The 57,671-nt window shown below is 45.2% G+C and carries 50 protein-coding genes (2 of these 50 only partly in view); 27 read left to right on the plus strand and 23 right to left on the minus strand.

Annotated elements, in window-relative coordinates; all coding sequences use genetic code 11:
- From galK to JKP82_RS02995, 3 genes are all read right to left on the minus strand, one after another.
- Nucleotides 1–1,069 carry the 5' portion of a galactokinase gene (gene galK, locus JKP82_RS02985; protein ID WP_218395800.1) on the minus strand. The gene continues 71 nt to the left of window position 1, outside the view, so the window shows 1,069 of its 1,140 coding nt (coding positions 1–1,069); it begins with the start codon at nucleotides 1,067–1,069; its stop codon lies beyond the left edge, outside the window.
- Nucleotides 1,062–2,117 (minus strand): UDP-glucose--hexose-1-phosphate uridylyltransferase, encoded by a 1,056-nt coding sequence (locus JKP82_RS02990; protein WP_159528018.1) that lies wholly within the window; start codon nucleotides 2,115–2,117, stop codon nucleotides 1,062–1,064. Before JKP82_RS02990 ends, galK begins: the two co-directional genes overlap by 8 nt.
- 201 nt (nucleotides 2,118–2,318) lie before the next feature.
- Nucleotides 2,319–3,335: an aldose epimerase family protein gene (locus tag JKP82_RS02995; protein WP_218395802.1), complete on the minus strand. Its 1,017-nt coding sequence runs from the start codon at nucleotides 3,333–3,335 to the stop codon at nucleotides 2,319–2,321.
- Between the two features lie 284 nt (nucleotides 3,336–3,619).
- Here JKP82_RS02995 and JKP82_RS03000 point away from each other — a divergent pair, with 284 nt between their 5' ends.
- Entirely contained in the window at nucleotides 3,620–4,621 is a 1,002-nt protein-coding gene (locus JKP82_RS03000) for a LacI family DNA-binding transcriptional regulator (RefSeq protein WP_159528016.1), read from the plus strand.
- Nucleotides 4,622–4,992: 371 nt separating this feature from the next.
- Here JKP82_RS03000 and JKP82_RS03005 read toward each other — a convergent pair whose 3' ends face one another.
- The 3 genes from JKP82_RS03005 to JKP82_RS03015 are packed head-to-tail and all read right to left on the minus strand — an operon-like array spanning nucleotide 4,993 to nucleotide 7,872.
- A complete protein-coding gene (locus JKP82_RS03005) occupies nucleotides 4,993–5,853 on the minus strand; it encodes an alpha/beta hydrolase family protein (protein ID WP_218395805.1) in 861 nt (286 codons plus the stop codon).
- A gap of 29 nt (nucleotides 5,854–5,882) precedes the next feature.
- A complete protein-coding gene (locus JKP82_RS03010; protein ID WP_218395808.1) occupies nucleotides 5,883–6,476 on the minus strand; it encodes an HAD family hydrolase in 594 nt (197 codons plus the stop codon).
- Between the two features lie 55 nt (nucleotides 6,477–6,531).
- On the minus strand, nucleotides 6,532–7,872 hold the full coding sequence (locus JKP82_RS03015) for an MFS transporter (protein ID WP_159528013.1): 1,341 nt from the start codon (nucleotides 7,870–7,872) through the stop codon (nucleotides 6,532–6,534).
- Nucleotides 7,873–8,083: 211 nt separating this feature from the next.
- Between JKP82_RS03015 and uvrA the strand changes: the two genes are divergently transcribed.
- A complete protein-coding gene (uvrA, locus tag JKP82_RS03020; RefSeq protein WP_218395810.1) occupies nucleotides 8,084–10,918 on the plus strand; it encodes an excinuclease ABC subunit UvrA in 2,835 nt (944 codons plus the stop codon).
- 115 nt (nucleotides 10,919–11,033) lie between these two features.
- On the opposite strand, the gene JKP82_RS03025 is transcribed toward uvrA, so the two are convergent.
- A complete protein-coding gene (locus JKP82_RS03025; RefSeq protein ID WP_218395812.1) occupies nucleotides 11,034–12,533 on the minus strand; it encodes an Hsp70 family protein in 1,500 nt (499 codons plus the stop codon).
- Nucleotides 12,534–12,703: 170 nt separating this feature from the next.
- Here JKP82_RS03025 and JKP82_RS03030 point away from each other — a divergent pair, with 170 nt between their 5' ends.
- Entirely contained in the window at nucleotides 12,704–13,138 is a 435-nt protein-coding gene (locus JKP82_RS03030; RefSeq protein WP_218395814.1) for an acyl-CoA thioesterase, read from the plus strand.
- Complete coding sequence (locus JKP82_RS03035) at nucleotides 13,131–13,832, plus strand: 2OG-Fe(II) oxygenase (RefSeq protein WP_159528010.1); 702 nt, start codon at nucleotides 13,131–13,133, stop codon at nucleotides 13,830–13,832. Before JKP82_RS03030 ends, JKP82_RS03035 begins: the two co-directional genes overlap by 8 nt.
- Nucleotides 13,833–13,906: 74 nt before the next feature.
- Here the strand turns inward: JKP82_RS03035 and JKP82_RS03040 are convergent, their stop codons facing one another.
- From JKP82_RS03040 to JKP82_RS03050, 3 genes are all read right to left on the minus strand, one after another.
- Nucleotides 13,907–14,389, minus strand: coding sequence for a DUF3299 domain-containing protein (locus JKP82_RS03040; RefSeq protein ID WP_159528009.1), 483 nt, complete (start codon nucleotides 14,387–14,389; stop codon nucleotides 13,907–13,909).
- 98 nt (nucleotides 14,390–14,487) lie between these two features.
- Entirely contained in the window at nucleotides 14,488–15,018 is a 531-nt protein-coding gene (gene ppa, locus JKP82_RS03045; protein ID WP_013785907.1) for an inorganic diphosphatase, read from the minus strand.
- Between the two features lie 118 nt (nucleotides 15,019–15,136).
- The gene (locus JKP82_RS03050) at nucleotides 15,137–16,114 is read right to left on the minus strand and encodes a class 1 fructose-bisphosphatase (RefSeq protein ID WP_159528008.1); all 978 of its coding nucleotides are present in this window, start codon (nucleotides 16,112–16,114) and stop codon (nucleotides 15,137–15,139) included.
- Between the two features lie 274 nt (nucleotides 16,115–16,388).
- Between JKP82_RS03050 and mpl the strand changes: the two genes are divergently transcribed.
- From mpl to JKP82_RS03065, 3 genes are read left to right on the plus strand one after another with little or no spacing between them, the layout of a single operon-like run.
- Nucleotides 16,389–17,771 carry a UDP-N-acetylmuramate:L-alanyl-gamma-D-glutamyl-meso-diaminopimelate ligase gene (mpl, locus tag JKP82_RS03055; protein ID WP_159528007.1) on the plus strand — a complete coding sequence of 461 codons (1,383 nt, stop codon included), beginning with the start codon at nucleotides 16,389–16,391 and terminating at the stop codon, nucleotides 17,769–17,771.
- Entirely contained in the window at nucleotides 17,768–18,403 is a 636-nt protein-coding gene (locus JKP82_RS03060) for a flavin prenyltransferase UbiX (protein WP_159528006.1), read from the plus strand. The genes mpl and JKP82_RS03060 overlap by 4 nt, the downstream gene beginning before the upstream one ends.
- Nucleotides 18,404–18,437: 34 nt before the next feature.
- On the plus strand, nucleotides 18,438–19,238 hold the full coding sequence (locus tag JKP82_RS03065; RefSeq protein WP_218395816.1) for a S1/P1 nuclease: 801 nt from the start codon (nucleotides 18,438–18,440) through the stop codon (nucleotides 19,236–19,238).
- A gap of 124 nt (nucleotides 19,239–19,362) precedes the next feature.
- Here the strand turns inward: JKP82_RS03065 and rraA are convergent, their stop codons facing one another.
- Complete coding sequence (gene rraA, locus JKP82_RS03070; protein WP_057794700.1) at nucleotides 19,363–19,848, minus strand: ribonuclease E activity regulator RraA; 486 nt, start codon at nucleotides 19,846–19,848, stop codon at nucleotides 19,363–19,365.
- 357 nt (nucleotides 19,849–20,205) lie between these two features.
- On the opposite strand from rraA, the gene JKP82_RS03075 reads away from it, so the two are divergent.
- The 8 genes from JKP82_RS03075 to JKP82_RS03110 are packed head-to-tail and all read left to right on the plus strand — an operon-like array spanning nucleotide 20,206 to nucleotide 26,517.
- Nucleotides 20,206–20,724, plus strand: a complete 519-nt coding sequence (locus tag JKP82_RS03075; protein WP_057794702.1) for a phosphatase PAP2 family protein — start codon at nucleotides 20,206–20,208, stop codon at nucleotides 20,722–20,724.
- A 1-nt stretch (nucleotide 20,725) separates the two neighbouring features.
- A complete protein-coding gene (locus JKP82_RS03080) occupies nucleotides 20,726–21,793 on the plus strand; it encodes an MJ1255/VC2487 family glycosyltransferase (RefSeq protein ID WP_159528004.1) in 1,068 nt (355 codons plus the stop codon).
- 51 nt (nucleotides 21,794–21,844) lie between these two features.
- Complete coding sequence (gene lptM / locus JKP82_RS03085) at nucleotides 21,845–22,027, plus strand: LPS translocon maturation chaperone LptM (RefSeq protein ID WP_309475311.1); 183 nt, start codon at nucleotides 21,845–21,847, stop codon at nucleotides 22,025–22,027.
- Nucleotides 22,027–23,277: a diaminopimelate decarboxylase gene (gene lysA, locus JKP82_RS03090; RefSeq protein WP_159528002.1), complete on the plus strand. Its 1,251-nt coding sequence runs from the start codon at nucleotides 22,027–22,029 to the stop codon at nucleotides 23,275–23,277. The genes lptM and lysA overlap by 1 nt, the downstream gene beginning before the upstream one ends.
- Nucleotides 23,278–23,312: 35 nt before the next feature.
- On the plus strand, nucleotides 23,313–24,143 hold the full coding sequence (gene dapF / locus JKP82_RS03095) for a diaminopimelate epimerase (RefSeq protein ID WP_013785917.1): 831 nt from the start codon (nucleotides 23,313–23,315) through the stop codon (nucleotides 24,141–24,143).
- Complete coding sequence (locus JKP82_RS03100) at nucleotides 24,140–24,835, plus strand: DUF484 family protein (protein WP_159528001.1); 696 nt, start codon at nucleotides 24,140–24,142, stop codon at nucleotides 24,833–24,835. The genes dapF and JKP82_RS03100 overlap by 4 nt, the downstream gene beginning before the upstream one ends.
- A gap of 5 nt (nucleotides 24,836–24,840) precedes the next feature.
- The gene (locus tag JKP82_RS03105; protein ID WP_218395821.1) at nucleotides 24,841–25,764 is read left to right on the plus strand and encodes a tyrosine recombinase XerC; all 924 of its coding nucleotides are present in this window, start codon (nucleotides 24,841–24,843) and stop codon (nucleotides 25,762–25,764) included.
- A 30-nt stretch (nucleotides 25,765–25,794) separates the two neighbouring features.
- Nucleotides 25,795–26,517, plus strand: coding sequence for an HAD-IA family hydrolase (locus JKP82_RS03110; protein ID WP_218395823.1), 723 nt, complete (start codon nucleotides 25,795–25,797; stop codon nucleotides 26,515–26,517).
- Nucleotides 26,518–26,587: 70 nt separating this feature from the next.
- Here JKP82_RS03110 and cysE read toward each other — a convergent pair whose 3' ends face one another.
- Complete coding sequence (gene cysE, locus JKP82_RS03115) at nucleotides 26,588–27,406, minus strand: serine O-acetyltransferase (protein ID WP_159527998.1); 819 nt, start codon at nucleotides 27,404–27,406, stop codon at nucleotides 26,588–26,590.
- A gap of 337 nt (nucleotides 27,407–27,743) precedes the next feature.
- Here cysE and uvrD point away from each other — a divergent pair, with 337 nt between their 5' ends.
- The gene (uvrD, locus tag JKP82_RS03120; RefSeq protein WP_159527997.1) at nucleotides 27,744–29,915 is read left to right on the plus strand and encodes a DNA helicase II; all 2,172 of its coding nucleotides are present in this window, start codon (nucleotides 27,744–27,746) and stop codon (nucleotides 29,913–29,915) included.
- Nucleotides 29,916–29,951: 36 nt separating this feature from the next.
- Nucleotides 29,952–31,208: a GGDEF domain-containing response regulator gene (locus tag JKP82_RS03125; RefSeq protein WP_218395825.1), complete on the plus strand. Its 1,257-nt coding sequence runs from the start codon at nucleotides 29,952–29,954 to the stop codon at nucleotides 31,206–31,208.
- On the opposite strand, the gene rarD is transcribed toward JKP82_RS03125, so the two are convergent.
- From rarD to JKP82_RS03140, 3 genes are all read right to left on the minus strand, one after another.
- Complete coding sequence (gene rarD / locus JKP82_RS03130; RefSeq protein WP_159527995.1) at nucleotides 31,196–32,146, minus strand: EamA family transporter RarD; 951 nt, start codon at nucleotides 32,144–32,146, stop codon at nucleotides 31,196–31,198. The genes JKP82_RS03125 and rarD overlap by 13 nt on opposite strands.
- 211 nt (nucleotides 32,147–32,357) lie before the next feature.
- Nucleotides 32,358–33,695, minus strand: coding sequence for a magnesium transporter (locus JKP82_RS03135; RefSeq protein WP_159527994.1), 1,338 nt, complete (start codon nucleotides 33,693–33,695; stop codon nucleotides 32,358–32,360).
- A gap of 30 nt (nucleotides 33,696–33,725) precedes the next feature.
- Nucleotides 33,726–34,220, minus strand: a complete 495-nt coding sequence (locus tag JKP82_RS03140) for a thioesterase family protein (RefSeq protein ID WP_159527993.1) — start codon at nucleotides 34,218–34,220, stop codon at nucleotides 33,726–33,728.
- Between the two features lie 162 nt (nucleotides 34,221–34,382).
- Here JKP82_RS03140 and recQ point away from each other — a divergent pair, with 162 nt between their 5' ends.
- A complete protein-coding gene (gene recQ / locus JKP82_RS03145; RefSeq protein WP_218395827.1) occupies nucleotides 34,383–36,221 on the plus strand; it encodes a DNA helicase RecQ in 1,839 nt (612 codons plus the stop codon).
- A gap of 137 nt (nucleotides 36,222–36,358) precedes the next feature.
- On the opposite strand, the gene JKP82_RS03150 is transcribed toward recQ, so the two are convergent.
- Nucleotides 36,359–37,027: a glutathione S-transferase family protein gene (locus tag JKP82_RS03150; protein WP_159527991.1), complete on the minus strand. Its 669-nt coding sequence runs from the start codon at nucleotides 37,025–37,027 to the stop codon at nucleotides 36,359–36,361.
- 207 nt (nucleotides 37,028–37,234) lie between these two features.
- Between JKP82_RS03150 and JKP82_RS03155 the strand changes: the two genes are divergently transcribed.
- The 8 genes from JKP82_RS03155 (at nucleotide 37,235) to JKP82_RS03190 (ending at nucleotide 47,556) form a co-directional block, all read left to right on the plus strand.
- Nucleotides 37,235–38,698 (plus strand): protein adenylyltransferase SelO, encoded by a 1,464-nt coding sequence (locus tag JKP82_RS03155; protein ID WP_218395829.1) that lies wholly within the window; start codon nucleotides 37,235–37,237, stop codon nucleotides 38,696–38,698.
- Nucleotides 38,686–38,994: a DUF3630 family protein gene (locus tag JKP82_RS03160; RefSeq protein WP_159527989.1), complete on the plus strand. Its 309-nt coding sequence runs from the start codon at nucleotides 38,686–38,688 to the stop codon at nucleotides 38,992–38,994. Before JKP82_RS03155 ends, JKP82_RS03160 begins: the two co-directional genes overlap by 13 nt.
- Nucleotides 38,995–39,096: 102 nt before the next feature.
- Nucleotides 39,097–41,958 (plus strand): EAL domain-containing protein, encoded by a 2,862-nt coding sequence (locus tag JKP82_RS03165; RefSeq protein ID WP_258544321.1) that lies wholly within the window; start codon nucleotides 39,097–39,099, stop codon nucleotides 41,956–41,958.
- Between the two features lie 154 nt (nucleotides 41,959–42,112).
- Nucleotides 42,113–42,727, plus strand: coding sequence for a GTP cyclohydrolase II (gene ribA, locus JKP82_RS03170; protein ID WP_159527987.1), 615 nt, complete (start codon nucleotides 42,113–42,115; stop codon nucleotides 42,725–42,727).
- A gap of 162 nt (nucleotides 42,728–42,889) precedes the next feature.
- Nucleotides 42,890–44,284, plus strand: coding sequence for a DUF3300 domain-containing protein (locus tag JKP82_RS03175; RefSeq protein ID WP_218395831.1), 1,395 nt, complete (start codon nucleotides 42,890–42,892; stop codon nucleotides 44,282–44,284).
- 104 nt (nucleotides 44,285–44,388) lie between these two features.
- Complete coding sequence (locus JKP82_RS03180; protein WP_159527985.1) at nucleotides 44,389–45,378, plus strand: zinc transporter ZntB; 990 nt, start codon at nucleotides 44,389–44,391, stop codon at nucleotides 45,376–45,378.
- 163 nt (nucleotides 45,379–45,541) lie between these two features.
- Nucleotides 45,542–47,023 (plus strand): methyl-accepting chemotaxis protein, encoded by a 1,482-nt coding sequence (locus JKP82_RS03185; protein WP_218395833.1) that lies wholly within the window; start codon nucleotides 45,542–45,544, stop codon nucleotides 47,021–47,023.
- Nucleotides 47,023–47,556 carry a DUF6436 domain-containing protein gene (locus tag JKP82_RS03190; protein WP_218395835.1) on the plus strand — a complete coding sequence of 178 codons (534 nt, stop codon included), beginning with the start codon at nucleotides 47,023–47,025 and terminating at the stop codon, nucleotides 47,554–47,556. The genes JKP82_RS03185 and JKP82_RS03190 overlap by 1 nt, the downstream gene beginning before the upstream one ends.
- Here JKP82_RS03190 and JKP82_RS03195 read toward each other — a convergent pair.
- From JKP82_RS03195 to JKP82_RS03220, 6 genes are all read right to left on the minus strand, one after another.
- A complete protein-coding gene (locus JKP82_RS03195; protein WP_159527982.1) occupies nucleotides 47,553–48,521 on the minus strand; it encodes a histone deacetylase family protein in 969 nt (322 codons plus the stop codon). The genes JKP82_RS03190 and JKP82_RS03195 overlap by 4 nt on opposite strands.
- On the minus strand, nucleotides 48,518–50,359 hold the full coding sequence (locus JKP82_RS03200) for a bifunctional acetyl-CoA hydrolase/transferase family protein/GNAT family N-acetyltransferase (protein ID WP_159527981.1): 1,842 nt from the start codon (nucleotides 50,357–50,359) through the stop codon (nucleotides 48,518–48,520). Before JKP82_RS03200 ends, JKP82_RS03195 begins: the two co-directional genes overlap by 4 nt.
- Nucleotides 50,360–50,471: 112 nt before the next feature.
- A complete protein-coding gene (locus JKP82_RS03205; RefSeq protein ID WP_159527980.1) occupies nucleotides 50,472–50,972 on the minus strand; it encodes an alpha/beta hydrolase in 501 nt (166 codons plus the stop codon).
- A gap of 21 nt (nucleotides 50,973–50,993) precedes the next feature.
- Nucleotides 50,994–54,092, minus strand: a complete 3,099-nt coding sequence (locus JKP82_RS03210; protein WP_218395837.1) for an efflux RND transporter permease subunit — start codon at nucleotides 54,090–54,092, stop codon at nucleotides 50,994–50,996.
- A 17-nt stretch (nucleotides 54,093–54,109) separates the two neighbouring features.
- Nucleotides 54,110–55,252, minus strand: coding sequence for an efflux RND transporter periplasmic adaptor subunit (locus JKP82_RS03215; RefSeq protein WP_159527978.1), 1,143 nt, complete (start codon nucleotides 55,250–55,252; stop codon nucleotides 54,110–54,112).
- A 419-nt stretch (nucleotides 55,253–55,671) separates the two neighbouring features.
- Complete coding sequence (locus JKP82_RS03220) at nucleotides 55,672–56,355, minus strand: DNA-J related domain-containing protein (protein ID WP_232370550.1); 684 nt, start codon at nucleotides 56,353–56,355, stop codon at nucleotides 55,672–55,674.
- Nucleotides 56,356–56,571: 216 nt separating this feature from the next.
- On the opposite strand from JKP82_RS03220, the gene JKP82_RS03225 reads away from it, so the two are divergent.
- A complete protein-coding gene (locus tag JKP82_RS03225; protein ID WP_159527977.1) occupies nucleotides 56,572–57,288 on the plus strand; it encodes a DUF1499 domain-containing protein in 717 nt (238 codons plus the stop codon).
- A gap of 66 nt (nucleotides 57,289–57,354) precedes the next feature.
- Here JKP82_RS03225 and JKP82_RS03230 read toward each other — a convergent pair whose 3' ends face one another.
- Nucleotides 57,355–57,671, minus strand: partial view of a DMT family transporter gene (locus JKP82_RS03230; protein WP_057794753.1) — the 3' portion only. 1 nt of this gene lie beyond the right edge of the window; only the last 317 of its 318 coding nucleotides appear in the window; the start codon is cut by the window's right edge — 2 of its three bases fall inside, at nucleotides 57,670–57,671; its stop codon occupies nucleotides 57,355–57,357.

Genomic DNA, 57,671 nt, shown 5'->3' on the forward strand with positions numbered 1-57,671 from the left:
TATCAGCAACCACTTGCTTAACCGCATCGACAGAATCGGTTTGAACTAACGCCACAACGCAGCCGCCAAAACCACCGCCAGTCATGCGAACGCCACCGGTTTCACCTAATACTTCACCAATAATTTCAACAAGGTAGTCAATGGGCGGTACAGTAATTTCAAAGTCGTCGCGCATAGAAACATGCGACTCTGCCATCGCCTCACTCACCGTAGTGATATCACCTACCTTCAACGCTTCACTTGCACTTAATGTACGAGCATTTTCAGTAATAATATGACGAGCTCGGCGATAAACCACTTCAGGCATATGAGGCTTAGCGGTTTCCAGCATTTCAATAGTCGCTTCACGTAACGACGGAACGCTTAATAACGAAGCGCTTTGTTCACATTGTTCACGGCGCAAGTTGTATTCGCTATCTACCAAACCACGTTTTACATTTGAGTTAATAATGACGATTTGATGTGACGACGGAAGCGGAGAATGTTCAATCGCCAGTGATTGGCAATCAAGCAACATTGCACTTCCTTCGTGCCCCATGGCCGAGACCAATTGATCCATAATGCCGCACGAACAGCCCACAAAGGTGTTTTCAGCTTTCTGACCAAGTAAGGCCGCTTGAACACCGTCTAGCGGTAATTCATATAGTGCGCTAAGCGCTTTCAAAATGGCAATTTCAAAAGACGCAGATGAACTTAAGCCTGCGCCTTGTGGCACGTTGCCAGTAACGACAAGATTGGCACCAGCGAAATCAGGTAAGGCATCTTTAAGGACTTTAATCACGCCACGCACATAGTTCGCCCAGCCTTGATTATCGTCATACTGAATGTCAGCAAGTGAAAACTGGTTTTGCTGATTTTCATAATCAAGCGCTGTCACAACGATATCGTTGTCATCACGTTTGGACGCAGCTACCCAAGTACCAAAGTTAATGGCAGCTGGAAACACAAATCCTTCGTTGTAGTCGGTATGCTCACCGATTAGGTTCACTCGCCCCGGGGCGTGGGCGATGAGCGTAGGCTCAGTACCGAAACAACGTATAAATTCTGATGACAGTAACTGGTTATCCATGGGTATTCTCGCGTTTCTTATAATGCACTACAGGCAGTGCTTTTAATCGGTCTGCAGCTTGCTCTGGCGTAAGATCACGCTGAGCTTCAGCCATCATTTCGTAGCCAACCATAAATTTACGTACACTTGCTGAGCGTAAAAGTGGCGGGAAGAAATGGGCGTGTACAGTCCATTCTGGGTGCGTTTGGTTATCGAATGGCGCACTATGCCAGCCCATTGAATAAGGAAATGACGTTTCAAATAAGTTGTCGTAGCGGCTGGTGATATCACCAATAATTTGCGCCAACGAGTAAGATTGCGCATCGGTTATGTTGTGTAGAGATTGCACATTGAAACGGGGAAGCAATAGGGTTTCAAAAGGCCAAGCAGCCCAGTACGGTACAACGACAACCCAGTCATCGTTTTGACAAACCACCCGCTCTTGCTTTTCCACTTCTTGTTCGGCGTAATCGAGCAACATAGGGCGTTGGTTTTCTGCATAGTATTGACCTAGTTGAATCAGCTTTTTAGCCGGGTCTGAAGGTAAATGCTGCTGCGCCCATACTTGACCGTGAGGATGCGGGTTTGAACATCCCATTGCAGAGCCCTTATTTTCAAACACTTGAACCCAGGTAAATGCTTTGCCCAGTTCTTCGGTTTGTGCTTTCCAACAATTCACCACATCGGCACGTTCATCGTCGGTAAGTTCTGGCAACGTTTTGCTGTGATCGGGAGAGAAGCAGATAACACGGCTGCAACCTTGCTCGGTTTCAAATTGGAACAACCCACTTTTTTCACTGGCTTGTTCTGTGTCTTTTTTCAATGCGGCAAAATCATTTTCAAAAACAAATGTGCCCGTGTAGTTTGGGTTCACTTCACCGTTTACCCGCGTATTTCCTGGGCATAAATAGCAAGTGGGATCGTATGAGGGCTTTTGCTCGTTTGAAGGCTCTTCAGATTGTCCCTGCCAAGGGCGCTTAGCGCGATGTGGCGACACTAGAACCCATTCGCCTAGTAATGGGTTGTAACGGCGATGTGGATCGTCAGTTGGGTCGAAGGGCTTGCCCATAATTTCTCTCACTATTTACTTGGCTTTTGTTGCAATTTCGCCACACCTTCACTAAAAATACCTTGCGTGGAGGGGGTGTAATTAAACCAATAGGTTAAACGTTTACCCTCAATGATATAGTAAGGGCAACCGATTATCAATTATCGAATAAAGATAATGTATTGTTAAATAAATTAACAATTCACATGTACTATTTTTCGTTTAATTCAGTTTAAATTGATACCGAATTTCAGCGTTAAAGGGTTTTTCCGGATAAATGATGCAATCAGGAAACTGTGGCTTATTTGGTGCGTCAGGGAAGTGCTGAGGCTCTAAGCATAATGCGCCAAGCTGACTATCAGTTTCTAAACTTCCAGTGTAAAACTGAATACCCGGCAAGTCGGTGTATAAATCCATTTGCAGGTGTGTATCTTCAGCAAAAACTTGAGCCTGAGGTTTTCCAGCAACCGCTTCATTTAGTACGAAGTTATGATCGTATCCACCCACTAAATTATACAAATCATGTGATTTCGCGCTGTTTTCGTTCACCCGCGTTAGTGCACTAAAGTCGAACGGCGTATCTGCTACTTCTACAAGTTTGCCTGTTGGCAACAGGGTATTGTCTGCATCGGTAACCTTCTTTGCGTCTATTTGCACAAAGGTGCTTCCCACTGTTTTATCTTTACTTAGCGTAAAATAAGCATGCTGGGTGAGGCTGAAAGGGGTCGCTTTGTCGGTGGTAGCGTTTAATGAAAGCGATAACGTATTAGAATCATTTAGGGTATAAACAGCCTCAACGTTTACGTTGCCAGGAAAACCTCCCTCGCCATCGGGGCTACGCAAGCTTAAAGATAACGAAACACTGTCTGCATGCGTTTCTGCCTTAGCTTCCCACATTTTTTTGTGGAATCCTGGAATACCGCCGTGCAAGTTGTGTTCACCTCCATTTTTATCGAGATGATACTCAGTGCCTTCCAACGTGAACTTTCCATGCCCAATGCGGTTAGCAAAACGCCCTACAATTGCATTTCTATAACTGGGATCGTCTACATAGCCATCTATGGTTGAATATGACTGCACGCAAGCATGAAGCTTACCTTGGTCATCTGGCACATTTAATTCGTGAATTATGCCGCCATAATTCAAAATTTTTGCCTGCATACCTTGTGAATTACTTAACATATAAAGGGTGACTTTCTCACCATCAACGACACCAAAATCAGACGCTTCAACTTTCATAACAATGCATTAACCTTTTTTGCAAGAAATGAAGATTACCATTTTTTAATTTACAGGCTGGCACGACCTCAACAGCAAGGAGGGTATACGTTTTCTTACTCCGTTTATAGTGCTATTTCGCACAACATTTTTATGTTTTTTTGTAAATATACTGTACGCTGTACGCCATAACAGAGGATAGTTGCAGCCAATTTGGCTAAATTGAGTAGCAAAAGTGCTTACCGGCCAATCTAAACTGCGTGTCTTCACTTCTATAACCTAATAATAATTGCTAATTTTTCTGTATGGCTACGATTAAAGACATTGCTCAGGCTGCAGGTGTATCGCTTGCTACCGTTTCTCGCGTTATAAATAACGGCCCTAAAGTTGGCAAAGATACTCGTCAACGGGTAAAACTCATCATGGAAGAAATGGGTTATAGACCCAATGCGAATGCCAGAGCTTTGGTGACTAAGCGCAGTGCGTCGTTAGGCGTAGTGTTGGCTGAACTTCACGACCCTTTTTTCGCTATGCTTGCCCATGGTGTAGAAACCGTTACTCGTAAGAATAACGTTCAAATTCTATTAAGTGCGGGCTCTATAGAAAAAGAAACCGAACTTCGGGCTATCGAAATTTTGCTGGAACACCGCGTTGAAGCCATGGTGGTTCACAGCAAAGCATTGGATGATAAAAGCCTTATCGACTTTGCTAAGCAAGTACCGGGCTTTGTACTAATCAACCGCTATATCCCTGAAATTGCTAATCGTTGCGTTTGGTTAGATAACGTAACTGGTGGACGCCTGATGGCTGAACACGCGATCAACCAAGGACATAAAAGTTTGGCGGTAATAAGTAGTCAATACCGCATTGATGACCCTAATCACAGGTTAGAAGGCATCGTAACCGCTGTCGAAGCAGCCAAGCTTACCTTACCTGAAAGCATGATTGAGTATGCGACCCCAGATCAAGAAGGTGGTGAATTAGCCATGCAGAACTTACTCGCTACTGGCGCTGAATTTACTGCGGTGCTTGCCTATAATGATGCGATGGCGTCTGGTGCAATGACCATGTTACAAGACCATGGCATTGCAGTCCCCGAGCAAGTGTCGGTGATGGGCTATGATGATGTGCTATTAGCTAAATATTGCCGACCTAAATTGACAACCTTGCGTTATCCAATAGAAATGATGGCTGCTAAAGCCGCAGAGCTAGCGCTGAAATATGCTGCAGGGGCAAAACCCGAAGAAGGTCTTACCTTTAAATACACCCCTACAGTCGTTAAGCGTGATTCGGTGGTACGGGTCTAGCGTACTATTTTCTTACTCTAATACATGGCGTTGAACTTACCTTCATCAATAGATGAAAATTATGAGGGTAAGTTGTTATGTGTTAGAAAATTTCATGAATGATAGATCTTGACAACTTACCGAGCTTGATCAGTTAACGAAAACTTTTATCCCCAATGCACCGCCACTAGCGATCCTTATACCGTTAAAGATCTACTTATCAGCCGATCTAAAATAAACTTGCTACAGCCCTTGATTTAATTGAGCTAACGTGATCTGACCAGTTAGTCTAGTCAGATCATGATCTTATTTTAAATTTATAAGCTTAGGGAGTTACCAACAACTTGATCCACACTTTATCCACAGGCTTGAAAGTGCGATAAACCTTGATTCTACGGGCTTATATGGCTGATGAACCTTTGGTATTCTTCTATTGCAAAGTCGTGTTTTAGCGTAGCGTTATGCGTAGCACCTGGTACAACACTAATGTACTTTGCATCACTAGCGGCAGTAGCTAACAATTGCTTGCTGATTTCAAATGGGGTGATAACGTCTTTCTCACCCACTAATAGCCACAATGGGCCTTCGTAGTGTCTCAAAATAGGCGCTATTTGCATTAAGTGCACTTCAGGGTGAAGTTTCATGCTGGTCAAAGAGTTAGAAAACCCAGGTACCATGTTCGCGATAAGATCGGATATATCGTTAAACGCCCCATCGAGCACTAGCCCACCGATAGGTTTGTTCGCTGCCACGTAACTCGCAAAATAACTGCCTACGCCTCGACCATGCACAATAGTGGGCAGCGACTTATCGAAAATACCTTCAGCGTAATCGAATACGGTCAATGCGTCGGCTTTAATAGCGTTAATGCTAAGCTTTTCAGATTTCTCACTGGCACCCACACCTTGATAATCCATCCAAAGAATATTCGCTGGAATCTTGCCTAAGCGATGCAGCACACTGTTGTTTTCACTCACCGGCATACGGTTATCGGCGTAAAAAACAATATTAACAACGGGATCGGCGTAAGACACCGCAACGCCTCTTAACGTGAGGCCTTGCCCATTATCAATCTCTACGCGAGTAATACCGGCCGAAGTTTGGTCTTGCTCAATGGCAGCATGTAGCTTTGTGGTGGTCAGTGGCTTTGTGTGATTGTCTTGATGAAAAAAAGCGCTTGGCGTCACATTAATCGCGCAAGCGGCTAAGCCTAATGACATAACAGCCACAGTGAATATTTTCGAAAATGTCATATCACAATCCTTGTAGACTAGGTATTCGCTTAAACCAATGAATTTACTATCTTACCGTCTTTTACCATAACACATACCATTCCTGCATCTAATGCTGCCCGCTGACCCATTTCAGTATCCTCAAATACAACACAATCTTCAGGCGCAACATTCATAACCTCGGCTGCCATTAGAAAGGTTTCTGGGTGTGGCTTACCATTAGTAACGTCATCTGCAGTTACCAATGCTTTCAATTGCTCGATAATATTGTGGTGCCCTAATAACCACTCGGCATGTTGTCGGTCAGAGCCTGTGCCTATGGCAATAGGATGGCTTTTTATGTAGTGATTAAATACGGCAAGGGTGTCTGGAATTAATTTAGGAATATCGAGCAACTTTTCTGAAGCGCGCTTTTTAAAGCCTGCCACTTCTGCTGTATCATTTTGTTTATTGTATCGTGCGTTCAACATTTCGACGGTTTCGAGCGTGGGTACGCCACCTAAACTGTGAATGTAATCAGCATCAAATGGGTAGCCAAACACTTCACAAGTCACTTGCCACGCATTGATATGTCTGCACATTGAATCGACTAGGGTGCCATCCATATCAAAAATGATGCCTTTAAAAGACGATAAATCTATCACGGTCGCACTCCTTACGTTCGTTTTTTCAGCCAATTAAAGCCCAATATGTTTACTACTAAGCGCTATCAATTACCGCTCTAGCTTGGGTAGCGTCGAAGTCTCGATTCACTTTTAAATATACCGTGCCATTTTGACTGTTTAAAGTCACCTCTAAAACGCCTGGAACCAAAGAAATATTTTTCTCTAACGCGTCTTGCTGATAAGCGTCGAAGCTACCATTCATCATGACACGCTTAACGCGACTCACTTCCTTTAGCCCCCAAATTACATAGAGCCAAAGTACCGTGCTTATTGCGCCAACCAGATACGCCACTTCAGGCGACCAGAAATTGGTCACAACGCCAGATAACATGCCGCCTAAAAAGGCACCAAAGAATTGGAAGCTTGCATAAATTCCCATGGCCGTACCTTTTTGCCCCGCTGGCGCAATACTCGATACCAGGGCGGGAAAGTTAGCTTCTAGGTAATTAAATCCGGTAAAAAAGAGCACGATAGCAGCTGTGGTTACCCACCAGCTGTGGTCTTTCATGCTAAGCGCTGCAAAAGCAGCCCCCATAAGTACAGCGGCAAAGAGCAAATAAGACTTAGGCGTTCGGCCTCGGGCCATCCCCATCATAATCACCAAACCCACCACCGAAATACCTAATACCGGTAAGTACACCGTCCAGTGACTATCAAGAGCCATATCAAAATGAAGTAACGTTAAGGGCAGTTGTACGAAAAGCAAAGTGATAAGCATGTGCAAAATAAGCACGCTAACGTTTAAGCGCCAAAGCTGTGAAGAGAACACCAAGCGTTTTAGTTGACCCTTTTGCGGTAGCGTATCGCCGCTACTGAGTATTTCGCCATTAGGCACAATCCATTGAACCAAAGGCATACAAACAATGGCTAACACACCGGTGATAGCAAAAATACCAGCCAACCCCCAATTGTTCGCAATTAATGGCCCTAACAGCACAGCCAAATAAAAGGAAAAACCAATAGCAATGCCGATGACAGCCAGTACTTTTGCTCTTTGGCTTTCACGGCTAACGTCGGTGGCTAATGCCATAATGGCACCGGCGATAGCACCTGCTCCTTGTAATATGCGACCAACGATAAGCCAGGCCATGGTATCAGCGTTGGCCGCCACGAAACTACCGAACGCAAATACAGCCAATCCGGCTAAAATTACTGGCTTGCGACCCCATTTGTCAGACATCATACCCATTGGAATTTGCAAAGCAGCTTGCGTTAAACCGTATCCACCCACCGCTAACCCCACCATGAAAGGCGAGTAGTCTGAATAATCCATAGCAGCGACGGCTAACACCGGCATCACCATAAATAAGCCCAGCATGCGAAGTACATAAACAGATGCAAGCGCTAGCGAGGCGCGCAATTCCAAAGCGTTCAAAGCTGTACCGTTCCTCTAAATCAGTCTGACAGATAGTGTGGGCGCGAAGTGTAGCATATATTGATAAGCTGCCCACGTTCGCAATAATCGATTAATGTAATCTTAAGGTGATCTCATTGATAGCCAATCAGTATAACTTGATCATGCAATGCAATATCAATTTGCTTGACGACTATGGCATACTGATTCTTTTTTTCGCACTTAGGCTTCAATGGATAAAATCGAGATACGCGGTGCTCGCACCCACAATTTGAAAAATATCGATTTAACACTGCCCCGAGACAAGCTGGTAGTGATAACTGGGCTTTCAGGCTCAGGTAAATCGTCTTTAGCATTCGATACCCTATACGCAGAAGGCCAACGTCGTTACGTTGAGTCGTTGTCTGCGTATGCTCGTCAGTTTTTGTCTATGATGGAAAAACCTGATGTTGATCATATAGAAGGTTTGTCGCCAGCTATATCCATTGAGCAAAAATCAACGTCGCATAACCCGCGTTCTACTGTGGGTACTATTACCGAAATTTACGATTACCTTCGTTTGATGTTTGCCCGTGTTGGCACGCCACGATGCCCTGACCACGATGTGCCGCTAGACGCACAAACCGTGAGCCAGATGGTAGATAAGGTGCTGGCAATGCCAGAAGGCAGCAAATTAATGTTGCTGGCGCCTATCGTGAAAGAACGTAAAGGTGAACATTTAAAAACCCTGCAAAACTTGTCTGCCCAAGGTTTTATTCGTGCGCGAATAGATGGCGATGTATGTGACCTGTCCGATCCACCGCCGTTAGATTTACATAAAAAGCATACTATCGAAGTGGTAGTAGACCGTTTTAAAGTGCGTGACGACCTTGCATTGCGCTTATCAGAATCGTTTGAAACTGCATTAGCGTTGGCTGGCGGGAATGCGCTTGTAGCCGACATGGACAATAGCGATGCTGAAGAAATTGTATTTTCAGCTAACTTCGCCTGCCCACACTGTGGTTACAGTATTAGTGAATTAGAGCCTAGATTGTTCTCGTTCAACAACCCTGCTGGGGCGTGCCCAACCTGTGATGGTTTAGGGACAAGACAGTTTTTCGACCCAACACGTGTGGTGGGTAACGACGAGTTAAGTCTTGCAGGCGGCGCGGTTCGTGGTTGGGACAAACGTAGCTATTACTATTTTCAAATGTTGCAATCGGTTGCCGACCATTACGAATTCGATCTTACTGGCCCTTTCGGCGAGTTAGACGATAAGCACAAAGACATTGTGTTGTATGGCTCTAAAGGTAAATCACTCGCATTTAAATACATAAACGAACGCGGCGACGTGATGGAGCGTAAGCATCCGTTCGAAGGCATTATTCCGAACATGGAGCGCCGCTACAGGGAAACCGAGTCTAATGCTGTGCGTGAAGAGCTTGCTAAATACTTAAGCCAACAGCACTGTAGCAGCTGTAATGGCACACGCCTGCGCGTAGAAGCGCGCAATGTGTTTATAGAAGGCACAACTCTGCCCACCATTGCTGATAAATCTATTGCCGATGCGTACGACTTTTTCGAAAATTTATCGCTAACAGGCCAAAAAGCCCAGATTGCAGAGAAAATTCTAAAAGAAATTCTCGACCGTTTACGCTTTTTGGTTAACGTTGGCTTGAACTACTTATCCCTTTCGCGCAGCGCCGATACTTTGTCAGGCGGTGAAGCACAGCGTATTCGCCTTGCTAGCCAAATTGGTGCTGGCCTAGTTGGCGTAATGTATGTTCTTGATGAACCCTCTATTGGGCTTCACCAAAGAGACAACGAACGCTTATTGAAAACCCTAAGACACTTGCGTGATTTAGGTAACACGGTATTGGTGGTTGAGCATGATGAAGACGCCATTCGTGAAGCCGATTATATCGTGGATATTGGCCCTGGAGCCGGTGTACATGGCGGAGAGATTATTGCCGAAGGTCAGCTTGAAGACATTCTAGCAAGTGAAGACTCACTTACTGGAAAGTACTTATCTGGCCGTGAAAAAATAGTTATACCTGAAGTTCGCACACCCATTAAAGATGATAAATGGTTGGAATTAAAAGGCGCCACAGGTAACAACTTGAAGTCGGTAGACTTGCGAGTGCCTATGGGCGTGATGACCTGCGTAACCGGGGTTTCTGGTTCTGGTAAATCGACCCTTATTAACGATACTTTCTATAAAATCGCCCACTGCGAATTAAACAAAGCCACCACTTCTGAGCCTGCCCCTTATACCTCAATGACAGGGTTAGATCAGCTCGATAAAGTGGTCGATATTGACCAAAGCCCTATTGGCAGAACGCCCCGTTCTAACCCTGCAACTTACGCTGGAATTTTCACGCCTATTCGTGAAATATTCGCCGGAACGCAGGAAGCACGCTCTCGCGGTTACAAGCCAGGACGCTTTAGTTTTAACGTGAAAGGCGGTCGTTGTGAAGCGTGTCAGGGCGACGGTGTGATAAAAGTAGAAATGCACTTCTTACCCGATGTATACGTGCCATGTGATGTATGCCAAGGCAAGCGCTACAACCGTGAAACCTTAGAAGTAAAATACAAAGACAAAAACATTCATGAAGTGCTAGAAATGACGGTAGAAGATGCTCGAGAGTTTTTCGACCCTATCCCCGCGATAGCGCGTAAGCTGCAAACGTTAAAAGATGTAGGCTTGGCTTACATTCGTTTAGGACAAGCAGCCACAACGTTATCAGGCGGTGAAGCACAACGGGTTAAGTTAGCTAAAGAACTGTCGAAACGTGATACTGGCCAAACGCTGTATATTTTAGATGAACCCACTACCGGGCTTCATTTCCATGATATTAAACAGTTGCTCGCCGTACTGCACCGACTCCGTGACCATGGCAATACAGTGGTAGTCATTGAGCACAACCTTGATGTGGTCAAAACTGCCGACTGGATCATCGATTTGGGCCCAGAAGGTGGTTCAGGCGGTGGTCAAATTATTGCTGAAGGTACGCCTGAGTTGGTGGCTGAATCTACAGTGTCTCATACCGGCCGCTTCTTAAAGCCGATGCTTGAAGCACAAGCCTAAGCTGACGAGCATAAAGGCTTAGTATCAAAACAAAAAAACGCGCCATGTCGGCGCGTTTTTTTATGTAGTTTTTATGTAGTTCGGTTAAATACTTAGGTACTTAACTGACCACGCTTTAAAACTTAAATGCTTGAATAGCCAAGCCTTCGCACACCGAGTTAAACGCATCATTCTCTAGTCGAGGTAGCCCGGTAAGTAGCTCTTCATACAGTGCGTCGATAATAATCGGTGATAAGCTCATACCGCCGGTAACCATCACTACCTCGGGTGCCGCGCTGCTTTTTTCTAAACATTCCACCACTAACGCTTTTACCTTGCTTAACCAAGGCTTTAATGCACTTTTTAAGTCTTCGGTACTAATGTTTACATCAAAATCATCTTCAATGTAATGTAGCGGTAAGGTGATCTTATCTTTACTAGAAAGCAGTTCTTTTGCCATTCTTACCGAATTAACCACCCGCGCCGACAATTTGTTTTCTTGCACTAGCAACAAACGCTCTAATTGCTCTGGGTTCTTGGTTACTGACATGGTTTGGGAAATCTCTAAGCCATAATCATCTGAGAAGAACCGAGTAAGAGCAGGAATATTATCAACCGCACACATATCTGAGTAATAGGTAGGAGGAATGGGCAGGCCATTAATCATTTTTAGCCCCATTCCCATTTCAGGCGCAACGACTTTCAGCAATAGGCTTTTATCGCAGTCCATACCACCTAACCGTCTTCCGGTTACCGATAACACGTCCTGCTTTCTATCTAATTGGTTATTACGTTCTGGTGAAAGATTAATACAACAGATATCTGTAGTACCACCGCCAATATCAACAATAAGTGCGGTAGTGTCGCGGGGTAATGTCTGCTCAATTTTATACGCTGCCGCAATTGGCTCATCCAAAAAGTTAATTTTACTAAAACCAGCATTCGATGCTGCCTCAGTCATAATTTGAATGGCTTGGGTATTTCCCACTTCACCTCGAGTACCGTGAAACTTAACCGGGCGACCTATAACTACCGATGAAACAGGCTTTTCTAATTGGGTTTCGGCACACTGTTTAAAGTAGGCTAGCTGTTTGGCGATAATGCCAATAAACGCCTTTTTTTGGTCGCCATCAAGGGATGCGCCTAGAAAGTTTTTAGGTGAGTAAATAAGCCGGCCTTTATCAGGCATTTTTAAAAAGCGCTTAAATCCCTCTTCACCGAAGGCAAACTTGCCATGCTCTACTAAGCGTAATAATGGAATTTCTTCCAGCGACATTGCGTGCATAAGCTGCTGAATAGCCTTACGTTGCAACGCAGGTCGGTTATGGTATTCACCACGAAGCGATTCAATGCGGTTGCTATAGCGCGACTGCTCTTTGGGATCTTTAGCGTCGTAATAGCCCTGCTTGGCTTTGTCTATTTGCTCGTTAATTAAACGCTGCAACTGCGACACTTTAGCTTCCACCATGGCATCAGGCGGAGGCGGCAGTTCATCCTCAAAGTATATAAATACAGACGAGCGAATTTTATTGCCTTGCTCAAGTGACGGGTCGAGTTTTATATGTCTATGGGTAGCGCCATCAAAGTACACCACCTCAGAATTTGAGGTACCGTAATCAATCCCAATTGCAGTCATAATTATTGTTTAATCAGAAATTTGGCGCAGATTGTAATTTAAAATTAAGCTGGGATCACTTTTCATCTTAATTTGGTTTTCTAATGTATACCCAGATTGCGCCAGATTACTGAAAAACCCGATTTAGCGTGATAAAGTGAGGACACATTACGATTAAAATAAGAGGCGATATGTCAGCTGTAACTCCATCTGAAACCTTCCCTATGGAAATGTCATTCGAAGTACGGTTTTGTGAGACCGATGCCCTGCAACACGTGAGCAACACCGCGTTAGTCAGCTGGTTTGAAGCCGCTCGCGATCCTATCTTCAGAATGTTCACACCTACTATGGATTTACAGAACTGGCCGCTTATTTTAGCAAGCTACAAAGTCGATTTTCTTGCGCAAATTTTTTACGGGAAAACGGTTACCGTAAAAACGTATATTAGCCGTTTAGGTAACAGTGCATTTGATGTGTACCAAGAACTTTGGCAAGACGGTAACCTGTGCTCAACGGGAGTAACGACTATGGTACATTTCGATTATCAGCAGCAGCGTTCAGCCCCGATTCCTGACAATATAAAAGCGACGTTACAAGCACACTTTAAGGCGCTACCTAATGACTGATTTAATTGACGTTGTTGATGATGTTTTATCACCGGAATTGTGTACCCAACTTATTGAGCGCTTTGAAAAAAGCCCAAACCTTACCCAAGGGAAAACGGGCGGCGGTGTCGATTTAGATAAGAAGCGTAGTGTTGATGTGTCTATATCTCAACAGCCTGAGTTTGCTGACTTATTTAAGCAGGTCATGCAGTTAACAGGCGAGCAGTTGGTTAAGTACATTGAGAAATACTATTACGCCTTGGTTGGCCCAATAGGGTTGACAGTTCGCCATCCAAAAACCGGCGAGCCCGTTAAACTAACGGGTGATAACTTTGAAGAAGTGGGCAAACCTAACCTTCATAATTTGGTTAATTACCTCTTTCGAATTGGCGATATTAATGCCCAGCGCTATACTGCGGGTAACGGCGGTTACCCTTATTGGCACTCTGAAGTTTACCCACAAGCGCCTCATAATGAAGCTTTGCATCGCGTTCTGCTGTTTATGTTTTACTTAAATGATGTGGAAGATGGCGGGGAAACCGAATTTTATTATCAAGATAGAGCAGTAAAGCCTGAAGCAGGCAGAATGGTGATTGCTCCTGCTTATTTTACCCATACTCACCGTGGGCAAATACCTAAAAGCAACGACAAGTACATTCTAACCTCGTGGCTGCTGTTCAATCGCGCAGAACAAATTTATACACCACAAGGCTAGGCTATATTTATGCCTATAAGGGGACTCTTAGCCTATGAGGAGCTTTGGCCTGCCTAAAAGGAGCTTACGCTGGCCTAAAAGGCGCTTATCGCAACCCCTTTAAGCCGATAGCCTACTGACGCAATATCACCTTTCCACCCTTCAGTGGTAAGTTCGCCAGTTACCCATATTGCGTCGTAAATATTATCAAGAGGAATACCCTCTTCAAAAGTTACGTACACTATTTGGTTAGACGCAGGCGGCGGCACGTGAATACAAGCGCCAAAATAAGGCACTAGTAAAAATTCGGTCGTGAGTTCAGGTGTGCCTTCAAGGGGCACCACAAAGCCAGGAATTTTCACCCGCTTACCATCAAATTTATCAACTACTGGCGCATCAGGCTGCAACTGCGACATTTCACCGTTGTGCTGAACGGCGGGAGGCGCTAGTTCATTAAACCCTTCAGGTACCAAATCTTCCCAATATACTTCAATAGGTTCTGGGGCGCTAAACGCAGAGAACGACGGAAGCAATACGACTAAGGCTAAGACCAATGCCTTTCCCATGACTTTCAACATAACACTCACTTAAATAAAAAAGGGTAGCTCTTTAAATAAAAAGGGCCGGTACTTACCAGCACCGACCCCTTTTTAGCATGTCTTCTAAGCAGCGTGAATTATTCTGCTTCGAAACGCTTAACGCTTGCGACAATTTCTTCTTTCGCGGCAGCTGAACCAGCCCAGCCGTCAATCTTAACCCACTTACCAGGTTCAAGATCTTTGTAATGAGAGAAGAAGTGCTCGATTTGCTGTAGCAGCAACTCAGGTGCGTCTTCAGTTTCTTGCACTTTACGGTAAATAGTAGAAAGCTTGTCGATTGGCACTGCCAATACTTTAGCGTCTTTACCTGACTCATCAGTCATGTTCAAAACACCAATTGGGCGACAACGAATTACCGAACCCGCAAGCAATGGAAAAGGCGTCATTACCAATACGTCAACTGGGTCACCGTCTTCAGACAAGGTGTTAGGCACGTAACCGTAGTTAGTTGGATAGTGCATGCAAGTTGCCATGAAACGGTCAACAAACATAGCGCCCGAGTCTTTGTCTACTTCGTACTTTACCGGGTCAGCGTGTGCTGGAATTTCGATAACTACATTCACTTCTTCAGGCAAATTCTTGCCCGCAGGAATATCATTCAAGCTCATTCTAAGGTCCTTTCAATGATGTTTTAAAAAATTTGGCGCTAAGTATACGGTGACGGCGGCAAAATAAAAACGGTTTAGCGCTAATCACCACCAAAACCGTCCTTATTTAGCGATTTCTCTATTCACTTTTACCGTAATAGCTTAAACAGGTTTCTACTTCTTCTTTAGAACCAATAATACATGGCACGCGTTGATGTATTTCTTCAGGCATTACTTCAAGAATACGACCGGCGCCTGTTTCTGCCTTGCCGCCGGCTTGCTCCATCAAAAATGCCATAGGGTTTGCTTCATAAAGTAAACGCAATTTACCCGGTTTAGATGGGTCACGCTTGTCGTATGGGTACATGAAAATACCACCGCGGCATAACAAGCGATGAATATCGCCCACCATGGCTGCTACCCAGCGCATGTTGAAATTTTTCTCACGAGGACCGTCTTTACCCGCTATTAAGTCGGCGATATATTCCTGCATCGCAGGTTCCCAATGACGTTGATTCGATGCATTAATAGAGTACTCAGAGGTTTGCTCTGGCACTTGGATATTGGGGTGAGTAAGTAGGAAGCCACCGTGGGTTTTATCTAAGGTATAAATATGTGTGCCACGCCCAGTAGTAAGGGCAAGCATAGTAGAAGGCCCGTAAAGCACGTAACCTGCTGCAACCATTTGTGTACCCGGCTGAAGAAACGCTGATGGATCATCGGGTTCCATCCACTGAGGTGCGTGGGTAATTGAGAAGATAGTACCAATTAAGCTGTTAATTTCTGTGTTCGAAGAGCCGTCTAGTGGGTCGAAGCTAACAAGGTATTTCCCATCTGGATGGCACGGTACCACATCGTCTTCTTCTTCCGATGAAATAGCTTTTACATAGCCCGACTCGCGAAGCGTATCTTTAATAATGTGATTAGAGATAACATCTAACTTCTTTTGTGTTTCACCTTGTACGTTTTCTGACAACGTAGAACCCAATACGCCAGCAAGCGCACCTTGACTCACCCGGAATGAAATTTCTTTGCAGCTCGCCAACAAGGTTCTTATAAGCAATATGAGCTCTAGCGGGGCACCATCTTCTTGCAACTGGGAATTTAAACGTTTCATCTTAGTTAAGCCTTTTTTTAGTGTGTAGGGTATGACAATACAAGGCGCGCAGCTTTCCTTACCGGCTTTCTCTTGTATTACCAACAAGCACTGCTTTATATGCTTGTTAAATTGATTGTAACCGTGAATTCATCGAAGTGGAATAAGGCAGGTGCTGCCAATCTACACAACATACCAGTGAAAGCGGGCATTATGAGTGAAAATGCATTATTTAACCTGCAACGGTTCTGATAAAGTAGCCAGTATTCAATGCAGTAAAAAATGAGAATTCGCTATGCATGTACATATTTTAGGTATTTGCGGTAGCTTTATGGGTGGCATCGCAGCCATTGCGAAAGCCTTGGGCCATAAGGTCACTGGCTCTGATACCAACGTGTATCCACCCATGAGTACCCAACTTGAAGCTCTGGGCATCGAGCTTACCGAAGGCTTCGATACCGACCAATTCGAGCCAATTCCTGACATCGTTATTATTGGTAACGCCATGTCTCGCGGTAATTCAGCGGTTGAGTACGTACTCAACAGAAACTTACCTTATACCAGTGGCCCGCAATGGTTGCTTGATAACTTGTTAAAAGATAGATGGGTAATTGGCGTTTCGGGTACTCACGGCAAAACCACCACCAGCAGTATGGTGGCGTGGATTTTAGAGTACAGCGAATTAAACCCCGGATACCTTATTGGTGGTGTGCCTGAAAACTTTGGCGTGTCGGCCCGTATTGGAGAAAGCCCGTTTTTTGTCATTGAAGCAGACGAATACGACAGCGCCTTTTTCGACAAGCGCTCGAAGTTTGTCCATTACCGTCCTAAAACGCTGGTGATTAATAACTTAGAGTTTGATCATGCCGATATCTTTGCTGACTTAGCCGCCATTCAAACTCAGTTTCATCACCTTGTGCGCATGGTACCTGAAAATGGCCTTATTCTTACACCCAACCACACGCCCGCTATTGAGGAAACCCTTAAAAAAGGTTGTTGGACACAACGCCAATCTCTAGGCAAAGAATGGTCTGCAGCGCTTATCAATAAAGATGGTAGCCAATTCAATGTACTGTTCGACAATCAAGTTGTCGGTACAGTACATTGGGAGCTACTAGGCCAGCACAATGTAGATAATGCACTCATGGCAATTGCCGCGGCTCATCATGCAGGCGTTCCCCTTAACGACGCTGTCGCAGCACTATCAAGCTTTAAGAACGTTAAACGGCGTATGGAAGTAAAGGGCTCGGTGACACTCGCGGCTGAAGGTAAACCGGTAACCGTCTATGATGATTTCGCTCATCACCCCACCGCCATTGCCACCACTATTGACGGCCTTCGCAAGAAAGTAGGGAATGCCCGTATTCTTGCCGTACTTGAGCCTCGCTCTAACACTATGAAAATGGGGGTGCATAAAAATACACTCGCACATTCTTGGCAAGCCGCTGATGCGGTTTATGTATATGAACCTCAAGGGCTAGACTGGTCGTTGAAGGAAGCTGCGGAGAATAGCCCAGCGCCCACCACCGTATTCAATGATGTTGAAAGCATTGTAAAAGTATTGCAAAGCGAAGTGCGCCCTGGCGATCATGTACTTATCATGAGCAATGGTGGGTTTGAAGGCATCCACAGCCGTGTTTTAAGCGTACTTACCCCGTCAATCGAGGTAGAAAAATGAAACATGATAAGCAAATTACCCTAGCTATTACGGGTGCTTCCGGCACCCCATACGCACTCTCGCTATTAACGTCGTTAGTAAAAGCTGACTACCAAGTGTATGTGCTTATTTCTTCTGCCGCCAAAGTCGTGATGGCTACAGAAGAAAATATAAAAATTCCCGCTAGACCTGAAGACGCCAGTGCTTTTTTCATGGAGCATTGCGGCGGTAAGCCTGGTCAAGTGCAAGTATTTGGGAAAGAAGAATGGTTTTCTCCTGTTGCGTCAGGCTCAGCCGCACCAGCTAAAATGGTAGTATGCCCCTGCTCTACGGGCACCCTTTCATCTATTGCCATTGGCGCCAGTGATAACTTAATTGAGCGTGCCGCTGATGTTGTGCTAAAAGAAAGAGGCCAATTGATATTAGTACCTCGAGAAATGCCACTTTCTTCTATCCATTTGGAAAATATGCTTAAACTGTCACAAATGGGTGCGACAATAATGCCAGCGGCGCCTGGTTTTTATCATAACCCCAAGACCATTGAAGATTTGGTCGACTTTGTTGTAGCCCGTATTCTAGATCACCTCGGCGTTGAACAATCGCTAGTGGCACGATGGGGCTATGAAACCGCTAAACATACCCCTAAAACCTAACTACACACTTAAAAAATAGAACAAAGGAAAATTAATGACAGCGTTGAGAAATAGGACTTTCGCCGTTGCGCTAAGCTCACTTATTACGTTATTTGTTTCGTCGCCAGCTTTTGGGTGGGGCCAAACTGGCCATCGGGTTACTGGCGCCATTGCGCAGCAGTATTTAAGCCCTCTATCTCAAGCTGCTTTATCAGAGCTTCTGCCAAACAGTTCACTAGCAGAAGCTTCAACCTATGCAGATGAAATGCGCTCAAACCCAAGCGAGTTTTGGCAAAAGATATCTACCCATTGGCACTATGTAACAGTCCCTCAAGGGAAAGGTTATGCTGACGTTGGCGCACCTCGCCAAGGCGACGCAGTTACTGCACTTGAAGCCTATACAAAAACGTTAAAAAGCGACTCAGCCACTATTGAAGAAAAACGCTTAGCGCTACGTTTTGTTGTGCACATCATTGGTGATTTACACCAACCCCTGCATGCGGGTGATGGCAGCGATCGCGGCGGCAATGATGTAAAAGTAAATTTCTTTTGGCAGAACTCTAATTTACATCGGGTGTGGGACTCTCAAATGCTAGAGCAACGCAAACTGTCTTACACAGAATGGACGAAATGGCTCACAGAACACATCACACCTAGTGACATTCGTAGCTGGGCAACCACAGATCCTTTGGTATGGATTGAAGAAAGCACTAAAATTCGTGATGAAGTTTACCCTCAAGATGCCAACAATATGAGTTACGATTACTTATATCGGCATCTTCCTACGGCTAAGCAGCGTTTACAAATGGCAGGTATTCGACTTGCCATGTACTTGAACGAAACGTTTGATAAGTAAGCGCTAATTGTAAATTTTAGGCACAAAAAAAGCGGAGACACTTCATTCAGCTGTCTGCGCTTTTTGTTACCTGAATCACATGAATTCGCTATAGGTTTTAGCCAACTGAGCTACTATAAAACCTTTAGTCTATATCAAGGGGTTCTGGTGAGAGAATTACACCTGTGCTATCAGCATAAAGGTGATCTTCTGGTAGGAAAGTTACGCCACCAAAATTTACCGGTACATCAACGTCGCCAATGCTTTCGCTTTCTGCATTAACGGGAATAGCCGCTACCGCTAGCACACCAATATCCAATTCGGCTAAGTTATCCACTTCACGTACACTGCCGTAACACACGATGCCTTCCCAGTCATTGTCTATTGCCACTTGAGCAAGGGCTGCATCGAATAAGGCACGACGTGTTGAACCACCACCATCAATCAGCAGTACTTTGCCTGCACCAGGTTGAGCCAATACACGGTCAATAAGACCACGGTCTTCGAAACACTTAATCGTGGTGATTTCGCCACCAAAAGAATAACGGCCGCCAAAGCTTGCGAAGATAGGGTCAACTACGTCGACGCTGTCTGCAAATAAATCGCACAATTCAGAAGTGTTGTAATCCATTGCTCTACCTTACTTTAATTGAGAGTAGTAGGTTATTTACCTTGTTCTAGCATAGCATTAATTCGTTAGTTGAAAACGCCTGATTTATGAAGTTTCAGGGAAACAGCAACAACCTTTCCACTAAATAGACTACCACTTTCATTAGTGAAGACATTTTCACCGACTTAGCACGTAACTTGCTTAGCTTTTTATAAAAACTGACTCGCTACCTCACTGCACTAAATAGAAGTTAATAGGTGCGGTACAGCGTGACCAACACAGCATGTCATCTGTCATAAAGGTTTCTTTTTTCTGTCACTGGTTGGTCACAGAATGCTTTTAAATTATTCAATAATCAATCGAAAGGGGGCAAGGCTAATGCTTCTTAAATCCTTGACCAAATACGATACAAATTTGTTCTACCGCTTATACAGTCTTACCGTAAAACGAGATTGTCGCAGTATCATCTGGTTATCAAAAACCGGAGATGGATACCTTTACTTGGTTATTGGCGCCTTACTGTGGGCTTTTGAACCCGAGCATGGTGAGCTTTTCCTCTATACAGCGCTGATGGCATATGCGCTGGAGTTACCTATCTATGTGCTGCTTAAGAAAATGTTCAAGCGCCCGCGCCCTTGCGATTTTCTATTGGATTTAACAGCACACGTTACGCCATCCGATAAATTCTCTCTGCCTTCTGGGCACACTGCTGCCGCTTGCTTAATGGCAAGTATTGTAGCGCATTACTATCCACCATTCGCGGTACTGGCATACAGTTGGGCAGCCCTAATCGGCCTGTCTCGCGTCTTGCTAGGCGTGCACTACCCATCAGATGTAGTTGCAGGTATGTTACTTGGTATCACTATCGCATCGTTGAGTATTTCCATCCTGGGGTAACATGAAATTATTGTATGGCGTGCAAGGCACCGGAAACGGGCACATTGCTCGTGCACGAATTATGGCGACAGCGCTAGCTAAGCGTTCAGATGTTGAAGTAGATTTTGTTTTCACAGGCCGTGAACCCGATAAATATTTCGATATGGATGTATTTGGCGACTATCGCACCTACACGGGCTTAAGCTTTGTTACTAAAAGTGGCCGCGTAGACCGGTGGCAAACCATTAAAGAAGCCAATATCAGTCAATTTCTAAAAGACGTGAAACGTTTTGATGCGAGCGGGTACGACCTTCTCGTCAACGACTTCGAACCTGTCACCGCGTGGGCAGCGAAGCGACAGCAGATACCGTCAATTTCAATTAGTCACCAAGCAGCATTTTCTTACGATGTGCCAAAATCTGGCGACACCATTATTGATCGACTGCTAATGAAAAAGTTCGCCCCTACCGACCTTCAATTAGGGGTACATTGGTTTCACTTTAATCAACCGATCATTCCTCCTTTTGTGGCAGACAAACCGTTATCAGTGCCAGGTAAAGGTCATGTGTTAGTTTACTTACCATTTGAAGATGTCAGCGACGTTCAACAAATGCTGGAGCCTTTAAGCGATCAACAATTTCAATGCTTCCACCCCGATATTAGCGAAATTAAAGACGCAGGACACATTCAGTGGAACCCTACGTCAAAAGAGCATTTCCAACGTGCACTTCAGCATTGTAACGGCGTGATTGCGAATGGAGGTTTTGAGCTTTCTAGCGAAGCCTTGCAACTCGGCAAGAAGCTACTTATCAAACCTCTTCATGGCCAATTTGAACAGCTGTCGAATGTACTAACGCTCAATAAGCTCGACCTTTGCCACACCCTATTTCAATTGGATACGGATATTGTTGAAGAGTGGCTAGAAGCATTAGACATAGAAGCTATTCAGTTCCCCGACGACCCAAATATACTAATTGATTGGCTCAAAAAAGGTGACTTGCAAGATACACAAAGCCTATGTGATTCATTGTGGAAAGAGGTTCACTACGGTGATAAAACACAAGAACGCTTATTGTCTCTTGCATTTTAATCACGCAATGCGATGATAACGGCATTTATTGTCGTATTCGCGGGATTTTTCGTGCTTAAGAAGTGGGTTTTAATTACATTCGCAGCCATTCTACTCAGTGGTTGTGGCTATAAAGGGGCGCTGTATATTCCACAAGCGCCAGAGCAAACGACGCCTACTGAAAAGCCAAACGAAACAGCGTCTTCACCAAACACGCAAAGCCAACCCGCCTCCACACCAGGAGAATCTCACTAGTGGATTTTTTCGCTTATAAAAACGGCCAGCTTTTCGCTGAAGATGTTGCCGTTGCAGATATTGCTGCACAGTACCAAACCCCTGTATATGTGTATTCACGGGCAACTTTAGAGCGCCATTGGCATGCCTTTAATGATGCTATTGGTGAGCACCCTCACCTTATCTGTTATGCAGTAAAGGCCAATTCAAACTTAGGTGTACTAAGTACATTAGCCAAAATTGGCTCTGGTTTTGACATTGTTTCTGGTGGTGAACTAGCACGTGTTATTGAAGCCGGTGGCGATGCCAGTAAAGTGGTATTTTCGGGTGTAGGTAAAAAAGCAGACGAAATACGCTATGCGTTAGAACAAGGCATTATGTGCTTTAACGTAGAGTCTGAGCCTGAATTGCATCGTATTAACGCGGTAGCAGAATCGCTTGGCAAAAAGGCGCCAATTTCGCTTCGCATCAACCCAGATGTAGATGCCAAAACCCATCCGTACATTTCAACAGGATTAAAAGCAAACAAGTTTGGTATTGCCCGCGAACGCGCGCTGCAAACCTACGAACTTGCCGCATCACTTCCTCACTTGAATGTAGTAGGTATGGATTGCCACATCGGTTCACAATTAACTGAAATTGGCCCATTTGTTGATGCACTAGAGCGTTTATTGCTGCTTATCGATGAATTAGCCGAGCGCGGCATAACCATTGATCACTTAGATGTTGGTGGTGGTTTAGGCGTGACTTATAACGATGAAGAACCACCGCACCCGAAAGCTTACGCTGCGGCGATGGCGGAAAAAATGGTGGGTCGTGAGAACCTTAAGCTCATTTTAGAGCCTGGCCGCGCTATTGCCGCAAACGCGGGTATTTTAGTCACTGAGGTTGAGTTTATTAAAGAAGGTGAAGAGAAAAGCTTCGCTATTGTTGATGCAGCTATGAATGACCTGCTTCGACCTGCACTTTACTCTGCATGGCAAAATATCATCCCAGTAAAACAAGAAAGCACTGCCATAGCACGCAATTACGATGTGGTAGGCCCGGTATGTGAAACCGGTGACTTCATCGGTAAAGACCGAGAACTTGCTATCGAACCAACTGACCTACTAGCAGTACGAAGCGCCGGTGCGTATGGCTTTGCAATGGCATCAAACTACAATAGCCGCTGCCGTCCAGCAGAGATTATGGTAGATGGTGATGCAACGATTGTGGTACGTGAAAGAGAAATTCTAAAAGATCTCTGGAAAGGTGAGCACAAACTTACGTAAACTAGGGTTAAACTCATAATAAAGATGCGCGGTTAATGCAGGTTCAGTTTTCAAAAATGCACGGTCTGGGAAATGACTTCATGGTGATTGATAATGTCACCCAGAACGTCTTTTTTTCGAAGGACAAAATACAGCAGCTAGCAAATCGAAACTTCGGCATAGGTTTCGATCAATTGCTTATGGTTGAACCGCCTTACGATCCTGAACAAGATTTTCACTATCGCATTTTTAACGCTGATGGCTCTGAAGTAGAACAATGTGGTAACGGTGCTCGTTGCTTTGCACGTTTCGTAAAGCAAAAGGGCTTAATTAACCGCAATAAAATTGTGGTGAGTACCAAAGCCGGAAAAATGGTGTTGTACTTAGAGAAAGACGGCCAAGTTACCGTGAATATGGGCAAGCCCGAATTCGAGCCGGCTAAAATTCCACTGAAAGCGAACAAGCAAGAAAATACCTATATATTACGCGTAAACGATAAAACCCTGTTTTACGGTGCCGTATCTATGGGTAACCCGCATTGCGTAATGGAAGTGGAAGATGTAGATACCGCTCCCGTTAAAGAAATAGGCCCCCTCGTTGAACGCAACGAACGGTTTCCAGAGGGCGTGAATGTGGGCTTTATGCAAATTATTAATGAATCACACATTCGATTGCGCGTATTCGAACGTGGCTCGGGTGAAACCTTGGCATGTGGCAGTGGTGCATGCGCAGCAGTTGCAATCGGTCAGATTCAAGGTAAATTAAGCAAAGATGTTCGGGTAGATTTGCCCGGAGGCAGTTTACGGATCCGTTGGCCAGGCCCAGATAATGTATTGAAAATGACAGGGCCCGCCGACCATGTGTACGACGGACATATAAATTTATGAGTGAATTATCAGGACAAGCTAGCGCATCGTCGGTAGTAGAAGTGTTTTCTGGCGACAGCGATGTTTCCTCAGAACAGGTTCGCGCTTTTTTGTTAGAAAACCCTGATTTTTTTGCTCAACACCCCGAACTACTCGAAAAGCTCAAAATTCCTCATTCGCATAAAGGCAGCGTCTCGCTGGTTGAGATTCAAAGTGAGCAATTGCGCAAAAAAGTTCGCCAATTGAATTATAAACTTACGCAACTGGTGAGTATTGCCAAGCAAAACGAAAAAATTTACCGCGTGTACACCGACTTAAACGTGCAGTTGCTGCGTTGCGAAAGTGTGGCAGAAGTACAGTTCACCCTTGAAGATGTGTTGCAAGAACGTTTGCAGCTATCTTCTGCGGTGATAAAAAGCTTCAAAGGCCCTCACGCTATTCCTGAGTTACAACGCAGGCTATTTACCGAAAAACGCTTTAAAACGTCGAACTTCTTTTTCGGACGATTATCGCAGCACGAACGCCAGTTATTGTTCGGAGATAGCAGCGCAGAATCTGTTGCCCTAATGCTATTAGGCGACAACCAAGATATTGGTATTTTGGGTATTAGCAGCAGTGACGCAAGCCATTTTACCCCTGATATGGACACCTTGTTGCTACAACAGCTACAGCAAGTGCTTAATATTATTTTGCCTGAGATGATGGGGTACTAGTTTTCGTGACAACGGAAACCGTACTTAGCGAACCTTGCCACCTTTGGCTTGAAAAGTTTTTACTCCACCTACAAGTTGAACGCGGTTTATCGCCGCTTACCATCAGTAACTATCGCAGACAACTTACCAGCATTGCCATTACTTTAGGGCTTTACGAGTGGTCGGGTATGACACCCTCTGATGTGAAACGCGTAATGGCAGCAGCAAAAATGGACGGGCATAAACCCCGTAGCATAGCATTGCGGTTGTCAGCTCTTCGTACCTTTTGCCAATACCTTATTGATAACGAACAGCTTTTCAGCAACCCCGTGGAAGGTATTCAAGCCCCAAAACAAGGTAAGCCATTACCTAAACAGCTTAGCGTTGATGAAATGCAGCAGTTGTTGGCGAATGAACAAGCCGCCAGCGGCGATACCGATGAAGGCATTATTTGTCGCGACGTCGCCATGTTTGAATTGCTCTACGGCTGCGGACTTCGACTAAGTGAACTAACCGGCCTAAATTTAAGCGACTACCCAAAAGACGGCACCATTAAAGTGACCGGTAAGGGCAGTAAACAACGTATTTTGCCCCTTGGCCGACAAGCGCAAAAGGCGCTGAATGCTTGGCTTAACGTGCGCCCCGGATACGCTTCACCCTATGAACCCGCTATTTTTGTAAGCAAGCGCAAAACGCGCATTTCAAATCGCCAAGTCGCAAATCGGCTTAACCAAATGGCAGAATTACAAAGCCTTAATCAGAAAGTAAGCCCGCATAAACTGCGCCATTCTTTTGCTACGCACGTATTAGAGTCGAGCGGCGATTTACGTGCGGTGCAAGAATTATTAGGCCATGCCAATCTATCTACCACGCAAGTGTATACCCATTTAGATTTTCAGCATTTAGCCAAGGTTTATGATGCCGCGCACCCTAGAGCACACAAAAAATAATCCTCTTTTGAAAATAGGCCTTTAACTATTATGCAGTTCTTCAGAGCCATTAATTCCGTGAAGGCAATGACCTTCGATCTTGATGATACCTTATACAATAACGAACCTATTATTCGCCAAGCAGAAGCAGCATTGAATACGCATTTAAAGCAATATCACCCTAAAGCTGCTGCCTTGCCGTCCGCTCACTGGCAACAACTAAAGCGCGACGCAATTACAGCGAATCCTACCTATTCATCTGATATGGGAAAGCTTCGCTTAGCGGTGTTAAATGCAGCATTGATACATGATATTCCATCCCAAGATACCCACACGTTAGATGCCGCCGTGCAAGCCTGTTTCGACTGTTTTTACCGTGCGAGAAGCGAGTTTGATTTGACTGATGATGTGCATAAAACTTTATCGATTTTAAGTGAGAATATAACACTGGTAGGTATTACTAACGGCAATGTAAACGCTGACCAAATAGGTATTACGCCCTATTTCGATACCATTTTACATGCCAGCACTAGCCGACCTATGAAACCTTCACGGGCTATGTTTGATGAAGCAGCAAGCGTTATAGGAGAAGCGCCCAGACATATACTGCACGTGGGCGATAACATTATTAAAGATGTGTATGGGGCGATAAATGCGGGGTTTCAGTCTGCTTGGTTTGCATGCAACCGAGAAATGCATTTACCCCGTGAGAGAGCATCGGTACTCCCTCACGTGGCATTAGATTCGTTAGACGAGTTAGCTTACTTCTTATAAGTAAATCAGTAAGTAGCGCTTGCTCTTAAGGTACTGGCGCTTAAGGTACTTGCTCTTAAGGTATCACTACTTAAGGCTTTTGCGAATAAGGCTGATTGTCTTCTAACACGTTTTGGCGCATAGAATCGCAAGGACGCTGGCATACCGGGCGGCCCACCACTTTAGCCGGCACACCGACTACCGTAACGTGCGGCGGAACATTGTTTAACACAACACTACCCGCCCCCACTTTAGACCCTTCGCCAATTTCGATATTGCCAAGAATTTTAGCTCCCGCACCAACCAACACGCCTTGGCGAATTTTAGGGTGACGGTCACCCGACTCGTTACCGGTTCCGCCAAGCGTGACGCTTTGTAAAATAGAGACATTGTCTTCAATAACCGCTGTTTCACCTACGACAATACCGGTGGCGTGATCGAACATCACCCCTTTACCTATTTTCGCTGCAGGGTGAATATCTACGCCAAAGGTAGCCGAGTTTCGGCTTTGTAAGAACAAAGCAAGTTGATGTCTACCATGCAACCACAAGTAATGCGCCATACGGTGAACTTGTACTGCATGAAAGCCTTTGAAATGCAAAAGTGGCACTAAGAAGTCATCTACTGCGGCGTCTCGCGCACGAATTGCATTAATATCTGCCATAGCCGACTCACTAATCGACGGCTCTAACAAGTAGGCCTCATCGAACACTTCACGAATGGCAATAGCAGGCATCACTTCATCAGCCATTTTGCTTGATAGAATAAAACTTAACGACGACTCAAAATTATGATGAGCTGAAATACAGGCATGAACATAGCTAGCTAATAGCGGCTCACTTTTTGCCACAGTTTGCGCTTCTTTTTTTAACGATAACCAAAAGTCAGTCGATGGAGAGAGTGCGTGCATGAGGCAGTTCCTGTAAAAGTAAAGTTCAAACCCCGCTTAACTGCGGGTAAATGGCACAAAACGCTAAAGGCCTAGATTGCAATAGGCAACATAATGGCTCGAAGTGTACATGAGCCATCATAAAAACAACACCTACAGACTACGCTTCAAGCGTGAAAATTGTTCAACTTATCGATAACCCGCTCGTGAATACGGCCGGTATCACCTTAACAGGGCTAAATTCATCGTAAAAGTTACCCACTAGCCGCTCAGCTTCATCAAACAAGCCTGTATAAATTCACAGTCAGCTGGCATAATGTTGCAGCATTGAAACTAGACAAATTAGGTTGACCATATTATGGATGTATCCCGACTGCTTGACGAGCTTAACGACAAACAACGTGAAGCGGTAGCAGCCCCTCTTTCTAACGCCCTCATATTAGCTGGCGCGGGAAGTGGTAAAACACGGGTATTGGTACATCGTATAGCATGGCTGATGGAAGTGGAAAACATTGCCCCTTTTTCCATACTAGCCGTAACCTTTACTAACAAAGCCGCGAAAGAAATGCGTGGCCGAATAGAATCGTTAATGGGCCGCGGTCTGAATAATATGTGGATTGGTACTTTCCACGGATTAGCCCACAGGTTGCTTCGTGCCCACCATGCAGAAGCTAATTTGCCTGAAAATTTCCAAATTCTTGATTCAGACGACCAATACCGTTTGATCAAACGTATCTTAAAAGCCATGAATTTAGACGAAAAGCACTGGGTGCCCCGTCAAATTCAGTGGTATATCAACGGCAATAAAGACGAAGGCCTACGCCCTCAACATATTGAAACCCACAACGACCAAACCCAGCAAAAAATGCGTGAAATTTACGCCGCGTATCAAGACGCGTGCGACCGCTCAGGGCTTGTGGATTTTGCCGAGCTGTTATTACGTGCTCACGAACTTTGGGCTAAAAACCCAGAAGTACTCGCCAATTACCAACGACGCTTCCGCGCTGTCTTAGTTGACGAATTCCAAGATACCAACAACATCCAATACGCGTGGCTACGCATGCTGTGTAGCGGCAATCAAAACAATATTATGATTGTGGGCGATGACGACCAATCTATTTACGGCTGGCGTGGTGCGAACGTTGATAATATTCAGCATTTCTTAAAAGACTTCAATAACCCCACAACGATACGATTAGAACAAAACTACCGTTCTACGGGCACCATCTTGAAAGCCGCCAATACGGTTATTGATAACAACACAGGGCGGTTAGGTAAAGAGCTTTGGACAGATGGCAACGATGGCGAGCCCATTTCTGTTTATGCGGGGTTTAATGAGTTAGATGAAGCCCGCTTTATTGTGTCGAAAATTAAAGACTGGTTGAACCAAGGCAATGCGTTAAAAGACACCGCCATTTTATATCGCAATAACGCTCAGTCACGGGTATTAGAAGAAGCCTTACTTCACCAAGGGACACCGTACCGCATTTATGGTGGTCTTCGATTCTTCGAACGCCAAGAAATTAAAGATGCACTTGGCTACCTTCGCATGATGAATCATCCTCATGACGATGCCGCCTTTGAACGTGTGGTGAACACGCCAACTCGCGGTATGGGTGAGAAGACCCTCTCACAAGTACGAGAAGCTGCCAGAGCACATAACTGCTCAATGTGGCAGGCTAGCCAACTACTCATTAATGAAAATGCGCTAAAAGGCCGTGCTCTTAACGCCCTTCAAAGTTTTGTGCTGTTAGTTACCGAGCTTGAACAAGCTACCGTAGACGAGCCATTAGAAAAACACGCCGATGTGGCAATTAGGCAGTCAGGCTTGTACGCCATGTATCAGGCCGAACGTGGCGAGAAAGCCCAAGCGCGCCTAGAAAACTTAGAAGAATTAGTTACGGCTTGTAAGCAATTTACCGTACCCGACGAAGCAGAAGAAATGACGCCACTTTCTGCCTTTCTTGCTCATGCCTCGTTAGAAGCGGGCGAAACCCAGGCAGGTACAGACCAAGATGCCGTGCAGATGATGACAATTCACACCGCAAAGGGGCTCGAATTCCCTATGGTGTTTATGGCCGGTGTTGAAGAAGGCATGTTTCCAAGCCAGATGACCAATGATGAACCTGGCAGAATGGAAGAGGAACGTCGCCTGTGTTACGTGGGCATGACCCGCGCGATGGAGAAACTGTATATTACCTACGCGGAAAGCCGTCGTTTATATGGGCAAGACAAATATCACACGGCATCTCGCTTTATTCGTGAAATTCCTGCTGATTGTGTTGAAGAAGTAAGGCTCAAGTCTACGATTTCTCGACCGATACATAATCGATTCAGCCAAGCGACCTCACATGCCTCTTTTGAAGAAACTGGCTTTCAGTTGGGCCAAAAAGTGGCTCATCGCAAGTTCGGTGAAGGAATAGTATTAAACTACGAGGGCAGTGGTGAACACGCTAGGGTACAAGTTAATTTTGACGAATTTGGTACAAAATGGCTCGTTCTCGCCTATGCTAAATTGGAAAAAGCATAGTCATCTGGCAAGAAGCCTGAACCCAAGTAGAAAAATATGCCGCAAAATGTGCTGGTGATAGAAAACAGCGATACAAATTTAGACGTTGTATCAAAACTTGTCAGAAAAGCAGGGCTAACCCCTGTGGGTGCTCACTCATTAACGGAAGCGAGCGCACGTTTTGCGCTTATGATGCCAGAAAGTTTCTTGTGCGCCATTGTTGCTCATAACTTACCTGATGCGTCGAATGGCGAAGCCATCGACTTCGCCATTGACGCCTTCATTCCAACCATAGTCACGACCGATACGTTAGAAGCGAAAACCCGAGACAAGGTCTTAGAAAAAGACGTCGTTGATTACATTCCCAAAGAAAACGCGCAAAATTACGATTACTTAAGCCGTTTACTGTTTCGATTAGAGAAGAACAAATCTACAGGTGTTGTGGTAGTAAGTACTCACCGCTCATCTAGACGAAAAATGCTATCACTGCTTTATCGGCACAATTTTGTGGTTTACGACTGCCCTACTGCCAACGATGCCATGAGCATACTGGCTGAGCATGCGCATATCAGGTTGGTTATCACCGATAACGCGCTTCCCGATATGACAGGCACGCAATTTATTTCAGGCCTTCGAAAAGCATTTTCAAAAGAGCAGTTAGCCATTATAGGCCTAGCAAGCGACCAACGTCCGCTCATGTCTGCGCACTTCATAAAAAGCGGGGCGAACGATTTTTTGCATTTACCTTATTGTCATGAAGAGTTTTTATGCCGCGTAATGCAGAATATTGAATATATTGAAAGCGTAGAAGCCTTTCGACGCGCTGCCAATACCGACTATTTAACTGGGTTGCCTAACCGCCGCCATTTCTTTTATACCGTTACCGTGCAGTATAAAAAGCTACCTGAGCAGCATGCTTTAGCACTTATCGACCTTGATCATTTTAAGCGCATTAACGATACCTACGGGCATGATGCCGGCGACCTTGTGCTCAAAGCGGTAGCTAACCTGTTACAAGTTCATTTTAACGATACCTTGGTTGCACGTTTTGGTGGGGAAGAATTTTGCGTGTACTTGCCTAAAATTGACATTCATAACGCACAAGAGCGGTTGAATAGATTCAGAAACGCGTTAGAGAAAACCGCTGTTCAGTTAGGCGAAGAAAGCGTAAATGTAACCTGTAGCATTGGCCTTTGTAATACCCCTACGCAAAATATTGAAACCTTGCTAAGTAGTGCCGATAAGCTTTTGTACAAAGCAAAAAATGCAGGTCGTAATCAAGTTCATGTAACCGGAGAAACTCAAGAGGTTTGAGTTTCACTGGTTTCGTTAGTCGCCTTTAACGATGCCCTTAGGGCTTTTCGCTGCTTTTTGTAGGCGATAAGGGAATCGACACTAAATACTGCAAGTGCTAACCACACAAAACCAAAGGTGATTAGCCTAGCCTCATCTAACGGTTCATCGTACAAATGGACCGCCAACACGAACATGAGTGTTGGCCCTATGTATTGTAAAAAGCCTAACGTTGAATACATGATACGCCGTGCCGCTGCGGTAAAGCATAACAAGGGCGCGGTGGTCACAATACCGGCCGCTAAAATAAGCATGTTTAAGTTAGCATCGTTATTAAAAAGGTTGCTGTATTCCGATCCAAATAGCAGCCAATACCCTATTGCCAAAGGTGATAGCATTAAGGTTTCTATAAAAAGACCCGGTAAAGAATCTACGGCTACCTGCTTGCGTAAAATGCCATAAATACTAAAACTGCCCGCCAATATAAGTGCAATCCAAGGCACGTGACCGTAAGAGAAAATCAAAATAGCTACACCAACAATAGCGAGTACTACCGCCACTCGCTGAAACGTTCTTAGTCTTTCTCCTAGAAAAAGCCGCCCAAGAAACACATTAATGAGGGGATTGATGTAATAACCTAAGCTAGCATCAAGAATATGGTCGTTATTTACCGCCCAAATAAACAGTAGCCAGTTTGCCCCCAGCAAAATGCCGGCAATAAACAACACCTGCATCACCTTTTTATTTCGCAAAGCTGCGGCAACCTTGGGCCACTGCTTTAACCCAGCAATCAAGCCTACCAGCACCAACACCGACCAAATTACCCTGTGCATTAGAATTTCTGCCGCGGGCAATATAGTAAGCTGTTTAAAGTAGATTGGCGCTATGCCCCACATGGTGTAGGCCGCGATGGCACAAATTATTCCGACTTGGGCAGCACTGGCTTGCTGAGCACGCATAGTTTACTATCACTTTTTAAGGCTGAAAAAAGGCGCGTAGTGTTCATTACCTTGCTCTAGATAACAAGCCTATCACGCCCAGAATGGGCGTATTTTTCGATAAAGTTTGTCTAGGGCGTGTTGACCTGCAACCATTCGCCTTACCTAAACAGCACACATACTGCGGTCAAAATGCACAGAAAAGGTCAACAGGCCCTACCTATTTTTCCAGCTATAACAGAAATAGCGTGCCTAAACCTAAGAAGGCAACAAAGCCTACAATGTCAGTTACCGTGGTAAGAATAACCGAGCCAGATAGCGCTGGATCTATCTTTAGTCTGTCTAAGATAAAGGGCACGAACACACCAGCAAGAGCTGCTGCCACAATATTAAAAAGAATGGCAAGACAAATCACCATGCCAAGTAGCGCATCGGCAAACCAGAAATAGGCCACAATACCTATCACCAACGCCCATATCACGCCATTTAGCCCCCCGACTTTGAGCTCTTTCATCATAAGCGCACGTAAGTTGGCTGGGGTTACTTGCCCAAGCGCCAGCCCGCGCACAATAAGCGTTAAGGTTTGACTACCAGCAATCCCCCCCATACTGGCGACCACTGGCATCAATACCGCAAGGGCAACGACTTGCTGTAATGTAGCTTCAAACAACCCGATAAACCAGGACGCCAAAAACGCAGTAAGCAAGTTTATACCAAGCCATAATGCTCGGTTTCGCGCACTTTTTGCCACAGGGGAGAATAAATCTTCGTCTTCATCCATACCTGCCGAGGCCATCACTTGGCGCTCATAAAACTCATTCATCAGCTCACTGGCCGAGGCAATATCTAAACGACCAATGAGTTTGTTAGATTCATCCACCACAGGTAGCGATGATAGCCCCGAGCGCTGCACCTGCAATGACGCGGAGGTTGATTCATCGGTGCCCACCAACATAGTGACATTTTCTTCGGCCATGCTAATCAGTGAACTGTGTTCTTGCGCCGCAAAAAGACGATGAATTTTCACCAGTGCAGTGAATTGGCCAGAACGGTTCACCAAGTAAATACTATCGCAGTGCTGAGGAATATCTCGTCGCAAGAGGCGTAAGCCTTCTTTCACTTTTGCATTGGCGGGTAGTACTAGCAATTCATGACTAACCCAGTGACCCACTTGTTCGTCAGGGAATTGAGTCGCTTCGCGGAAATACTTACGCTCTTGGCTATCAAGTGCTTCGTACGCGACATCAACTAACCGTGTAGGTAATGAATCGAGAAGTTCAAGTAAGTCTTCTGCGTCAATATCGGCAAAAATAGAAGCCCACTCGTTATGTGGCGTGGCGTCGATGAGAATTTCACGAGGGTCGCTTCGCATTTCCACCAGCACGCTAAGCTTGCGGTCACGTGGAATGCCTTCCCAAACGACCAGACGTCGCTCTAGGGGTAACGATTCTAATAAGGAGGCAATGTAGACAGTATCCTGCCCACTTAATGCGGTAAGAATAGACGCTGGGTCATCACCCATACCATCTGTTACAAACTCTTCGATAAGATCGGGTAATGGCTCCGCCATTCGACACCTCCAAAATGCATTGTATACCGGCTACCCCAACATATAGGTACCCGTACCAAAGGCAATATGATCGCCTTTTTCGTTATGAAGTTCCATCCTACAAACCGCCAACTTAGCGCCGCCGCGAATAACGTTTGCCGTAGCAATAAACTGCTCTCCACGACCCGGTCGTAAATAGTCAACGCGCATATCTACGGTGCCCATTTTCGGTAGACGGGTTTGCAAGCTTGCTAAGTCAGCATCGTTAGTTCGTTTAATCGCTTCGATAATAGCGACCAAACCGCCTATGGTATCTAGCATAGTGGCTGTCACGCCGCCATGAAGAATTTTTTGCAGTGGATTTCCGGTTAAGGCTTCACGCCAAGAAACGTGAAGTTCTATGCAGTCACTTTCTAACCCTTCATTCGGGCGAACAAACTCTAGCCCCAATAGCTGGTTAAACGGCATAGTATCACGAAATAAGCTAATTACATGTGCAATCATATCCTTGCGGCTAGGCATATTTTTATTGTCTGAAGAGCGCATTTTGATCCCATTTTTATGAGTAACAGGCATTCGACGTTAGCTCACTTTTACTCACCGCACTGTTTTAATTTGTTATACCTTTTCATATGACTTCTGAATTTTAGTCCAGTTTTTGCGTTTGTTTCGTGAAGAACGTTTCAAAAACGCGTAAAATCCCCCGTCATGACTTCTGTAATTGCCGACACCACTATCACTTCTCCCGTTTCCGATGCGCTTACCCCCGAAAGCATCTTAAAAAATGTATTCGGGTATGATGATTTTCGCGAAGGGCAAGGAGATGTCATCCACCACGTATGCAAAGGTGGAGATGCACTTGTACTGCTACCTACTGGTGGCGGTAAGTCTATGTGTTACCAAATTCCGTCACTCATTCGCGCGGGTACCGGCATTGTTGTGTCGCCGCTTATCTCGCTAATGCAAGATCAAGTGGAACAGTTAAAAGCCTTAGGGGTAAAAGCCGCTTATCTAAATTCAACACTTAGTCATGAAGAGCAAGCCAGAATTTCAGAGCAACTGGTATCTAACCAGTTAGACTTATTGTATGTATCTCCTGAGCGCTTGCTTCAATTCGGCTTTCAGCAAACGCTTCGTACTACAGACGTAGCCTTGTTTGCTATCGATGAAGCCCACTGCGTATCGCATTGGGGGCACGACTTCAGGCACGACTACCGTGCGCTTGGCCAGATTAAAGCCCGCTTTCCTGATATTCCTGTTATTGGGTTAACGGCCACAGCAGACATCGCTACCCAGAGCGATATTCTCACCCAACTGCAACTTAATGACCCGCTAGTTTATAAAGGCAGTTTCGATAGACCGAATATTCGTTATCGGGTGATGTCGAAGTACAAAGCCTTCGAACAGGTTGTTACCTACGTTAAGCAACAAGAAGGCAGCGGGATTATTTACTGTAATAGCCGCGCCAAAGTAGACGACTTACATGCCAAGCTATTCAAGCAAGGTTTTCGCTGCGCGGCGTATCATGCGGGTATGGATGCCGATGAACGAGAATTAGTACAGCGCCAATTTTTGAACGACAAAATTGATATCGTGGTGGCCACTGTCGCCTTCGGTATGGGTATTAATAAATCGAACGTACGTTACGTGGTGCATCACGATGTACCTCGAAGTGTTGAAAGTTACTACCAAGAAACAGGGCGCGCAGGACGAGATGGCCTTGAATCAGAAGCTATGTTGTTATTTGATGAAAAGGATGCAGCTCGGGTACGCCAGTGGATTGAGCAAGGTGAGCAGGCCGATAGAAATGCTATTGAACTGCAAAAATTTGCGGCCATGGAGGCATTTTCTGAAGCGCAAACCTGCCGCCGACAAGTACTACTTAACTACTTCTCGCAATTTAGTGATAGCGCTTGTGGGAACTGTGATATTTGCCTAGATCCACCCACCATGATTGACGGCTTAGTCATTAGCCAAAAAGTGCTGTCTTGTATTCTTAGGCTTTCTCAGCAAGCCTCTACCCAATACCTTATTGATGTACTGCGCGGCAAACAACTAAAGCGCTTGCAAGAAGCGGGGCACCACCAGCTTTCAACCTATGGTATTGGCAAAGACAAATCTGATAGCTACTGGCACAATATGATTAACCAACTTATTCATAAGGGGTTAATTCGGGTTGATATTACCGCCAACGCCGCGCTTCGATTAACCGAAGCTGCCCGCCCCGTATTAAAAGGTGAAGTAGCCGTACAGCTAGCGGTACCTAGATTAGAATTCAAGCCAGATAAAAAAGAGAAACAAGCTCCGGCTAACTACGACCGTACGTTATTTATGCGCTTAAAGCACTTACGTAAAGTGCTGGCAGAGGAAAATGAAGTGCCGCCGTATGTGGTATTCAGTGATGCTACACTGGTAGACATGGCCGCTAAGCTACCGACCACCCGCGACACTATGTTAGATGTGAGCGGCGTAGGCCAAACCAAGCTATCGCGCTATGGCGACGCCTTTATGCAGCTGATAAACGATTACATTCATCGTGAGCAATAGCGGCAGTATTTAGTTAGCATATGGGTTTAGCTAAAGCCTATTCCTCGCCAGAGCCTATACCCACAAAGGCCTGCATCTAAACAGGCCTATATTTAAATAGACCTACATCTAAACAAAGAAGGGCTCAACATTGGGCATTAGGCGTACGCGTACTCGCCACCTTTTTCTAGCGCTTGCTTATACGCTGGCCTTGCATGTACCCGTTTCACGTATTCCCGAATGGCAGGAAAGTCTTTGGCATTACCACTTGCCACCAATGATTCCAGCGGGAATATCATTTGTACATCAGCTCCGGTGGGTTGTTCACCGGCAAACCACGTGTGATGGGCCAGGTAAGACTCTACATAGCGCAAGCTTTGGGATAAATTTGGCCCATAATAGGCATTCAAAATTCCATCAATTAACTTATTCGTGATGGGTTTGATAAAGAAAGGTTTAGACCCTTTTTGACGGGCCTTTTCAAGCACCAACCTAGCTACCAAGGGTGGCATTAGCGAGCCTTCGGCAAAGTGTAACCAAAATAAATACTGCTGCAGATTTTCACCGCTCTCAGGAGAGGTAAAACGTGTTTGTCCATGCTGGCGAACTAAGTACTCGACAATGGCGCCTGACTCAGCAATTGCCCCCTCAGGGGTAGTCAGTACAGGCGAGCGACCTAGTGGATGTACTGCACGTAACGATTCCGGCGCAAGATTAGTGGTGCTATCTCGCTGATAGTGTTCAATATTGTAATCAACGCCTAGCTCTTCCAATAGCCATAAAATACGTTGAGATCGAGAATTATTTAAGTGATGTAACGTGAGCATAATGCTTCCTTGAGGCCCAAATAAGGCCGTTTTTTTATTATTGCTAGCTTACGTCTTTTATACACGTTTTATAGAGGGGAAGTTTAATTTTAATCTGTGATAAGTTGCACTGTGTCTCATTGATGTAAATGGCGCTTTTATTAGCCTTCACATTTTGCTACTTTCCGCCCTATAGATTGTGTCACGCCATCGGGAAACGAGTAACTAATGGGTTTATTAAATCGCTATGCAGAAACCCTATCGGAACTGGGTAGCTTTGTACTTCCAGAACCGCTTAAAAACATGCGAGTAGGCTTGTTTAACACCACACTAGCCAACGAGCTTGCACTTCCCGAACCCTTACTGCAGCCTCAAAACATGCTTGATTGGCTACACTCCCCTGTTACGCCCCTTACACAACAGGCATTTGCACAAAAATACGGTGGCCATCAGTTTGGTCAATGGAACCCTGAATTAGGCGATGGGCGTGGGCTGCTTTTAGCAGAAGTTATCGACGCAAACGCGCAGCCCCACGATCTCCATTTAAAAGGCGCTGGCCCTACCCCCTATTCAAGACACGCTGACGGACGTGCCGTACTGCGATCCACATTAAGAGAATATATTGGCGCTGAGGCACTGCATTATTTAGGTATTCCCTCTAGCCGTTCACTGTGCCTTTTCACCAGTTCAGATACCGTGTACCGAGAACGCCCTGAAACCGGTGCCATGATGATAAGAACAGCCCCTAGTCATATACGCTTTGGTCACTTTGAATATTATTTTTATGCCAGTCAAAAAGATAAATTACAACGGTTACTCGACTTCACCATTGAGCATCATTTTGCCGAATGCAAAGCGGCTACAAACCCTTATGCTGCGTTACTAGGCGCGGTAGTAACCCGTACTGCTAGATTGGTCGCGTTGTGGCAAACGCACGGGTTTGTACATGGCGTGATGAATACAGACAATATGTCTATTCATGGCATTACCTTTGATTATGGGCCGTTTGCCTTTTTAGATAATTACGAGCCTGGCGCGGTCTTTAATCACTCTGACCATCAAGGCCGTTATGCCTTTAATCAACAGCCGGGTATTGCCCTTTGGAACTTAAATGCCCTTGCCCATGCCTTTTCAGGCCATTGCTCGGTGGATGAAATAAAAGCCGCTTTATCTACCTTCGAGCAAACGTTCATTACGCAATATCAACACTTGATGCTTTTACGGATGGGCATTGAGACTAATGAGAAAGAGCAAAGCCTTGCTGTTATGCAGTCTTGGCTACAAATACTTGAGACCAAGAATCTAGATTACACGTATTGCTTCCGTCAGTTGGCGTTGGCAGATATAAACAAGACTCAGTGCCCTTTTCACGATATCTTCGTTAGTCAGGAAAACAGGGTCAAACAAGTAACACTTGTTGATCAAGAAAAAGCAGATGCATGGTGGGAAAGCTACCGCCAGCTGCGTTTAGCAAGAGAAGAAGATACGGAGCTATTGTTGCGAAACCCCGCGGTTATTCCTCGTACTCATTTACTTCAACAGGCGGTTGAATTGGCCGAAAAGGGTGATTTTTCACTCTCTGAAGCTTTGTTAGAAGCTGCAAGTACGCCATTTGAAAGGAAATGGGATACGCACCCCTTTTCAGAGCCACCTTCATCATCAGCACACACGAGCTTGTCATGCAGCAGTTAACGATTCAAAATCTTAAAGCCTTGTCGAAAATAAACGGCCAGGCTTTGTTTATCGACTCCCCACTTCCTAGTACGCCTTTAAAAACTCAACAATGGGAGCAAACCTTCTGTGCGCTTTTTAATTTAACGGCGACAAATCAAGAATGGGGGGCAGATCGCTATCAAGTCACCTTAAGCAACGGAGGCTTCAGCTGTATGCTATTTATCGAGTGGCTTTGCGAAGCTATTTGGCTTGAGCCAATAGGAAGTAATGAAAATGCTCAGGACCTGTACGACTATCTATTTGATGAAAAGTGAATGACTTTTCATCATTCTTTTCATTATTTCTTTCCCCAAAATCAGAATCTTCCGTTACTATTAGTTTACTGATCTTTGAGAATTTACGTTAATAAGGTAGCTATGCCATTCACAAGAAAAGGAATGTTGGCATTCTTCGTTGCTTGTATCACCTTATCTACTTGGGCGTTAAGCGACGCCATCCAAAATTCGGCTGTTGCGTCAGAGCTTACCATTGACCAGTCTTTTCATGTTGCCACCATTAACGAAAGCAGTTCGTTTTTTGTCGCGCACAAATCAATGACGTATTTAGATGTACTCCACCCTTCTAGCCCCTTAACCAGCAGCATTCCGCTTGATAGGAATAATAGTCGACTCTGGATTTCTAATGAATTGAGAAACGACGGATTTAGCACTATTCCCCTAGTGCTAAATATAGACAGGCTTAATATTAACGACCTTCAAATTTACTTGCTTGATGGTAATGCTCGAATCATTAAGTCTTACCGCTACCAAGCAGGTAAAGGGGATTTTTCATTAAAGAAACCTTTCTCTGCCATCCGCTTAAGCTTTTCACTGACGCCACAAGAAAATGTCCGGCTTGTTATTGGTGTGTATGACGATGGTCTTCGCTATTTCCCAATCTCACTATGGGAAAAACAAGCAATTCAACAATACGATGAAACCTTGCTTATTCTACTTGGCATCGTGATGGGTATGCTTACGGTATTAACTGGCTACTTCCTGCTGTCTTACCTATATCAGCGCACCCCGGCTCGTTTCTGGTTGGCGGTAACCAATTTTGTTTTATTTGCGCTGTTATTTATGGCGCAAGGCGGGCTTGCGACGTGGCCTTCTTTAACTAACGCGAGTGAGATAACCTTTGCCGTACTCATTAGCCTTGGCTTTGTGACGCTCGCTAAAGTGACCCATAGTTTATTTTCACCCATTCCATTGGTGCTAAGGCTACTGACCTTTGCACTCCCTATTGGCATGGCTATCGCAGCAGTGGCAACGAGCGCATACGACGCGACCCGCATTCTTTTTGCCGCCAGCCCGTTTATCGCTGCTTACCATATTGCCTTAGCCTTCATTTTTAAGGATAAACAAAACATAGCATCAAGCAGGCTGTTCGCCTTCGCCTGGGTGTTCGTATTCATGCTTTATGCTGTGTTCGTTAAAATCGCCTTCGACGATGTCTTTTATACCGCGCCCATTGTCATGATTATTCTAACCCTACTGACCTTGTCTCTTCTTTGCATCGGGTTTGCCGTTGAATTAAAAGAGCAGAACGCAAGCAGGCTGCAATTGTCTGAAAGTGAAGCCACTATTAGTAGCCTTCATCACTTTTATGATTTATTTCGAAATTCTAGTGAAGGCCTATACACCTCTACGCTAGACGGAGAGTTAAAAACAGTTAACCCTGCCATGTGTGCCCTTTTTGGCTATACCGATGAAGCAAAAATGTTAGCACAAGTGAAAAACACCAAGCAGTTTTACGCTAATGCGGAAGACCGTGACGTACTGGTAGGAGAGCTACTTCATAGCGGCCAGGTTGCGGCACGCGAAATTAAGGGAATGCGCGCCAACGGCAGTGCTTTCTGGTTTTCTATATCTTGTCAGGTACGAGAAAATGACAGTGGTAGCTTTTTATATGGCTCTATTATCGACGTTACCGAGAAAAAGCAGTCAGACTCTAGCCTACAATTTATGGCAACCCACGACTCGCTAACTGGGGTTTATAATAGACGTCAGTTTGAAACTACTCTGACCGCTAGGCTAAGCGAAAATTCCCCCATTCCGCCGTGCGTGCTTTATCTCGATTTAGATCGCTTTAAAATTGTCAATGACACCTCTGGCCACAAAGCCGGCGATGCGCTTATTAAAGATATTGCTCACTTGCTAGAAAAATCACTTCCTAATGAGGCAATGCTGGCACGGATCACCGGCGATGAATTTGGCGTTATTTTTGAAAATCAGCCGGAAGAACAAGCTTACTTGCAGGCAACCACATTGTTAAATGCCGTTCAGGCTTACCGCTTTTCATGGGAAAACCGCATATTTAGCCTAGGGGTTAGCATTGGCATGGTAGTGTGTACCGACCCCGACGCCAGTGCAGAGCAATACATCTGCATGGCCGATGCCGCCTGTTATTACGCAAAAGATCAGGGCCGTAATCAAATTCACAAGTACAGCAAAGACGATGAAAGCATGCTGCGCTACCAAAATGAGCTTGATTGGGTAAACAGCATTCAGTCGGCGTTATCGGAAGACAGATTCCTACTTTACTACCAGCCCCTTAGACCATTAAGCCGACCCAATGACGGTCACTATTATGAAGTGCTTTTGCGTATGAAAGAGACCGATGGACGCATTGTAGAGCCCGCCGCATTTCTACCTACCGCTGAACGCTTCGAGATGAACGTTAAAATAGATAAGTGGGTTATTGTTAATACCTTTAGCTGGCTAAATGAGCACCCTGAGCATTTGGCTGAACTCAAGCGCTGTAGTATTAATTTAAACTGCCACTCCTTAGCCGACAGAGACTTCAAACTTTTCGTGTTAAACGCGTTTGAACGTTACAACATTCCTTACGATAAAATTTGCTTCGAGATGATTGAGTCTGTCGCCATTATCAAGATGGAATACACCATCGACTTCATGCGTACCTTCAATCGTTTAGGCTGTTCATTTGCGTTAGACGATTTTGGCAGAGGGTTTGCGTCTTATGGCTATCTGAAACACCTTCCTGTGGATATTGTCAAAATTGACGGTACCTTCATTAAAGACATGCGAGCAGATCCTGTTGATGTCGCTATGGTGTCTTCCATTAAAGATGTTGCGAAAGCCCTAGGAATGCAGACCGTAGGTGAGTTTGTAGAGTCTGATGCCACTATGACGCAGCTAGGTAATATGGGCATTGATTTCGCCCAAGGGTATGGTGTAGCCGAGCCTGCGCTGCTTGACGACTTTAAACCGTTATAACCTAAAACCGATTAGGCTATGGTATTACTACACTTTAAAAGGGGTATATTGTAACATTCGCGGATTAATGAATGGGGAGCCGTACCTGTCTCAAGCCCTTGTAAAAGGCAAGAACATCCCCACATAACGCTTATGATCCAGGTGTAGAAGTAACATGAGCAGCAAACAACCTAAATACGAATACGTCAGTTCCGCCAAATTACCCACTCGTCATGGTAATTTTAAAATCCATGGTTTCGTTGAAACCAGTGGACAGGAGCACGTGGCGCTTTCCTATGGTGAATGGAAAGAAAACGATGTAGTCCCTATCCGCATTCATTCTGAGTGTCTAACGGGAGATGCCCTTTTCAGCACCCGTTGCGACTGTGGCTTTCAATTAGAAAAAGCCATGCAGAACATAGCCGAAAATGGTTTCGGTGTATTACTTTATCTTCGTCAGGAAGGTCGTGGTATTGGGTTACTGAACAAAATTCGCGCTTATAATTTACAAGATAGCGGCATGGATACGGTTGAAGCCAATGAGCATTTAGGTTTTGATGCCGACTTACGTAGCTATGATATTTGTAAGCTAATGCTTGATACCTTGGGCGTACATCGCGTTGAGTTGATGACCAATAATCCCAAGAAGCTAGCGGCCTTAAAATCGTTAGGCATTGACGTGGTGGCACGTAAGCCTATCGACCATGGTATTACAGAAGACAATAAAAACTACATTAAAACCAAGACCGAAAAGCTTGGTCACGCATTCGACCCCCACTCTTTCAAGTAAGTCGCCTCGCCATTCAATCTATTCCAACCTGAATGACAATAATTCAGGTTGGTTCAGGTTACGTTAATACCAGAAGCGGTATAACACATACAGACTTTGTGACATTGCCTGTAAAAGTGCTTAGTTTAAGCGCTCCCGTGCAGAGTAATGTAAGGAGAACGTATGAAAAAACTGACTTTAGCTTTACTCGTTGCCATGGGAACCCTGTCTACCTCATTCCCCATGCTAGCGTCGGCATCGGTTGAACCAGAAACTAGGGTAGATAACTATCAGTACTCAGATGCTGAGCTAGATAGCTTACTTGCGCCCATTGCACTCTACCCCGACACCTTGCTTACTCATATTATGATTGCAGCCACTTACCCTCTTGATGTAGTCGCGGCCGACAGGTGGCGCCAAAGCAATTTACATCTTACTCCCTTACAAGTAGAGCAAGCGCTAGAACCTGTTACGTGGGATCCGAGTGTAAAAGCCTTGGCTGCATTTACCGATATTCTGCACAGCATGGCCGAAGATCTAAACTGGTTACAGCAACTTGGTGATAATGTACTAATTAGTGAAGCCCGTGTACTTGATAGAGTACAGTTGCTTCGCCAACACGCCCTCAACACCGGTAACTTACAATCGAATGATTACCTTGAAGTTGAACGTGAGCTAGAAAGAGAAGCTGGTATAGATCGAAGCGTGATTGTTATTGCCCCTCGCCATAGAGATGTGGTTTACGTGCCTTACTACGACCCGCTTGTTGTATTCGGACTTTGGTCTCATGCCATTGCGCCTGTGCACTGGCATCATAGGGTTAGTTACCGTCACCACGGAAATTTCTTTTGGGCACCGCAAGTTAGGCTTTCAACCTTCTTCTATTTTGGCGGTATTCGATGGAGCAACCGCCATGTAGTGATCCACAGAGAGCCTGTACGACACTATTACAGAGGCACACCTAAAAAACGTGTATACAGTAAAGGTTATCAGCGCTGGCAACATAGTGCTGACCATCGCAGAGCTCGCTACTCTAACCGCGTTGTGCACAGTGCACCTAGACGATATAGCGCCACTCGTTCAGTGAAAGTAAGAAGCAACGAGCGAGCCGTTACTAAGGTGAGTCACAATAAGGTGATTCATACCAAAACAGTGAATAGAAATATTGTGCGCCAGCAAACACCGCTGCATGCCCAATCACCTAGCAATAAGTCGTCGAATAAGTTGCGCGAAAGCCAGCTTAAGGATCGCCAGGTTAAAAAGAACCACGTTAAAGAACACACTGCACGGAACGTAAACGGCAATAACAGGCAGGTTACTGCGCCTCGCAGCGTTAAAAACGCACGTCAGCATGTGGAGCCTAAAAGTCGCACAACAACGCGCACGGTAACCACAACTAAAACCGTAAAAAGAGACAGTAATCGGGTATCAGGGCAGAAGTATCAGCAGCGTGCTTCTACACATGTGAAACGCGCAAAAACAGATGTTAGAAGTAATCGTTCTTCGTCTAACCGTTCGGCTATGTCGCAACATCGGTCAACGCCGAAAGTGAAACGAACCCAAAACCGTGAAAGATAAAATAGTAAACGCGCTTAGTTTCATCTAAGCGCTTTTTTTTTTAGATGGCAAGCGGCTTTATCTCTGCGTAGTATGAGGTAACTTTTTTGATGGTAATGGGTAATATGCACGCAGCCTCACCGCCTCAAGCCTTATTATGGGCTTATTTACTATCTTCCAATGGTGAAGTTAAAGCCATTGACGCGAAAGCCATTCCCGACGCATTAGCACAATGTTCGTCTAGTGATGATTACCTTTGGTTACATGTACAGTCAGATGCTGAAGACGCTGGCACCTTGTTACAATTTAGTGGCTTACACCACACGGTTATAGACAGCTTACTTGCTTTAGAAACAAGGCCTAGAGCCATGAGCCTGCATCAGGGTACCTTGGTGTATTTGCGAGGCATTAATAAAAATCCCGATGCCGACCCAGAAGATATGGTGTCGCTACGTACATGGTATAACAAAGATATTATTATTAGTGCTCGTCGTAAAAACAGGCGATTAGCCTCCATTCAGAACCTGCGGGATGAAATTGCATCTGAACAGGTGCCAATGAGCCCATCGGCCCTCTTGTTGAACATGATCACGAAAGTCGCTGATACCATTTTGGACACCGTTGATGAGATGGACGAGAGCTTAGTAGGGTTTGAGACCCGTGAACAACTTCGAAAGGAAGATAGGCAAAATTTATCTATCGTAAGACGCCAAGCCGCATCTATTAGGCGCTACCTTGCGCCACAACGTGATGCCTTAGATGCCCTACTTCGTTTGCCCGATGCGTTGTCCCAAAATCAGAGTTTTGAACTGCGAGAGCAAACCGATCGCATGAGCCGGTATGTGGAAGATATGGACTTATTACGTGAAAGAGCAATTGTACTTCAAGACGAGTTGCGAAACCGCATAGCGGAGCAACAAGGGGTGCGCATGTACGTCTTGTCTATGGTAACTGCTATTTTCTTGCCTCTGTCTTTTTTAACGGGTGTGTTCGGCATGAACGTTGGCGGATTACCGGGCACTGACTCTGCGAATGCCTTTGTTTACTTAATGCTTGGGATGGGGGTGCTGAGCATCTGCATGTTGGTGGCTATGTTGTGGAAAAGGTGGCTTTAATAAGGGCATAATGAACCTTTAATATTTATTAAAAATAATTAATATTCAATGTATTAGTACAAAGACTAATAGATTTAAAATTTTTAATTCGTATGATTTGTCAAAATAGCACTCTTAGCATTTCTTGCCTACACTTAGGCAAACCGCTTCAGTGGAGAAAACCATGCAGTACCCGTGGATACTAGAAGGACACAAGATCTTTCGAGTAGTAATACTGATTCAATTAGTGATTTCTTTCATCATTGGCTTCGTAACTGGCGATATTATCACTGCCGCGGTACTAGGCATTCCTATTGCCATTTTGCCCTTATATTTCAGCCTGCAACAGCCACAAGCGGTAGTAAGTAGGCATGCTGTTGCTATAGGTATACAATTACTCACAGCGTTGCATATTCATCAAACCTTCGGGCTTATTGAAATGCATTTTGAAATATTCGTCACACTGGCGTTTCTTTCCTACTTTAGAGACTGGAAGGTGATTGCAACAGCGACTGCCGTGGTTGCTGTACATCATATCAGTTTTTATATTCTGGCAACCCAAGGTGTTCCTGTATTCATATTCCAAGAAGGTGATTTAACGTTCCCTATATTGTTGATGCATGCCGCTTTTGCGTTAGCGGAAGGTGGCGTTTTGATGTACATGGCCAAACAAGCTCATCAAGAAGGTGCCGGAGCAGCCCAGCTGCGTATTGCGATTGAAAATATGCAAAAATCTGAAGGGCAAATAGATTTATCTGTATCCTTTGAGCGAGAAAACGAAATACTTCGTCCATTTGGTGAACTTATTGATCAAGTTAAAGATTTGGTTGCTTTAGCGTCTTCACTTATGAATGAAGTGGTTAAAGGCTGTGAAAAAATGGAAACAGCAGCTAGCAGTATGTTTGAAATTAGTCGTAATACCGACCAAGAAATTGCCATGGTGTCTGCTTCATCTGAAGAAATTGCGCAAACCATGCAAATGTCTGCTGAACAAACAACCCGCGCTAGCGACAAAGCGTCTGCGGCAGAGGCCTCTTCAGGTTCAACTCGTGACTCTATAGTATCTACCAGCCGGACCATAGATTCGCTGCGTAATACGTTAAATAATGCTGCAAAAACTAACACTGCACTAAACGAACAATGTTCACACATTTCAGAAGCTATGCGCGCCATTACCTCAGTGGCAGAGCAAACTAACTTACTGGCGCTTAACGCGGCCATCGAGTCGGCACGTGCTGGTGAGCACGGCAGAGGGTTTGCTGTGGTTGCTGATGAAGTGCGTACCTTGGCCATTCGTTCAAAAGAAAGTGCCGACCAAATTACCTCTGTAACCGAACAATTAGTGAGTCAAACAGCAAGTTCGGTAGACCAGATGCAAACCTGCATTCAACTCGTTGATGAAGCGGTACTATCGGCTGATACTGCCACGCAAGCTATGTCTGATATCATGTCGCAAATTCAGTTTGCCAGTGAGAGCATGACTGAAATTGCCACCTCTGCCGTTGAGCAGGAAACCGCTTCAGCTTCTATAGCAGAAAGCACGGCACGATTAAGTGAACTGACTTCTGAGGAACTTGCCACAGCGGAATCGCTGTCAGCAGAAGTGGAAATTTTGTCTCAAATTTCACAAAAAATGCGCGGTGCCATAGGTCGCTTTAAGCTGTAATGTCGAAAAAGGGAAGTTGGACGCTGCTGCTTGTATGGGCAATCAGCTTACTAAGTGCTGTTTTGTTTTATAGCCAGCGTCAGATTTCTGAGTTCGACCCCAACGGCACCTTGCTGCATCAATCAACAAGCACCACCTTTGATGCTTCTTTAATTTCACTGCTTAAAGACTATAATGTACCTGCTGGCAGTATTGTTCATGTGGGTACACAGGAAAATTGTTACTGCGACACCCTTACCGATTCTCATCAAACCCAGCTGCTCAATAAGCTAGGTAAAATAGGCTACAGCGGCTTGACGCTAGACATTGAAAATGTGCCAGAACTCGCCACTGTATTGCCTTCGGTACCTGCACTTATTGTTGTAGACACCCTATATAACCTTCGCTATTTAGGGCCTTACGCAACGGGGTACGGTTGTTTCACCGGTAAAGATTTAGTGGATGAAATTAGCGGATATGCATCAAGTTCGTCTCACATAAATGCCGTGGTAAAAACCGAAGCCGATGGGTGTTTTTGCAGCTCGCAGCGTTAGGGATGGGATAACCCTTTCAAATGTGCCACGACGCTGCGCCCAAGCGCACTTAAATCGTACCCACCCTCAAGCGTACTCACCACACGACCGTTACAGCAACTATCAGCAACACGCCTGATCCGCTGACTCACCCAAAAATAATCATCTTCAGTAAGGCGAAGGTGCGCCATAGGATCTTCAGCATGACCATCAAATCCTGCCGATATAAATATAAGCTCGGGCTGAAAGTTCTCTAGTGCATTAAACCAATGGGATACTTTTTCTCGAAACACCTCGCCGGTAGAGCCCGCTTCAATAGGTACAGATAAAATATTACTTGCTGACACAGGCGCACCGCTATGAGGGTAAAACGGATGCTGAAAACTAGAGCACATCATGATGCGCTGATCTCCTGCGATAATATTTTCAGTCCCATTGCCGTGATGCACATCGAAATCGATAATAGCCACACGGGAGAGTTGATAGTTTTGTAGTGCATAGCGTGCAGCAATGGCCACATTATTAAATAGGCAAAAACCCATTGAGCCATCGTAGGTAGCATGATGCCCAGGCGGGCGAGCCAAACAAAAAGCCTGCCTATCGTCGCCCTGCATGGCCCAGTCAACGGCATTACAACCTGCTCCTGCCGATTCCAATGCGGCGGGCAACGTGTATTCCATCATGCCGGTATCATCATCTAACCAAGTAACTGGGTTGCTGTCCTTATGATTTGCATCGGGATGAGCTTTTGCAGCTGCAGACAGGTGCTGCGCACGGGAAAGTACACTTTTTACGTACTCTGGGCTATGTGCCAAGGTAAGGTAAGCCTCAGCGATAGGCTTTGCGTCGGCGTGCTCACACACCATTTCTAAACCTGACGCTAATAGCTGATCGTCTATTGCGTATAGCCTGTCTGGCGACTCAGGGTGTTCTGGGCCTAAGTCATGTTTAACGCCATGTTTTGTGCGATAAATTCGAATGGTCATGGTAACTCACTCACGTTTAATACCAATTCAACGTCACTGGGATCACCGGTAAAAAGCCGCTTAAACTGCATTTGTTCAAAGATTGTGATCATGGGGGTATTTTCTCCCCTGACATAGGCCACCATTTGGTTTATTTCACGGGCTTTCGCTATACGAATAAGCTCGTTCAACAAGCGGCTTGCCATACCTTTACCCTGCTGCGTTTCTCGGGTAACAAACGCCACTTCACAGGAGTTATTGCTGGCGTTGTAATAAAATCGGCCTACTGCATGAATGGTAATTCGAGACCCTTCTTGGCGCACTATACATAACGCCACGTCAGAGGTTTGATCCACACTCACCAAGTTACACGACTTCTCTCTGGACATTTGTTTTGGGTCGTAGTTGTAGCGAAGACGCAGGGTTTCTTTGGTATGTGAATAAAAGAACTCCTGTAACCGGCGCTCATCAGCGGGATTCAGCGGGCGCATATAAAACTTTTCGCCTTGTATATTCAGCCGCTTAAGCTGAATAGCGCCTAGTTCTGGGATATCTGTCGGGTACTTTTCTTGGTAATGTGGCACCCAATAATGCTGCCTGACTTCTTCTAATAGCTGAGATCTGAATTTTGGGTGCGCTACTCGAATAAGCTCTAGCGCTCGCTCACGAATACTTTTACCTTTAAGAGAGGCAATGCCGTATTCGGTAACAACATATTGCACATTCCCCCGCGAGGTTACTACCCCAGCCCCTTCAGCAAGACGTGGCGTAATGCGAGATATGGTTTCATTTTTAGCCGTTGATGGCAGCGCAATAATGGCTTTACCACCTTTGCTAATAGATGCGCCTGTTACAAAATCGACCTGCCCCCCAATACCACTATAAAAATCGTATCCCAGCGAATCGGCAACCACCTGCCCCGTTAAATCCACTTCCAACGCACTATTAATAGCCACCATATTGTCGTTTTTGGCAACATTGGTAGGCTTGTTCACATAACTGCTAGGGTAAAATTCAATATGCGGGTTGTTATCGATTAAATCGTAGAGCTTACGGGTACCAATAGCGAAACTGGTTACCACCTTGCCTGGGTGGAAGGTTTTTTTCTTATTGGTAACCGCACCTGATGCTAACAGCTCAATAATACTGTCGGTAAGCATTTCGCTGTGAATACCTAAATCTTTGTGATGGCACAGGTATTTAAGGGTGGCACTTGGAATTTTACCAATACCGAATTGCAAGGTAGCGCCATCATCAACCAACATGGAAACGTACTGCCCGATACGTTCGGCCACGCTATCAATAGGTGGCGGCATAACTTCAACTAAAGGTTCGTTTGCTTCAATACATGCGGTAATTTCACTTAAGTGAATATAGGAATGACCTGCAGTACGGGGAACTTGCGGGTTGATTTGTGCAATTACGTATTTACTTTGACGCGCTGCCGACATGGCAATATCAACCGCCGCTCCTAAGGAGCAATAGCCAAATTCATCAGGGGGGCTTACATTTACCAACGCGGCATCTAAAGACAGCGTGCCATCACTAAACAAACTTGAAATTTCAGAGAGGAAAACAGGAGTGTAGTCGGCTCGGCCTTCATCAACAGCTTGCCGCATCGCTTGGCCACCAATAAAAAAGGTATTGGCTTTAAATAGATTTTTATACTCTTCTTTTACCCAGCGCGTATCGCCAAGTGCAAGCATGTGTACTAACTCAATATCGCTAAAGCCATCGCTATTATCAATTAAGTGCTGAATCAGTGCATAAGGTACTGATGCATTGCCCCCAACAAATAATCGACAGCCCGATTTTATCAGCGCTTTCCAATCTGGTTCAGACGGTAAATCTATTGCCATCCCCTCGGCCTTATTCCCGCTAATCTGTACCGCTATAATGACACATTTTTCCTGTTGTGCGTTACCAAGCTGGTAAGACAACAGGAAAAACGTTACAGCAGCAAAGCTTCCGTTAGTTCAGTGTAAACGGATGCAACCAATTGCGAAAGAAAGGCGATATCGCAAACATGCTGTTCGACAATCTGTGGCCGTCCTCTAGTAGTAACAACTGAGAATTACGCAGCTTCGCATAATCAATACTATGGCTAACTGGAATGACATCATCATTCCAGCCGTGGATTACACTCGTTTTTCCGGTGTAGTTATATTCTTGCACTTCGTAGCTTGGCATATACAGCGCCGGCGCTAGTAAGAACAAACCCCGTGCAGACACACGCTCAGCAGCCACTAAAGACACGTAACCGCCCATACTAGATCCTACCAGGATAACTTCATCGCCTTGCTCTTCTACCGTATCAACCAATCGGGTAATGCGATCTTCTGGCGAAGCTAAATCTTGGTAATCCACACTAATAACATTAAAGCCAACATCGCTAGCCACGTTAGACAATGTAGTGATCTTACTGCCCCAAGGGCCACTTTCTTTTCCATGAGAAAAAATGACAGTTGTCATCGTAAAACCTCAACGTCTAAATTATTTATCTTGTTTATGAAACAGCTTTTCAACCATCACGTAGAACATAGGTACAAAGAAAATGGCTAAGAAGGTGGCAGCAAACATGCCCCCCATCACCGCAATACCTATTGCGTTTTGGCTTGCTGAACCTGCACCGCTAGCCATTGCCAGCGGTGTTACTCCGAGTATAAACGCCATAGATGTCATTAATATGGGGCGAAAACGCTGAGAAGCCGCATTTGATACCGCCGTCATTAAATCAATGCCTTCTTCATATTGGTCTTTTGCGAACTCTACAATGAGAATGGCATTTTTCGCCGCCAGACCCACTGTGGTCAAAAACGCAACTTGTAGGTAAACATCGTTTGGTAAATTGAATAAAAACGCTGCCGTTACCGAACCTAATATACCCAAAGGTACCACCAGCATGACTGCAAATGGTACAGACCAACTCTCATATAATGCTGCTAGGCATAAAAATACGATGAGTATAGAAATAGCATACAACATAGGCGCTTGCGAGCCAGCTTGTTGTTCTTCAAAAGATAAACCAGCCCACTCAATAGCATAACCAGCAGGCAATTGAGCAACTAGCTTCTCCATTTCTTCCATGGCTTCACCGGATGAAACACCTTCAGCGGGGCTACCTTGAATGTTAACCGATGAGATACCGTTAAAACGCTCAAGTTTGGGCGAACCATACACCCACTGAGTAGATGCAAAGGTGCTGAAGGCCACCATGTCACCGTCGGCGTTACGCACAAACCACTTGTCTAAATCGTCTGGCGACATGCGATATTTTGCATCCGCTTGCATATAAACCCGTTTTATCCGGCCTTTATCAATAAAGTCGTTAACGTAACTTGAGCCCCACGCAATTTGCAGTGCACTGTTTATTTCACTTAGGTTTAACCCCAGCGCAGATGCTTTTTCACTGTCTATATTCACCTTAAACTGAGGCACGTCGCTTAATCCGTTAGGGCGAACACCGGCAAGTTTAGGGTTTTGCGCGGCCATGCCTAACAATTGATTGCGGGCATTCATCAATGCCACGTGACCATTACTTCCGCGATCCACAAGCTGCATATCAAAGCCTGTCGCGTTACCTAATTCCATAATAGGCGGAGGCACAATAGGAAATGCAGAAGCATCTTCAATTTGACTAAATGCGCCAAAGGCGCGGCCTACCAGTGCAAATGCTGAGTCGCTTTCGTCTCGCACGCTCCAGTCATTCAAGTTTACAAAACCCATACCGGCATTTTGAGCTTGGCCAGCAAAACTAAAACCTACTACCGTAAACAAGCCGTTAACCGCACCTTGCTCTTGGTCTAAGAAAAAGTCTTCTGCCTTTTTGACCGACTCTAAGGTACGCCCAGCAGTTGCACCAGGAGGCGTACTAATTAGCACCATTAGGCGGCCTTGGTCTTCATCGGGTAAGAATGCACCAGGTAATTGGGCGAAAATATACGCCATTCCTGCCACTAGAATACCGTATACCGCAAAGTAACGCTTAGCACGTTTCGCCATGTGGGTGGTGGTACGCTGATAGCGATCGCGGCCTTTGTTGAATGTGCGGTTAAACCAACCAAAGAAGCCTTTGTCTTTGTTATGTTCAGGATCGTGTTGTTTTAGCAGCGTGGCACACAATGAAGGTGACAATATAATTGCCACCAATACCGAGAAGCCCATGGCAGACACGATAGTAATTGAGAACTGGCGATAAATAGCCCCAGCAGATCCACTGAAAAAGGCCATAGGAATAAATACCGTCGATAATACCGCGGCAATACCTACTAGCGCACCAGTAATTTGTGTCATGGATTTTTTAGTGGCTTCAGCGGGCGGTAAGCCCTCTTCTTCCATAATACGTTCAACGTTTTCAACCACGACAATAGCGTCGTCCACAAGCAAACCAATGGCTAGCACCATGGCAAACATAGTTAATACGTTAATGCTGTAACCAAATGCCAGTAGCACCGCAAAGGTACCTAGTAACACCACCGGAACCGCGATAGTAGGAATAAGGGTAGCACGCCAATTCTGCAAAAATAGCAGCATGACGAAGAAAACCAGTACCACGGCTTCAATCAGCGTGTGCACCACTGACTCAATCGACAATTCGATAAAGGGTGAAGCATCAACCGGATAAACCACTTTTACGCTGTCTGGTAGGTTGACTCGTAGCTCTTCAACACGCTGCTTTACCGCATTGATAGTATCAAGCGCGTTCGCACCTGACGCTAAGCTAATAGCCATACCCGAGGCAGGATGACGGTCGTAACGAACGATTACATCGTAGCTTTCAGCACCTAGCTCAACCCGCGCGACATCGCGTACTCGAACTTGAGAACCATCAGTATTTACCCGCAGCACAATGCTTTCGAAATCATCTACGGTTTGTAAACGTGATTGAGCTTGAATAGTGGCGTTAATTTGCTGGCCTTGAATGGCAGGTAAGCCCCCGAGTTGCCCAGCAGATACATCGGTATTTTGCACCTCAACCGCGGCTTGGACATCTACCGGTGTTAGGTTGTAGCTGTATAGTTTGTCTGGATCTAACCAAATTCGCATTGAGCGCTGGGCACCAAATACCCGCACGCTCCCTACGCCATTAACACGGGAGACTGAATCGCGAAATTGAGAAACCAACAAATCGCTTAAGTCGTACTGGCTCATTTGCCCCGTTTCGTCATAAAAACCAATGGCTAACGAAAATGCTGAGTTTGATTTTGCGACAGTAACACCTTGTTGCTGCACCTGTGCCGGCAGCAATGGGAGTGCCGATTGCACTTTATTTTGGGTTTGAACTTGCGCAATATCTGGGTCGGTACCCGGCTCAAATGTGAGGCTGATAGACATACTGCTGTTTGAGCTACTGGCAGAGAAATAACGTAAGTTATCTATGCCTGATAAGTTTTGCTCAACCACCTGCGTGACTGAGTTTTCAACGGTTTCCGCTGAAGCCCCAGGGTAAGTCGCAGAAATCGTCACCGTGGGTGGCGCAACTTTAGGGTATTGCTCAATAGGCAGGGTATAAATGGCAAGTACCCCTGCCATCATCGTAATAATTGCAAGTACCCACGCGAAGACGGGTCTGTCGATAAAAAAGCGAGCCATAGTAAACTAATCCTATCTTAACGTGAGCCGCGTGACGTTGTCTGCCACTCGCTGGTGTTTACTTTACTGCCAGGTTTCACTTTTTGGTAACCAGAAACAATAAGTCTATCGCCTTCTTTAATACCCGAAGTGGCAATATATTGGTCTTTGTAGATGTCGCTAGTTTTTAGTGCTCGAGCCTCTACTTCGTCATTACTGTTCACCACATATACTGACAATGAACCGTCTTGTTGACGCATAGTGGCGCGCTGAGGCACCAATAACGCTTGTTCGGTACCAGTAATAACATGGCCTTTCACGAATAAACCGGGTAACAACAACCCATCTGGGTTTGGCATTTCGGCGCGAAGCGCTACTGAACCGGTACTTTCATCTACGGTAACTTCTGAAAACTTCACGCTACCTGTGTGTTCGTATTTTTTACCTGTGGCTTCATCCAGTGTTAGCTCAACAGGCATAGAGCCTTGTTCTTGCATGGCTTGACGAAGGGTAAGTATGGCCCGACCCGACTCCTGCATATCAATAAAGATAGGGTTTAACTGCGTAATAGTGGCAAGTTGCTGCGTTTGGTTTGTGGTCGCTAGCGTACCTTCCGTCACAAACGAGCGACTGATACGGCCGCTAATTGGCGCATACACCTTGGTATAGCCTAAGTTCACTCGTGCTAAATCTACCGCCGCTTCAGCAACGCTAATCGCTGCTTGTGCTTGTTCCTTTTGCGCGATGACATCGTCGTATTCTTGGCGACTGATGGCATTCTGTTTAATTAGATCATCATAGCGGCGGGCTTTGGCTTCTAAGGTTTTTAAATTCGCTTCGGCACTTTTAACATCAGCAATGGTGCTGTTTAATTGAGCACGATAACGCGCATCATCGATTTGATAAAGTTGCTGGCCTTTTTCAACCTGTGCACCTTCTTCAAACAAACGCTCTGTAATCACCCCATCAACCTGAGGACGTACTTGCGATTGGCGAGACGGCGTAACCCTTCCAGGAAGGATCATTTCATGGGTTACCGCTTGGCGTGCAATAGTAAGCACTGACACGGACTGTGGCGGCATGGCTTGCTGCCCTGCACCCGCCTGTTCAGACTCAGACGAACACCCAATCGCACCTACCAACAAAGCTAGGGTAGTGATGACATAAAAAACGCGTTTCATAATAATTTCTCGAAATTAAAAACTAACGATTACCGGCAAACGAGAGCGTTTAACCGGTAAACTTAAATTTTGGGCCTGTATTAACTTTGGTAACTTCCATACGCCGAGTTATAAATACCTTGCCATTACTCAGCCCGATCACATCAACTGGACGAATGAGATCGTATGCTTCAAATGCAGCGTGAACTTGCAGTAAAGCAACAATTTACTGTGACGAAAGGGTTACTCATCGGCCAGTATGAATAATGGGTCACCATATTCATGACATATCTGACACAAGTTTTATATTGTGTGCGCTTATACTAAAGATTAAAAGTAAAGGGAGTTGAAGGCGCTGATCTTATCGGTCAGTTGCAGTATTTTTATACTACAGTGCTGACCTAAGGGTGTAAAACACGCTTTTCATTCAACTTTTGGCATTAGAGCCCGTAATACCGCAATAAAGCTTGGTACGCCGAAATAACATTTTGCGCTGCTTCGTGGCTGCCCCCTTTGTCTGGGTGCACTGTTGCTAACTGCTTTCTGTAGTGTCTCTTAAGTGTTATTAACGTGATGGGTATGGCCTCATCTAAATTGAGTAACGTGTGACATTGCGCAATACGCTCTTTGGAATCAAAAATGGACTCAGCCCCCAGCATTCGCTGCCAAAAGCCATTCAATAAGGCGTCTACATCGGCTTCGCCAGTACTGGCCAAGTTTTGCCAGTTAAGGTAGTACTCTGCTAGCGGATCGTTTTTATCTAATGGAGTAGTGTTACTCACAAAGTCGTCTTGTCTGCTAGCTTTCAAGGGCAGTAGAACTATGCGTGTAGTATGAATATCTAGCTCGCCCACCAGAGCATCACGCCAGAGGTTTCTAAGTAAATATAGGGCATGAAACAAGATGAAGTGGGTATTAAACAAAGCGAGGGAATCGCGCAGCGCGTTGTCATTAAACAACTGATAGGGTGGCGACTTAAGTTGCGAAATTAGCGCATACTCTGTCATCCCTTCTTCAAACTCTGCTTTTTTTGTGGAAAGTATGTCTAACAACACTTCCACTTTCTGCGCATTCGTCGCGTTAAAAGAAGGTATTTCTTGGGCATTCCCCATGGTAAACCTCATGTTCGTATCAGCTTATAGCATAGCAGAGGTTGCTTAATTCCCCTTACCTAAAAGCGCGCCAGGGCTTCTTACACCTTCGTCATTTCACTGCTGGATATGATTTTTGTAACGCATCGAAAACCTTGCCCACAAATTTAGTGGAAAATTTGAACCAAAAGGGCCAAATGACTGTTAAAGTTATGTTATACAAAGCAACAATAATAACTAGGAGCTCCCTTGAAAGCACTCATTGCACTGACCAGCATTATTGGATTTTTAATGGTGGTATTACCGGGCCCGCTATATCAATACGCAGGCGTTGATTTAGGCACCGCATTTACCTCTCTGCGCTACGGCGTATACGTGGGTGGCGCAGCCATTATACTTATCATTCTACAAGTACTAATAAAACGTAAAAGCGTCAGCTGGGGCAGTACGTTTGTTTTCGCTATATTAGCGTTAATTGCCGTCGCCATGCCTGTTAGCATGATGGGCAAAGCCAGTACCGTACCGCCTATTCACGATATTACTACCGATGTGACCAACCCTCCGGCGTTTGTGGCTATTGCGCCGCTACGTGAAAATGCGCCCAACCCTATTACTTACGAGGGTGGTGAGGTAACACGCCAGCAAATAGATGCTTACCCTGAAATTAGAACCCAATTATTGGCGCAGAGTATTGATGAAGTCTTTGCAGCTAGTGAACAAACTATTGACGCACTAGGCTGGGAGCGTGTGTCTGATGGCGCATTGCCCTATACATTAGAAGCGACTGACATCACCCAATGGTTTGGATTTAAGGATGATGTGGTTATTCGCCTAAAAGCCAAAGACGATAACACCCTTGTAGATATCCGCAGTAAATCTCGGGTCGGAAAAAGCGATTTAGGTAAAAACGCCGAACGCATTGATATCTTTTTAACTGAACTTCGCGCTCAGTTAAACGCTAACTAATACCCACAGTTAGACAATAAACAAAAAGCTCAGGAAATACCTGAGCTTTTTTATACGCCACATTTTTTAGTGGGCTAATTTCAATACCACAACGCCTGCCACGATTAAGGCTGCGCCAAAGTAGCGTGCGATAGAAGTAGGATCGCCATAAAAAACAACCCCAACTAAAAACGTACCCGCCGCACCTATGCCAGTCCACACGGCGTATGCGGTACCTATAGGAATATTTTTTTGCGCCATCCACAAACAAAAACCACTGGCCGCCATAAACCCTATCGCTAACAGTATACCCATCACGCGGGTTTCAGCTTCTTGGGACAGCTTTAACCCCACCGGCCATCCTATTTCTAATAAGCCAGCCACAATCAAATAAACCCAGCTCA

The sequence above is a fragment of the Alteromonas lipotrueae genome, assembly GCF_019249215.1.
Taxonomy (GTDB): Bacteria; Pseudomonadota; Gammaproteobacteria; order Enterobacterales; family Alteromonadaceae; genus Alteromonas; species Alteromonas lipotrueae.

Excerpts from the sequence above, each read along its gene's own strand:
- JKP82_RS03080 (WP_159528004.1), top strand. The coding sequence starts at position 20,726 with ATGAAATTATTGTATGGCGTGCAAGGCACCGGAAACGGGCACATTGCT.
- JKP82_RS03025 (WP_218395812.1), bottom strand. The coding sequence starts at position 12,533 with ATGACTGCAATTGGGATTGATTACGGTACCTCAAATTCTGAGGTGGTG.
- JKP82_RS02995 (WP_218395802.1), bottom strand. The coding sequence starts at position 3,335 with ATGAAAGTTGAAGCGTCTGATTTTGGTGTCGTTGATGGTGAGAAAGTC.
- JKP82_RS03125 (WP_218395825.1), top strand. The coding sequence starts at position 29,952 with ATGCCGCAAAATGTGCTGGTGATAGAAAACAGCGATACAAATTTAGAC.
- JKP82_RS03160 (WP_159527989.1), top strand. The coding sequence starts at position 38,686 with ATGCAGCAGTTAACGATTCAAAATCTTAAAGCCTTGTCGAAAATAAAC.
- JKP82_RS03180 (WP_159527985.1), top strand. The coding sequence starts at position 44,389 with ATGCACGCAGCCTCACCGCCTCAAGCCTTATTATGGGCTTATTTACTA.
- JKP82_RS03185 (WP_218395833.1), top strand. The coding sequence starts at position 45,542 with ATGCAGTACCCGTGGATACTAGAAGGACACAAGATCTTTCGAGTAGTA.
- JKP82_RS03100 (WP_159528001.1), top strand. The coding sequence starts at position 24,140 with ATGAGTGAATTATCAGGACAAGCTAGCGCATCGTCGGTAGTAGAAGTG.
- cysE (WP_159527998.1), bottom strand. The coding sequence starts at position 27,406 with ATGCACGCACTCTCTCCATCGACTGACTTTTGGTTATCGTTAAAAAAA.
- JKP82_RS03050 (WP_159528008.1), bottom strand. The coding sequence starts at position 16,114 with ATGAAACGTTTAAATTCCCAGTTGCAAGAAGATGGTGCCCCGCTAGAG.
- JKP82_RS03190 (WP_218395835.1), top strand. The coding sequence starts at position 47,023 with ATGTCGAAAAAGGGAAGTTGGACGCTGCTGCTTGTATGGGCAATCAGC.
- JKP82_RS03000 (WP_159528016.1), top strand. The coding sequence starts at position 3,620 with ATGGCTACGATTAAAGACATTGCTCAGGCTGCAGGTGTATCGCTTGCT.
- JKP82_RS03065 (WP_218395816.1), top strand. The coding sequence starts at position 18,438 with ATGACAGCGTTGAGAAATAGGACTTTCGCCGTTGCGCTAAGCTCACTT.
- JKP82_RS03210 (WP_218395837.1), bottom strand. The coding sequence starts at position 54,092 with ATGGCTCGCTTTTTTATCGACAGACCCGTCTTCGCGTGGGTACTTGCA.
- JKP82_RS03200 (WP_159527981.1), bottom strand. The coding sequence starts at position 50,359 with ATGGCAATAGATTTACCGTCTGAACCAGATTGGAAAGCGCTGATAAAA.
- JKP82_RS03060 (WP_159528006.1), top strand. The coding sequence starts at position 17,768 with ATGAAACATGATAAGCAAATTACCCTAGCTATTACGGGTGCTTCCGGC.
- JKP82_RS02990 (WP_159528018.1), bottom strand. The coding sequence starts at position 2,117 with ATGGGCAAGCCCTTCGACCCAACTGACGATCCACATCGCCGTTACAAC.
- JKP82_RS03205 (WP_159527980.1), bottom strand. The coding sequence starts at position 50,972 with ATGACAACTGTCATTTTTTCTCATGGAAAAGAAAGTGGCCCTTGGGGC.
- JKP82_RS03150 (WP_159527991.1), bottom strand. The coding sequence starts at position 37,027 with ATGCTCACGTTACATCACTTAAATAATTCTCGATCTCAACGTATTTTA.
- dapF (WP_013785917.1), top strand. The coding sequence starts at position 23,313 with ATGCAGGTTCAGTTTTCAAAAATGCACGGTCTGGGAAATGACTTCATG.
- JKP82_RS03195 (WP_159527982.1), bottom strand. The coding sequence starts at position 48,521 with ATGACCATTCGAATTTATCGCACAAAACATGGCGTTAAACATGACTTA.
- JKP82_RS03175 (WP_218395831.1), top strand. The coding sequence starts at position 42,890 with ATGAAAAAACTGACTTTAGCTTTACTCGTTGCCATGGGAACCCTGTCT.
- JKP82_RS03135 (WP_159527994.1), bottom strand. The coding sequence starts at position 33,695 with ATGGCGGAGCCATTACCCGATCTTATCGAAGAGTTTGTAACAGATGGT.
- JKP82_RS03220 (WP_232370550.1), bottom strand. The coding sequence starts at position 56,355 with ATGAGGTTTACCATGGGGAATGCCCAAGAAATACCTTCTTTTAACGCG.
- JKP82_RS03110 (WP_218395823.1), top strand. The coding sequence starts at position 25,795 with ATGCAGTTCTTCAGAGCCATTAATTCCGTGAAGGCAATGACCTTCGAT.
- JKP82_RS03165 (WP_258544321.1), top strand. The coding sequence starts at position 39,097 with ATGCCATTCACAAGAAAAGGAATGTTGGCATTCTTCGTTGCTTGTATC.
- uvrA (WP_218395810.1), top strand. The coding sequence starts at position 8,084 with ATGGATAAAATCGAGATACGCGGTGCTCGCACCCACAATTTGAAAAAT.
- JKP82_RS03035 (WP_159528010.1), top strand. The coding sequence starts at position 13,131 with ATGACTGATTTAATTGACGTTGTTGATGATGTTTTATCACCGGAATTG.
- ribA (WP_159527987.1), top strand. The coding sequence starts at position 42,113 with ATGAGCAGCAAACAACCTAAATACGAATACGTCAGTTCCGCCAAATTA.
- JKP82_RS03215 (WP_159527978.1), bottom strand. The coding sequence starts at position 55,252 with ATGAAACGCGTTTTTTATGTCATCACTACCCTAGCTTTGTTGGTAGGT.
- ppa (WP_013785907.1), bottom strand. The coding sequence starts at position 15,018 with ATGAGCTTGAATGATATTCCTGCGGGCAAGAATTTGCCTGAAGAAGTG.
- JKP82_RS03040 (WP_159528009.1), bottom strand. The coding sequence starts at position 14,389 with ATGTTGAAAGTCATGGGAAAGGCATTGGTCTTAGCCTTAGTCGTATTG.
- JKP82_RS03030 (WP_218395814.1), top strand. The coding sequence starts at position 12,704 with ATGTCAGCTGTAACTCCATCTGAAACCTTCCCTATGGAAATGTCATTC.
- rarD (WP_159527995.1), bottom strand. The coding sequence starts at position 32,146 with ATGCGTGCTCAGCAAGCCAGTGCTGCCCAAGTCGGAATAATTTGTGCC.
- mpl (WP_159528007.1), top strand. The coding sequence starts at position 16,389 with ATGCATGTACATATTTTAGGTATTTGCGGTAGCTTTATGGGTGGCATC.
- recQ (WP_218395827.1), top strand. The coding sequence starts at position 34,383 with ATGACTTCTGTAATTGCCGACACCACTATCACTTCTCCCGTTTCCGAT.
- JKP82_RS03155 (WP_218395829.1), top strand. The coding sequence starts at position 37,235 with ATGGGTTTATTAAATCGCTATGCAGAAACCCTATCGGAACTGGGTAGC.
- uvrD (WP_159527997.1), top strand. The coding sequence starts at position 27,744 with ATGGATGTATCCCGACTGCTTGACGAGCTTAACGACAAACAACGTGAA.
- rraA (WP_057794700.1), bottom strand. The coding sequence starts at position 19,848 with ATGGATTACAACACTTCTGAATTGTGCGATTTATTTGCAGACAGCGTC.
- JKP82_RS03075 (WP_057794702.1), top strand. The coding sequence starts at position 20,206 with ATGCTTCTTAAATCCTTGACCAAATACGATACAAATTTGTTCTACCGC.
- JKP82_RS03140 (WP_159527993.1), bottom strand. The coding sequence starts at position 34,220 with ATGCGCTCTTCAGACAATAAAAATATGCCTAGCCGCAAGGATATGATT.
- JKP82_RS03005 (WP_218395805.1), bottom strand. The coding sequence starts at position 5,853 with ATGACATTTTCGAAAATATTCACTGTGGCTGTTATGTCATTAGGCTTA.